General features: G+C 69.9%; 57 protein-coding genes and 4 pseudogenes (1 of these 61 only partly in view). 27 read left to right on the forward strand and 34 right to left on the reverse strand.

The genetic code is table 11. The annotated features are described in order from the left end of the window. Positions 1–434: 434 nt before the first annotated feature. Together ACZ6MA_RS31330 and ACZ6MA_RS31335 are read right to left on the reverse strand one after the other, a co-directional pair. The gene (locus ACZ6MA_RS31330; protein WP_469437979.1) at positions 435–1,013 is read right to left on the reverse strand and encodes a class I SAM-dependent methyltransferase; all 579 of its coding nucleotides are present in this window, start codon (positions 1,011–1,013) and stop codon (positions 435–437) included. A gap of 14 nt (positions 1,014–1,027) precedes the next feature. Then, positions 1,028–1,867 carry an NUDIX domain-containing protein gene (locus ACZ6MA_RS31335; RefSeq protein ID WP_469437981.1) on the reverse strand — a complete coding sequence of 280 codons (840 nt, stop codon included), beginning with the start codon at positions 1,865–1,867 and terminating at the stop codon, positions 1,028–1,030. Positions 1,868–2,137: 270 nt separating this feature from the next. Between ACZ6MA_RS31335 and ACZ6MA_RS31340 the strand changes: the two genes are divergently transcribed. Beyond that, positions 2,138–2,947, forward strand: a complete 810-nt coding sequence (locus tag ACZ6MA_RS31340) for an SDR family NAD(P)-dependent oxidoreductase (protein WP_469437983.1) — start codon at positions 2,138–2,140, stop codon at positions 2,945–2,947. Positions 2,948–2,954: 7 nt separating this feature from the next. On the opposite strand, the gene ACZ6MA_RS31345 is transcribed toward ACZ6MA_RS31340, so the two are convergent. Further along, entirely contained in the window at positions 2,955–4,028 is a 1,074-nt protein-coding gene (locus tag ACZ6MA_RS31345) for a hypothetical protein (RefSeq protein WP_469437985.1), read from the reverse strand. A 531-nt stretch (positions 4,029–4,559) separates the two neighbouring features. On the opposite strand from ACZ6MA_RS31345, the gene ACZ6MA_RS31350 reads away from it, so the two are divergent. The 10 genes from ACZ6MA_RS31350 (at position 4,560) to ACZ6MA_RS31395 (ending at position 14,358) form a co-directional block, all read left to right on the forward strand. Then, the gene (locus tag ACZ6MA_RS31350; protein ID WP_469437987.1) at positions 4,560–6,083 is read left to right on the forward strand and encodes a radical SAM protein; all 1,524 of its coding nucleotides are present in this window, start codon (positions 4,560–4,562) and stop codon (positions 6,081–6,083) included. 52 nt (positions 6,084–6,135) lie between these two features. Beyond that, positions 6,136–6,771, forward strand: a complete 636-nt coding sequence (locus ACZ6MA_RS31355) for an aspartate racemase/maleate isomerase family protein (RefSeq protein ID WP_469437989.1) — start codon at positions 6,136–6,138, stop codon at positions 6,769–6,771. Further along, a complete protein-coding gene (locus ACZ6MA_RS31360) occupies positions 6,768–7,589 on the forward strand; it encodes a DNA glycosylase family protein (RefSeq protein WP_469437991.1) in 822 nt (273 codons plus the stop codon). Before ACZ6MA_RS31355 ends, ACZ6MA_RS31360 begins: the two co-directional genes overlap by 4 nt. A 17-nt stretch (positions 7,590–7,606) precedes the next feature. Further along, positions 7,607–8,425 carry a PfkB family carbohydrate kinase gene (locus tag ACZ6MA_RS31365; RefSeq protein WP_469437993.1) on the forward strand — a complete coding sequence of 273 codons (819 nt, stop codon included), beginning with the start codon at positions 7,607–7,609 and terminating at the stop codon, positions 8,423–8,425. A 23-nt stretch (positions 8,426–8,448) separates the two neighbouring features. Then, the gene (locus ACZ6MA_RS31370; RefSeq protein ID WP_469437995.1) at positions 8,449–9,399 is read left to right on the forward strand and encodes a nucleoside 2-deoxyribosyltransferase; all 951 of its coding nucleotides are present in this window, start codon (positions 8,449–8,451) and stop codon (positions 9,397–9,399) included. Continuing rightward, complete coding sequence (locus ACZ6MA_RS31375; protein ID WP_469437996.1) at positions 9,396–9,896, forward strand: P-loop nucleotide/nucleoside kinase family protein; 501 nt, start codon at positions 9,396–9,398, stop codon at positions 9,894–9,896. The genes ACZ6MA_RS31370 and ACZ6MA_RS31375 overlap by 4 nt, the downstream gene beginning before the upstream one ends. An 82-nt stretch (positions 9,897–9,978) precedes the next feature. Then, on the forward strand, positions 9,979–10,284 hold the full coding sequence (locus tag ACZ6MA_RS31380; protein WP_469437998.1) for a MazG-like family protein: 306 nt from the start codon (positions 9,979–9,981) through the stop codon (positions 10,282–10,284). A gap of 50 nt (positions 10,285–10,334) precedes the next feature. Then, positions 10,335–11,075, forward strand: a complete 741-nt coding sequence (locus ACZ6MA_RS31385) for a DUF6193 family natural product biosynthesis protein (protein WP_469438000.1) — start codon at positions 10,335–10,337, stop codon at positions 11,073–11,075. A 1,507-nt stretch (positions 11,076–12,582) separates the two neighbouring features. Then, complete coding sequence (uppS, locus tag ACZ6MA_RS31390; protein WP_469438002.1) at positions 12,583–13,332, forward strand: polyprenyl diphosphate synthase; 750 nt, start codon at positions 12,583–12,585, stop codon at positions 13,330–13,332. 27 nt (positions 13,333–13,359) lie between these two features. Beyond that, positions 13,360–14,358: a terpene synthase family protein gene (locus tag ACZ6MA_RS31395; RefSeq protein ID WP_469438005.1), complete on the forward strand. Its 999-nt coding sequence runs from the start codon at positions 13,360–13,362 to the stop codon at positions 14,356–14,358. Between the two features lie 432 nt (positions 14,359–14,790). Here ACZ6MA_RS31395 and ACZ6MA_RS31400 read toward each other — a convergent pair. From ACZ6MA_RS31400 to ACZ6MA_RS31430, 7 genes and pseudogenes are all read right to left on the reverse strand, one after another. Continuing rightward, a pseudogene (locus tag ACZ6MA_RS31400) lies at positions 14,791–15,749 on the reverse strand (4-hydroxy-3-methylbut-2-enyl diphosphate reductase); the annotation flags it as partial. Further along, complete coding sequence (locus ACZ6MA_RS31405; protein WP_469438007.1) at positions 15,746–16,834, reverse strand: polyprenyl synthetase family protein; 1,089 nt, start codon at positions 16,832–16,834, stop codon at positions 15,746–15,748. The gene ACZ6MA_RS31405 and the pseudogene ACZ6MA_RS31400, both read right to left, overlap by 4 nt. After that, positions 16,831–17,918: pseudogene (ispG, locus tag ACZ6MA_RS31410) on the reverse strand (flavodoxin-dependent (E)-4-hydroxy-3-methylbut-2-enyl-diphosphate synthase); the annotation flags it as partial. The pseudogene ispG and the gene ACZ6MA_RS31405, both read right to left, overlap by 4 nt. Before the next feature lie 39 nt (positions 17,919–17,957). Beyond that, a complete protein-coding gene (locus ACZ6MA_RS31415; RefSeq protein ID WP_469438009.1) occupies positions 17,958–18,089 on the reverse strand; it encodes a hypothetical protein in 132 nt (43 codons plus the stop codon). A gap of 148 nt (positions 18,090–18,237) precedes the next feature. Next, positions 18,238–18,771: pseudogene (locus ACZ6MA_RS31420) on the reverse strand (AarF/UbiB family protein); the annotation flags it as partial. A gap of 2,099 nt (positions 18,772–20,870) precedes the next feature. Further along, positions 20,871–21,116 carry a hypothetical protein gene (locus tag ACZ6MA_RS31425; protein WP_469438010.1) on the reverse strand — a complete coding sequence of 82 codons (246 nt, stop codon included), beginning with the start codon at positions 21,114–21,116 and terminating at the stop codon, positions 20,871–20,873. Between the two features lie 446 nt (positions 21,117–21,562). Further along, positions 21,563–21,799 (reverse strand): hypothetical protein, encoded by a 237-nt coding sequence (locus tag ACZ6MA_RS31430; protein WP_469438011.1) that lies wholly within the window; start codon positions 21,797–21,799, stop codon positions 21,563–21,565. A 150-nt stretch (positions 21,800–21,949) separates the two neighbouring features. Between ACZ6MA_RS31430 and ACZ6MA_RS31435 the strand changes: the two genes are divergently transcribed. Further along, complete coding sequence (locus ACZ6MA_RS31435; protein WP_469438013.1) at positions 21,950–22,318, forward strand: hypothetical protein; 369 nt, start codon at positions 21,950–21,952, stop codon at positions 22,316–22,318. A 1,185-nt stretch (positions 22,319–23,503) separates the two neighbouring features. Here the strand turns inward: ACZ6MA_RS31435 and ACZ6MA_RS31440 are convergent. The 6 genes and pseudogenes from ACZ6MA_RS31440 to ACZ6MA_RS31465 form a co-directional block, all read right to left on the reverse strand. Further along, on the reverse strand, positions 23,504–24,217 hold the full coding sequence (locus tag ACZ6MA_RS31440; RefSeq protein WP_469438014.1) for a hypothetical protein: 714 nt from the start codon (positions 24,215–24,217) through the stop codon (positions 23,504–23,506). Positions 24,218–24,238: 21 nt separating this feature from the next. After that, on the reverse strand, positions 24,239–24,535 hold the full coding sequence (locus ACZ6MA_RS31445; RefSeq protein ID WP_469438015.1) for a hypothetical protein: 297 nt from the start codon (positions 24,533–24,535) through the stop codon (positions 24,239–24,241). A 419-nt stretch (positions 24,536–24,954) separates the two neighbouring features. After that, positions 24,955–25,127, reverse strand: a pseudogene (locus ACZ6MA_RS31450) (kinase); the annotation flags it as partial. Positions 25,128–25,431: 304 nt separating this feature from the next. Then, entirely contained in the window at positions 25,432–25,920 is a 489-nt protein-coding gene (locus tag ACZ6MA_RS31455; protein ID WP_469438018.1) for a GNAT family N-acetyltransferase, read from the reverse strand. Next, entirely contained in the window at positions 25,914–26,042 is a 129-nt protein-coding gene (locus tag ACZ6MA_RS31460; RefSeq protein WP_469438020.1) for a hypothetical protein, read from the reverse strand. The genes ACZ6MA_RS31455 and ACZ6MA_RS31460 overlap by 7 nt, the downstream gene beginning before the upstream one ends. A gap of 455 nt (positions 26,043–26,497) precedes the next feature. Further along, positions 26,498–26,635 (reverse strand): hypothetical protein, encoded by a 138-nt coding sequence (locus ACZ6MA_RS31465; protein WP_469438022.1) that lies wholly within the window; start codon positions 26,633–26,635, stop codon positions 26,498–26,500. A gap of 376 nt (positions 26,636–27,011) precedes the next feature. Between ACZ6MA_RS31465 and ACZ6MA_RS31470 the strand changes: the two genes are divergently transcribed. Beyond that, positions 27,012–27,665 (forward strand): DUF7691 family protein, encoded by a 654-nt coding sequence (locus ACZ6MA_RS31470; RefSeq protein WP_469438024.1) that lies wholly within the window; start codon positions 27,012–27,014, stop codon positions 27,663–27,665. Between the two features lie 548 nt (positions 27,666–28,213). Next, positions 28,214–28,678: a lamin tail domain-containing protein gene (locus tag ACZ6MA_RS31475; RefSeq protein ID WP_469438141.1), complete on the forward strand. Its 465-nt coding sequence runs from the start codon at positions 28,214–28,216 to the stop codon at positions 28,676–28,678. A gap of 150 nt (positions 28,679–28,828) precedes the next feature. Here ACZ6MA_RS31475 and ACZ6MA_RS31480 read toward each other — a convergent pair whose 3' ends face one another. Then, positions 28,829–29,437, reverse strand: a complete 609-nt coding sequence (locus ACZ6MA_RS31480) for an SMI1/KNR4 family protein (protein WP_469438026.1) — start codon at positions 29,435–29,437, stop codon at positions 28,829–28,831. Positions 29,438–29,508: 71 nt separating this feature from the next. Here ACZ6MA_RS31480 and ACZ6MA_RS31485 point away from each other — a divergent pair, with 71 nt between their 5' ends. Then, complete coding sequence (locus ACZ6MA_RS31485; RefSeq protein ID WP_469438028.1) at positions 29,509–29,799, forward strand: hypothetical protein; 291 nt, start codon at positions 29,509–29,511, stop codon at positions 29,797–29,799. A 303-nt stretch (positions 29,800–30,102) separates the two neighbouring features. Here ACZ6MA_RS31485 and ACZ6MA_RS31490 read toward each other — a convergent pair whose 3' ends face one another. Both ACZ6MA_RS31490 and ACZ6MA_RS31495 read right to left on the reverse strand, forming a co-directional pair. Continuing rightward, positions 30,103–30,360 carry a transposase gene (locus ACZ6MA_RS31490; RefSeq protein WP_469438030.1) on the reverse strand — a complete coding sequence of 86 codons (258 nt, stop codon included), beginning with the start codon at positions 30,358–30,360 and terminating at the stop codon, positions 30,103–30,105. Between the two features lie 431 nt (positions 30,361–30,791). Continuing rightward, entirely contained in the window at positions 30,792–31,358 is a 567-nt protein-coding gene (locus ACZ6MA_RS31495) for a hypothetical protein (RefSeq protein WP_469438032.1), read from the reverse strand. A 918-nt stretch (positions 31,359–32,276) separates the two neighbouring features. Between ACZ6MA_RS31495 and ACZ6MA_RS31500 the strand changes: the two genes are divergently transcribed. Together ACZ6MA_RS31500 and ACZ6MA_RS31505 are read left to right on the forward strand one after the other, a co-directional pair. Beyond that, entirely contained in the window at positions 32,277–33,014 is a 738-nt protein-coding gene (locus ACZ6MA_RS31500; protein WP_469438034.1) for a DUF6193 family natural product biosynthesis protein, read from the forward strand. Positions 33,015–33,325: 311 nt separating this feature from the next. Then, positions 33,326–34,066: an NUDIX hydrolase gene (locus ACZ6MA_RS31505; RefSeq protein WP_469438035.1), complete on the forward strand. Its 741-nt coding sequence runs from the start codon at positions 33,326–33,328 to the stop codon at positions 34,064–34,066. Positions 34,067–34,231: 165 nt separating this feature from the next. On the opposite strand, the gene ACZ6MA_RS31510 is transcribed toward ACZ6MA_RS31505, so the two are convergent. From ACZ6MA_RS31510 to ACZ6MA_RS31580, 15 genes are all read right to left on the reverse strand, one after another. Further along, positions 34,232–35,398 (reverse strand): bifunctional class I SAM-dependent methyltransferase/NUDIX hydrolase, encoded by a 1,167-nt coding sequence (locus ACZ6MA_RS31510; RefSeq protein ID WP_469438037.1) that lies wholly within the window; start codon positions 35,396–35,398, stop codon positions 34,232–34,234. Then, positions 35,395–35,997: a class I SAM-dependent methyltransferase gene (locus tag ACZ6MA_RS31515; RefSeq protein ID WP_469438039.1), complete on the reverse strand. Its 603-nt coding sequence runs from the start codon at positions 35,995–35,997 to the stop codon at positions 35,395–35,397. The genes ACZ6MA_RS31510 and ACZ6MA_RS31515 overlap by 4 nt, the downstream gene beginning before the upstream one ends. Then, positions 35,994–36,401, reverse strand: a complete 408-nt coding sequence (locus ACZ6MA_RS31520) for a hypothetical protein (protein ID WP_469438041.1) — start codon at positions 36,399–36,401, stop codon at positions 35,994–35,996. The genes ACZ6MA_RS31515 and ACZ6MA_RS31520 overlap by 4 nt, the downstream gene beginning before the upstream one ends. A 13-nt stretch (positions 36,402–36,414) precedes the next feature. Then, positions 36,415–37,278 (reverse strand): MFS transporter, encoded by an 864-nt coding sequence (locus ACZ6MA_RS31525; RefSeq protein WP_469438042.1) that lies wholly within the window; start codon positions 37,276–37,278, stop codon positions 36,415–36,417. Then, complete coding sequence (locus tag ACZ6MA_RS31530; RefSeq protein WP_469438142.1) at positions 37,275–37,907, reverse strand: hypothetical protein; 633 nt, start codon at positions 37,905–37,907, stop codon at positions 37,275–37,277. The genes ACZ6MA_RS31525 and ACZ6MA_RS31530 overlap by 4 nt, the downstream gene beginning before the upstream one ends. Positions 37,908–38,020: 113 nt before the next feature. Further along, the gene (locus ACZ6MA_RS31535) at positions 38,021–39,976 is read right to left on the reverse strand and encodes an ABC transporter ATP-binding protein (protein ID WP_469438044.1); all 1,956 of its coding nucleotides are present in this window, start codon (positions 39,974–39,976) and stop codon (positions 38,021–38,023) included. Next, positions 39,973–41,865 (reverse strand): ABC transporter ATP-binding protein, encoded by a 1,893-nt coding sequence (locus ACZ6MA_RS31540; protein ID WP_469438046.1) that lies wholly within the window; start codon positions 41,863–41,865, stop codon positions 39,973–39,975. The genes ACZ6MA_RS31535 and ACZ6MA_RS31540 overlap by 4 nt, the downstream gene beginning before the upstream one ends. Then, positions 41,862–42,326, reverse strand: a complete 465-nt coding sequence (locus ACZ6MA_RS31545; protein ID WP_469438048.1) for an NUDIX hydrolase — start codon at positions 42,324–42,326, stop codon at positions 41,862–41,864. Before ACZ6MA_RS31545 ends, ACZ6MA_RS31540 begins: the two co-directional genes overlap by 4 nt. A gap of 430 nt (positions 42,327–42,756) precedes the next feature. Further along, the gene (locus tag ACZ6MA_RS31550; RefSeq protein WP_469438050.1) at positions 42,757–43,281 is read right to left on the reverse strand and encodes a hypothetical protein; all 525 of its coding nucleotides are present in this window, start codon (positions 43,279–43,281) and stop codon (positions 42,757–42,759) included. 237 nt (positions 43,282–43,518) lie between these two features. Beyond that, entirely contained in the window at positions 43,519–44,295 is a 777-nt protein-coding gene (locus ACZ6MA_RS31555; protein ID WP_469438052.1) for a glycosyltransferase family 2 protein, read from the reverse strand. Then, on the reverse strand, positions 44,292–44,864 hold the full coding sequence (locus ACZ6MA_RS31560) for a helix-turn-helix domain-containing protein (protein ID WP_469438054.1): 573 nt from the start codon (positions 44,862–44,864) through the stop codon (positions 44,292–44,294). Before ACZ6MA_RS31560 ends, ACZ6MA_RS31555 begins: the two co-directional genes overlap by 4 nt. 42 nt (positions 44,865–44,906) lie before the next feature. Next, complete coding sequence (locus ACZ6MA_RS31565) at positions 44,907–45,974, reverse strand: endonuclease/exonuclease/phosphatase family protein (RefSeq protein ID WP_469438055.1); 1,068 nt, start codon at positions 45,972–45,974, stop codon at positions 44,907–44,909. A gap of 37 nt (positions 45,975–46,011) precedes the next feature. Beyond that, a complete protein-coding gene (locus tag ACZ6MA_RS31570) occupies positions 46,012–46,587 on the reverse strand; it encodes a DUF6624 domain-containing protein (RefSeq protein WP_469438056.1) in 576 nt (191 codons plus the stop codon). Positions 46,588–47,014: 427 nt separating this feature from the next. Continuing rightward, positions 47,015–47,506, reverse strand: coding sequence for an ATP-binding protein (locus tag ACZ6MA_RS31575; RefSeq protein WP_469438058.1), 492 nt, complete (start codon positions 47,504–47,506; stop codon positions 47,015–47,017). After that, positions 47,503–48,282 (reverse strand): TauD/TfdA family dioxygenase, encoded by a 780-nt coding sequence (locus ACZ6MA_RS31580; protein ID WP_469438060.1) that lies wholly within the window; start codon positions 48,280–48,282, stop codon positions 47,503–47,505. The genes ACZ6MA_RS31575 and ACZ6MA_RS31580 overlap by 4 nt, the downstream gene beginning before the upstream one ends. 171 nt (positions 48,283–48,453) lie before the next feature. On the opposite strand from ACZ6MA_RS31580, the gene ACZ6MA_RS31585 reads away from it, so the two are divergent. From ACZ6MA_RS31585 to ACZ6MA_RS31630, 10 genes are all read left to right on the forward strand, one after another. Next, a complete protein-coding gene (locus tag ACZ6MA_RS31585; RefSeq protein WP_469438062.1) occupies positions 48,454–48,888 on the forward strand; it encodes an NUDIX hydrolase in 435 nt (144 codons plus the stop codon). 297 nt (positions 48,889–49,185) lie between these two features. Continuing rightward, a complete protein-coding gene (locus ACZ6MA_RS31590; protein ID WP_469438064.1) occupies positions 49,186–50,043 on the forward strand; it encodes a helix-turn-helix domain-containing protein in 858 nt (285 codons plus the stop codon). 13 nt (positions 50,044–50,056) lie between these two features. After that, positions 50,057–50,263 carry a DUF397 domain-containing protein gene (locus ACZ6MA_RS31595; protein ID WP_469438066.1) on the forward strand — a complete coding sequence of 69 codons (207 nt, stop codon included), beginning with the start codon at positions 50,057–50,059 and terminating at the stop codon, positions 50,261–50,263. Between the two features lie 167 nt (positions 50,264–50,430). After that, on the forward strand, positions 50,431–51,846 hold the full coding sequence (locus ACZ6MA_RS31600; protein WP_469438068.1) for a helix-turn-helix domain-containing protein: 1,416 nt from the start codon (positions 50,431–50,433) through the stop codon (positions 51,844–51,846). After that, positions 51,843–52,727 carry a phosphotransferase enzyme family protein gene (locus ACZ6MA_RS31605; protein ID WP_469438069.1) on the forward strand — a complete coding sequence of 295 codons (885 nt, stop codon included), beginning with the start codon at positions 51,843–51,845 and terminating at the stop codon, positions 52,725–52,727. Before ACZ6MA_RS31600 ends, ACZ6MA_RS31605 begins: the two co-directional genes overlap by 4 nt. A gap of 225 nt (positions 52,728–52,952) precedes the next feature. Then, a complete protein-coding gene (locus ACZ6MA_RS31610; RefSeq protein ID WP_469438070.1) occupies positions 52,953–54,071 on the forward strand; it encodes a methyltransferase domain-containing protein in 1,119 nt (372 codons plus the stop codon). Positions 54,072–54,166: 95 nt separating this feature from the next. Beyond that, entirely contained in the window at positions 54,167–54,655 is a 489-nt protein-coding gene (locus ACZ6MA_RS31615; protein ID WP_469438072.1) for a hypothetical protein, read from the forward strand. Between the two features lie 227 nt (positions 54,656–54,882). Then, on the forward strand, positions 54,883–55,056 hold the full coding sequence (locus ACZ6MA_RS31620) for a hypothetical protein (RefSeq protein ID WP_469438073.1): 174 nt from the start codon (positions 54,883–54,885) through the stop codon (positions 55,054–55,056). Between the two features lie 180 nt (positions 55,057–55,236). Continuing rightward, the gene (locus ACZ6MA_RS31625) at positions 55,237–55,779 is read left to right on the forward strand and encodes a hypothetical protein (RefSeq protein WP_469438075.1); all 543 of its coding nucleotides are present in this window, start codon (positions 55,237–55,239) and stop codon (positions 55,777–55,779) included. A 116-nt stretch (positions 55,780–55,895) separates the two neighbouring features. Further along, on the forward strand, positions 55,896–56,214 hold the 5' portion of the coding sequence (locus ACZ6MA_RS31630; protein ID WP_469438077.1) for a hypothetical protein. The gene runs 188 nt beyond the window's last position; the window shows 319 of its 507 coding nt (coding positions 1–319); it begins with the start codon at positions 55,896–55,898; its stop codon lies off the right edge, out of view.

Consider the following 56,214-nt stretch of genomic DNA (forward strand, 5'->3'; position numbering starts at 1 on the left):
AGGTGCGCTTCTGCATGGACAGTGCCTTGGCCCCTTCCTCGGTCGTGAGCCCCTCCGCGACAGCCTCAAGGACGCGGACCTCTGTGGCGGTCAGCTGGGTGAAGTCCTTCACCCGGCGGTATCCGTTGATACCCGGCATGACATCTCCTTTCTCATGGGAAAGCGGTGTGGCCTGGATGGGCCTGGTGGGAGCAAGCCAGCGCTGGCCCGTGCGGGCGCTTTGAGCTTCAGCCGGGCCCCGAGCCCGGCAGTCGTCATGCCTTCAGAGGCCCCTGGCGGGAAGTAGACCTGGGCAGCTCGTCGTCGCTGTTCAGCTTCGGGATGCGCGCGGCAGGGCCGGCTCGAGCGGGCGCCGGGGACAACACGCCCACGCACGCAGCAGATCGTGGCCTCTTCACCAGGGGCACCGGCTGGCCGACCTCCCGGACACAGATCTACGGGGCGGGAGCGCCGTCCTTACGGAGCACGATGCCAGCGGTACGCCCTACGCGGCTCGGTTCACAACGCGCCACGGAATCCCAGCCACGGCCAAGACCGTCGATCTCCGCCCTCGTCAGCCCCGCGGGCCACCATCGCTCGGGCACTTTCTCCCGCACGCTCGTCAGCACATACATCGATCCCCCTGGCCTCAGCCAGTCCCGCACCCGGTCGATGAACGCCTCCCGGTCGATGAGGTACGCCAGAGAGTGGCGGCACACCACCAGGTCGACCGACGACGGCTCCAGCCCCGGGGGACTTCCTGCCTCCAGGTCATGCTCCCGATACCGCAACCGCCGCTCTCCCGTGGCCGTGCGCGCACGGATCAGCGCCTGACGGGACCAGTCGAGACCGGTCACGTCGTACCCGAGCTGCCACAGCTGACGGCTGAAGATGCCCAGCCCGCACCCGGCGTCGACCGCCACCTGCCCCCGAACCGGCCGCACCAACCGACGGAACTCGACCATCTCCGCGTTGCTGACCATCCGCAGACCAGTCCCCTCGCCCTCGGCATACGCCCGGTCCCAGTCAGCCATGCTGCGCACCCCGTTCACCGCTCCTCCGCCTTGGCGCAGGTGGGCAGGGGCGCCGGGCCGGAGACGACCGGGCCCGTCCCGTCCGCCATGGCCGGCCGTGGGGGAGGGGCCGTCCAGGAGCGACCCGCGTCAGGCCGGGCAGGCGGCCGCAGAGCCTGGTCCGGCATACCGTCCGCCTCGTCCTTAACGGCCGGTTGCCGCCGGGGCTCGGTGTCGCCGGCCGGAAGCCCGTTGGTGAGCTCGATGAAGGTGCCGGTGGCCTCCGCTTCGACCGCCGCGCGGATCTGGAGCGCCAGCAGCGCGGAGCAGTGACTGCCGATACTCGCCTGCCTGACCCGGGGCTCCAGCTCCTTCAGGAGACGCACGTCGGCGTCGAGGACACACACCTCGACGGCCTCGTCGAGCATGAGCCACCGGTAGGCCCAGATCTCAGGACTCCGACCGTCACGCCCCGGCAACACGATCTTGATGTCCTGGGGGACAGGCCGGACCGCGTAGACGAACTCTGTGGTCGGCTCCTCCTCGTCCCCGTACCGGTGTTCAAGGACGAGCAGCCCGCGCGGTTTCATCGTGCGGCCGGTCAGCCTGCGCACCTCGTACTCCACGGCGTCCCTCGGCGTCTCCCTGGGGCGCACGTCGCCGCCGGGCAGCCAGTACCGGTCACGCTCGGTATGGCAGACGGTGAGCACCCGGCCGCTGTCGTCGCGGATCAGGGCCGACGCACGGCGCCGCGGGCCGCGCGAGTCGTAGTCGCTCTGCATGCGTGGTGCCTCTCCCGGCCATGGCATCTGGTCAAAGATCGCTTGACGGGCGACCGCCCGGTGGCTGATGACGCGCAGCTGCCCTCGTGTCATGGGCCGTCGGTGTACGGCTACCGCCCGTCTCCCGCCCTTGACCCGTGCTGGCCGTCGAGGCGCTCCTGGCGCCATCTGAACGACAGCCCGGCGGAATCACTGCATACTCCCTTACGCCATGGCGGGTGCTCGACGGGGTAAACGCCCGGTGCCCTGGTGGTGAGGGCACGGCGTCCAGGAAACCGTTGTTTCCAGAGGCCGAGAAGTGCGCATCGCGGCTGTATTCGTGTACGCGAGGGTGCAGAGGTTGTACAGCGAGGGAGGTGCCCGATGGCTGAGGTCGGGCTCGGCGCGGGAGATGTGCAGGCGTTCACCGGGCGGCGGATCGTGGTGGCCGGCGGTTCGCGGGGGCTGGGGGAGCAGATCGTGCGGCTGCTGCTGGCGCAGGGTGCCCAGGTAGCGGTGTGCGCGCGGGGAGGGGAGGGGCTTGAGGCACTGAGTTCCTCCCTGCGGGGAGAGTGGCCGTCGGCGCGCCTGCTCACCCGGGCGGTGGATGTGGCGGAGAGCGGGCCTCTGGAGAGGTTCGTTGAGGATGCGGCGGCGGAACTGGGCGGGCTGGACGGCGTCGTCGCGTGTGCCGGCGGGGCGCGCGGCCGGGGACTGGAGGAGGCCTCTGCCCAGGACTGGTCCGCCACCTGGGAGATGAACGCCGGCTACACGGCGCGTCTGACGGCCGCTGCCGCGCCTCACCTGCGCGCTGCCGGCGGCGGATCGGTGGTCGTCATCGCGTCGATCTCGGGATGGAAGCCCGGGCCTCAGGCCCAGTACGGTGCCGCGAAGGCCGCCCAGATCCACATGGTCAGTTCCCTGGCCCGCGAGCTCGGCCCGGACAACATCCGGATCAACGCGGTCTCACCCGGCTCGATGCTCATTCCCGGCAAGCGGTGGGACAGGATGCGGCGCCAGGATCCTGCGGCTTTCGACCGTTTCAGGACAGAGTTTCCCGGCTGCGAACTCGTCTCCCCCCAAGAAGTGGCCGAAGTCGTGGCCTTCTTGCTCTCGGAGCGGTCGAGCGGCGTGACCGGAGCGAACATCCCCGTCGACCGCGGGCAGAACGCCCCCTCACCGGACGGGTACTGAGGCCGGGTCAGGCCGCTGTGCCGAGGACAGGGCGCGCTTTGCGTTCGAACTCGCGCACGATCGGCTCGGTGCGCCGGGGCGCGAGGCGGGTGCGGAAGTCCCGCAGGGCCTGCACGGAGCGTTCGCTGTGGATGCCGCCGAGCAGGTCCAGTGCCTGGCTCGCGGCATGGACCGCCTCATCCAGGCGCTGCTGCTGGAGGTAGGCGGTGGCCAGGACCGAGCGGCTGATGGCCTGGCGCCGACGGCGGTCGGCGTTCGCGTGCACCGAGGCGTCGGCGAGGCGTTCGGACTGGACGGCCTCGCCCAGGTCGCGGTGGACGAGCGCGGCTTCGGCCTCGAGGTAGTGGTGGTCCAGGAACCGGACCCACACCGATTCCTGCGCAGTGCCGTGGCTGGCCTCCAGAGCTGTGGTGGCCGCGTGCAGGGAGGCGGTGGCCTGACGGGAATCTCCCCGCGCGGCGAAGGCGCGCGCGGCCATCGCGTGCAGCCGCATCATGCCCATCGGGCTGCCCGCGGCCTTGGCTGTGGCGATGCCCGCCCTGGCCAGAGCCGCTCCCTCCTCCGGGCTGCCGAGACTGGTGGCCAAATGGGACAGACCGGCCAGGATCTGCCCGCCGAGGACCCGGTCACCGCCTTCCGCGCACAGCCGGAGCCCTTGGATCATGTAGCGCTGGGCGAGCCCGTAGTCGGCGGAGTCGTACGTGCTCCAGCCCGCCATCGCCGCGAGCTTCGCGGCCGAGGTGAACAACTGCCGCCGCTGGGAGGCGGGCATGCCCTGCTGCTGCAGCATGGGCGCGACCTGGGCGCTCAGGTAATGGACGACGCTCGCCCGGACACCGCCGCCGCCGAACCGGTTGTCCATCTCGTCGAACATGCCGATCATGGCCCGCACCTCCTCCACCGGACCGGCGTCGGCCACCGCCTCCAGGCGCGATGCCTGCTCTTCCTCCAGAAGCCACAGCAGCCACTGACGCTGCGGATCCAGCAAACCCGCAGCCACGAACGGGACAGCCCCGAGCAGGCTGCGCCGCGAGATGTCAGTGGAGCCCAGCTCCGCGAGCGTGTGCAGCGTCTCACTCACATCTTCACGGTAAGCCAACGCCCGGGCCGCGACCGGCCTTTGGGCCTCGACCGCGAAGCCGAGGGCTGCTGGAGTGACAGGGCGGCGCAAGTATCCGGCCAGAGCAGCCGCGATAAACTCAGGAGCCCGGCCTCGGGGCGTCATCCCCTGGATCCACCGGGTCACCGAAGCCCTGTCGTACCGCGAGACGACGCCCTGGCAACGCCCCAGTTCGTTCACCCGCCGGGCGAGAGCGCCCTGGGTACACCCCGCCTCCTCGATCGCCGACGCCAGCGCCGAGTTCGCCTGGCCCGATCCCTCGTCCGCGCTCATGCGCTGATAATGCCGCGACGATCACCGGGCTTTCCAGCCTTTCGGCACACCGTCTTGCGAGAACAACGCGCGTGCAACCGGACAACGTCCGTGCACCCTGTCCCTGGCGGCCCGCAAGCGCCGACACTGAGACCACCCGGGGCGGTGACCACCACTGACCCCCGTCTCGCCGCCCCGGGCAGCCGCCGGCACTCGCGGCCGGCACAGGGAGGGACAGCGATGAGCAAACCCGCCGTGATCTTGGACTGCTACACCGTCGAGCCCAGCGGACTCGGCGTGCCACCGTACCTGTCCACCTACGTCCGGCAGGCCTGGTCGGCCCTCACGACGGCGGCGCCCGGCGCGGACGTGCGCTACCTGACGATCGACGACGTGCGCTGGTGCCTGACCGGCGGCCAGCCTGCCGTCCAGCCGCCGCTGAGCGACCGGCTCACCTACTCCGCCACCCGCAACCGCGACAGCGCACTCCAGCTGCTGCGCGACGCCCGCGCCGTCGTGGTCGTGGCCGGGGACAAGGTTCCCTCCGTTCACCTGCACGCGGTCAACGCCGGACTCGAGGAAATCGCCCGCGCCGTGGCCTGCGTCCGCGGCAACCGCTACCTCCTGGGCCCCATGGCCACCTACGCACTCACCGAACCCGCCCCCTGGGCCGGCCTCTTCGACACCCTGCACACCCACACCCTCACCTCCACCGTCTTCGCCTCCGGCAGCCAGGCCCCCGCGGCGTACGGGAGGCTGCGCGAGGACCGCTCCTCCTTCGCGGGCCTGGTGAAGCAGATGCTCTGGCGGCCCATCGCCGAACTCGAGCTGTACCGCGGCTGCACCCGGCGCACCTTCTGCACCTTCTGCAACGAGCCGGTCAAATCCCCGCTCGTCACCTTCCGTGGCGTGGACGACGTGATCGAAGAAGCCGGACAGCTCTACGACGCTGGCGTCCGCAACTTCCGGCTCGGCCAGCAGACCTGCTTCTTCTCCTACCGCAACCGTGACGAAGAGGCCATCCGTGCTCTCCTCGCCGGCATCCGCGAGCGGTGCCCGGAACTGGAAGTCCTCCACATCGACAACGCCGACCCCCTGGCCGTCGCCGCCCCCGTGGGACTGCGCATCGCCAAACTGGTCGCCGAGTACGGCACCGAGGGCAACTGCGCCCCGATGGGCATCGAGTCCTTCGACCCCGCCGTCATCGAACGCAACACCCTCACCTGCACCCCCGAAATCCTCTACCGCGCCATAAGCCACGTGAACGAGGCCGGCGCCGACCGCGGCCCCGGCGGTCTGCCCAGGCTGCTGCCCGGCCTCAACCTCATCTACGGCCTGCCCGGAGAGACCCACGCCACGCACATCGCCAACCTCCGCGGCCTGGCGCACATCCTGGACGCCGGCCTGCTGTGCCACCGCACCAACGTCCGCAAGGCACGCGCCTTCCCCGGAACACCGCTCGCCACCCGGGCCTCGGAGAAGGCCCTGCCGTCGGCCGAGCACTTCGCGTCGTGGAAGGCGGACATCGACCACGGCTGGGACCAGCCGATGAAAGAGCGCGTCTACCCCACCGGCCTGAAGATCCCCGCCCTGCACTCCTACTTCGTCGACCAGCAAGGAACCTGGTGGCGCAGGCTCGGCTCGTACTCCATCCAGATCGTCGAGCAAGGCGCCGCGGCGCCCGTGGGCACGCGCGGGGCCCTCACGGTCACCGGACACGCCCCACGGATGATCTTTGGAGAGCGCACCGCTGATGCCTGCTGACGCCCGCCGACTCCCCTCCTTCCGCGCTGGCCTGTCCGCGGTTCCTGTCCGGGTGGGCGTTCTGCTGCCCTGGGCGAATGTGGCGGTGGAGGCCGAACTGCCCCGCCTCGACCTGCGGAACGCCGTCTTCCACTACGCCCGCCTCGTACCGGCATCCCGGACCACGGCCGTCGATACATCCTTCTGGCATGGTCTGCGCGGGGCAGCGGCCGCCGCGCTGGATTCGATGACACACCTGCCGCTGGACGCGGTCATCCTGGCCTGCACCTCCGCCGCTTTCACCGGCGGACCTCCGCTCCCGCCCCGCGTGGTCACCGCCTTCGATGCCCTGCTCAGCACCCTGGCCGCCGTCGGCGCGGAGCGCGTCGTCCTGGCCACCCCCTACCCCTTCCAGGTGACCCGGGCCGAAACGCTCGCCCTTCAGGCCGCCGGCCGGGCGGTCCTGGCCGAAGCGAGCCTGGACCTGGCCGACGGCTACCCGCAGATCACGCCCGACCAGATCGAGGACCTGGTGAACAGCCTCCCCACCCCTGCCATCCGCGCCGCCGACGCCGTGGTGCTCTCCTGCACCGGCTGGCACACTCTGCCTGTCCTGGACAACCTGCAGACCCGATGGGGCAAGCCAGTGATCTCCTCCAACCTCGCCATGGGCATGTACGCCGCTCTCTCCCGGGGAGCCCGCCGGTGAAGCGTGCGGAGCGCTCCAGACCCAGCCCCGTCGAGACCAGCCGCGTCTTCCGCCTCGCCCAGCGGGCGGCGTCCCTGCCCGACGTGAAGGCCGAAGTGGAGGCCAACCACGACAACAACCGGTGGTGGCCCACCTCCATCACGGACACCCGCATGCGGATGCTGGCCGCCGGCTGGTCCACCCGCGTCTCCTACCGAATGATCACTACCTACGCCGGTGTGATCAGCTCGGCTGACACGCGGGGCTTCGACGCCCTCGCCGCGAGCACCGACACCGAGCTCACCCGGCTTGTCCAGCCCCTCGGCCTACCGCGGGCACGCATCGGCTACCTGCGCTCCCTGGCCGACCTGCTCCAGCACTGGGACAAAGAAGCGGTCAGCCCCACAGCAGCCGACGCGGACACCGACGAACTCATCCACGCCTTCGCCACCCACGTCCGCGGTGCCTCCTACAAAGTCGCCCAATGCGCCCTGCTCTACGCACGCGGCTACCACTGCGGAATCATCCCCGTCGACTCCGGCATGGTCACCAAACTCGCCCCCGCCCTCGGCGTCCCCCTGCCCCAAGGCCCCGTCGCGCACGAACAGCTGCGCCACCTCCTCGAAGCCACCGCTCACACCCGCGCCGACGACCTCCGGGCACTGGTCAGCAAACACCACTTCGACGTGAAGATCCCCGAAAGCGCATCCCCGACGTGGTGGCTGCACCTGGTACTCATCTACCTCAAACGCCTCCACCTCAACAGACCCTCCCACCGGCTCTGCCGCAACCGCCCGGTCTGTCTCCAGACCGTCGACTGCCCGCACACCCGGCCCTGACCTGCCAGGGGTGATGGATGCGACCGCTCCGCGTCATCGGCAATATCTCCCGGGACTACACCCGCTACCCAGGCCACCGCGGCGGCCGCCAGCTCGGAGGCGCGGCCCTCCTGCTCTCCCGCGCCGCCGCCCGGGCAGGCCGCCCCGCCATCCCCGTCTCTGTCATCGGCACCGACCTCGCCCAGATCCCGCACATGCCCGAACTCGGCGACCTCGACTGGTCGGCACTACGCCAAGAAGACGGCCCGTCCACCGCCTTCACCATCGACTACGACGCCCACGGCCAGCTGACGGGCCTGACAGCTCACTACGGCGTCGCCGAGCACCTGACCCGCCACGCCCTCGGCGACATCGCACGCCACCCGGGCAGCGCCTATCACCTGTGCTGCCGCCGCCCGCTCGACGTGCCCGCCCTCCTGACCGCCCTGACCGCGGGCAACACGGACTTCAGCATCGACTTCTTCCTGCCCAGCGCCCCCGAGATGATCCACGCCGCCCGCCCCTGGCTCTCCCGGGCCGCCACCGTGTTCGTCAACGCCGCCGAGTACCAGCTGCTCACCCATGCGACCCGCCCGTCCGACCTGAAGGAAATCGTCGTGACGGACGGCCCAGGCATCGCCCGGATCCTTCATTACGGCCGACAGAGCGCAACGTGCAGACCGCCCAGGACCGCAGCCGCAGAAGTGTCCGGCGCCGGTGACACCTTCGCCGGCACCTTCCTCGCCCTCCAAGCCCGCAGCGCCGCACCGGGGATGGCTCTGGCCAGCGCCACGCAGGCGGCCGCACACCACGTCAGCACCCCGCCGCTGCCGGACCCCGGACCGCGTCACCCCTGAGCCCTCTCGACGGGAGCCCATTGGTGTACTACATCGCCCACCGGCTGTTCGCCGCCCACGACCGCGCCCTCGCCGCCCAACTCGCCCAACGCCTCGCCGCCAAAACCGGCCCGGACAACGTCTTTCTCCCCTTCTGCGACACCGACGAGGAAGACCTGGTCGCCGACCTCAAAGGACACCGCCTGTTCCAACTGGACCGCGAGCGACTCCACAGCCTCGACGCAATGATCGCCCTCCTCCACGGACCCAGCCTCGACGACGGCGTCTGCATGGAAATCGGCTACGCCCACACCCTGGGCATCCCGGTGACCGTGATCAGCACCGACTTCCAGACCTACTCCCTCACCGGAGACGGACCACGCCTGGAATTCCCCGACCCGCTCGTCCAGACCATGGCAAGCCGCATCATCCGCACACCCCGCATGGCTCCCGCACAGCAGGCCCAGGGCGCGCCGCCCGCAGCCCGGTTCGCCGCCTTCCACGAGCGCAACCGCCTCCAAACGCACGCGGCCCTGGACGCCGCTCTCCAAGTCCTCGGCGATGCACCCGCCCCAGACACCGGGCAGAGCGATTGCCGACCCTCGGGCGAGCGCACCCTCTTCATCGAGCCATCCCCCTACCTCCCCTTCCCCCACGCCCTGGCGGAGGTGGCCCAGGCGAGCGGCTACCTAGTCCACACAGCGGAACGCTTCACCGCCGCGGACCCCGTCACAGCCGCACAACGAGACCTGTCCAACGCCAGCCGCGCCAGCGTCCTACTGGCGGACATCTCGGGCCCGGAAACCCCGCCGGGAGCCGCCTTGCTGATCGGGGCAGCAGCGGCCCGCGGGGCACACGTGGGCGCCTACCAAACGCACACAGCGTTCACACATGCCGACGGACGGGAGCCGAACTGGCGCAACCTCATGATCCAGTACGCCTGCGACACCCGCCTCGACAGCCCCCAGGCCCTCGCTTCATGGCTTCGCCCATGAACATCGATGCGATAGCAGCCGACCGGCAGACCCTTGCCCTCGACGGCTGCGACGGCGTCGGCAAGAGCACCCTGGCCGCTCACCTTTCCATGAAATTCGGTTTCACCGTCGTGCACTCACCGCGCACACCCGACCATCAGGATCTGACAAACCGATACCGCACGCTTTTGGACCGGCCGGGACGGCTCCTGCTGGACCGGTGTTTCATCAGCGAACTCGTCTACGGCCCGCTCTTTCGGGGCCGCTCCCGTATCACCTTCGCTCAGGCGATCGATCTCGCTGAGACTCTGGCCGCCCGTCATGGGCTCTTCCTGCATCTCACCTCACCGCCGGACATCGTGAGCCAACGCCTGACAGCCCGGGACGGCCACGCTCCCACCTTGGACAAGATCAAGGAACTCCTCACCGCCTACCAGCGCGTGTTCGACTCCCTGGCCGCCCACACACCGGTTGTTACTATCCGCGCCATGGAACCCGCACCTCCCGCACAAGGATGAGTGTCCGCACGAACCTCCACGCGGGCACCGCGCTCCTCGTTAGGCTGCCGGTGCCACTACCGCACCGCGCGCCGGAGGAGCCTTGGACATCCGATCCGCCCAGAAACTCGCCTGGGAGAACAAGACCGAAAAGGGATTCAACACCACCAACACGGCCCTTGAATTCGGCCTGCTCACCGCCGAAATCGGCGAGGCCTTCACCGCCTGGCGCAAAGGCCTGGCGGACTTCGGCGAAGAACTGGCCGACGCCTTCCTCTACCTCACCGCACTGGCCGAGATGAACGGCATCGATCTCGAGCACGAGGTCACACGGAAGATCGAGAAGAACACAAAGCGCACCTACGAGCGCAATGAGCACGGCACGCACATCCGGGTGAGCAACGAATAGCGCCGGGGCCGCCCGCCCCGGGAGCCGACGGCTCGGGCACACTCGGAGCCGTGCCCACACATACTGATCCCTCCGTCCTATACCCCGAGGTCGCGGCCTGCGGCAGCCTCGCCGCAGCACTCCAGGCCGAGGCGAACGGCTGCCTTGGCGCCGTCCCCGTCACCTCGCCGGATTTCGCTCCACTGCTCCGCGCGACCGCCGGAAGTACCCTGCCCCACCGCGGGCCGCTGGAGATCAACGCACACTCACATGAACGCCGGTGGTCGATCCGCGGCACGGAGCCGTTCCAGGACATGCCCCTCATCGACGGCGGCACGGACGACCTGGCGGAGGTCGCCAGGGCCGCCCGGGCGTGGCACGAGGGAACATCGCTGGCCGGCATCCGCCAAGCGGCCCCCTTTGTGCACCTGACCGGCCGGTTCGAGGTACCCGACCACGATCCCGCGCGCCAGGCAGAATCCGAGTGGCAGAGCATGCGCCTCGAAGCGGGCGAACTGGATTACACCTGGAAGGACTCATACCAGGCCCTGATCGAGATGGCGCACGCCGAAGCGGCGCTGCGCGCCCTCTACCCGTTCACGAGCCACTGGGCGCTGCGTTTCTCGAGCACCACCCGCCCGTGCCTGACCGTTGTCGGGCCGTGCCTGATCGCGGACAGCGACGGCACGTATGTGGTGGGCCGGGACTTCACCGGCGACCTCGGCCGGTTCACCACAGCACACGAGGCCGTGGCAGCGGCCGTACGCGCGCTGCCGTCCGGCCTCGGCTCGGTCAGGCTCGGCGTCGCCTGACCAGCACACACCGGAAGTGCTCCAGCGACGGAGAACTCGTACTCGTCCACGGCAAACATCACCCGTGACCCCGCGGGTTTATCCCCAGACCTTGAGAGGTCGTCGGGCAGGCCGGCCTTGCTTACGCGCTCGACATGCCGGGGCAAGCTCGCCGACATCCTCCGTGACGCCGAGCTGGAGCCCGCCGGGCGTGCCGTGGTCGGCCAAGGGGTGACCGTACGGCTCGACCAACAGGACACCCTGCGTGTCAGCGCCGTCCCCGCCGTGCACCACCAGTTCCTTGGCCGCTGCTCGCCGTTCGTGGGTCGGCCCGAGAGGATTCGCTCCATCGCGGCTCGCAGGGCCTTCGCCGCGGCCGGTGAGCCGCGGCCGGCGGTGGTCCCTCTCGAAAAGGTGACCCGTTCTCCCCGGTCAGAGAAGGTTCCGCCGTCACTTAACCTCGACCTTGACCTTCCACGGCACGACGATCAGAGGGCAGATGTGCCCGGCGTCGACGCGGCACTTGCGCGTGACGCTGATCGTGGCAGCACCCTGATGCCCACTCGATCTGCTCCCGGCGCCGCTGTTCGCCCAGCGTGCTGTCGATGCCGCCAGTGCGGATGTTGAACGTGACCAGGCGAACGCCATCACCGGGCACGGGCTCGCGGACGGCCCTCGGGCGGGTGCCGGAGGTCGGCGTGTTCGTCCGGTAAACGGGTCGAGCGGCTGGTGGAGGTGGTGACCTTCACCGGGAGAGGGCGTCTCGTGGAAACGCGGCCCGCTGTAGGCATACGGGCGGGCCGGGCCGGCGACGCGCTGACGCTTGGAAGGCTCCTGCGCCTGCCGCGGAGCCGCGAGCGGCTGCTGTGCACGTTCGAGGCCCGCTGACAGTCGTACGCCCTCCATCGCCGGTGGTGCCGCGGGTGCTGGGCGAGGGCGGCAAGGCGCTGGGCGGCATGGGAAGTGCAAAACGCAGGCGTCGGCGTGCCCGGTGGGGGAACAGGCCGACACCACGACCGCGGTGGTTTGCCGTGACCCGGTCCGCCCCGCTCATTCGGGGGCGGAGATCATCCGATGCAAGTGCCGAAATTCGAGGAGTTCGGTGAACGCCTGGTCACGGCGGGTCGACCATATAGCGGTTACGGCGTCGAGGTGGCCTTTCGCCTGATCAGTGTCCATGACGCCTCAATGTTGCGTTAGATGCATCCGTGGAACGGCAAGTCGGCCTGCCGGTGCGTCGCATTTGGTGCCGGTCAAGCACGTGGTGCTGCTGGACCCTGAGCCGGCAATCTTCGAGGCGATGCTGGAGGGCTGGGCCCGTGCACACGGCGCACGCCAGGGGGCGGCACATTCGATTGGCATGCGCATCTGTGGCCGACTGCTCCTGACCGCTCCGTGCGCCGCCCTGGGAAAGGGTTGTCGCTCAATCCAGTGGCCACTTTAAAGGGGAGGTCTGAGGTCCCGCTGCCATAACCCAGACCTGTCCGGAATGTGGCAGCGGGTTACGAGACGAGGTAGGAGGAGCGGGATGACCAGGCTTGCCGTCAGGACTGCCGCGGGTCACGCTGCCGAGCTTGCCGGCCACGCCCTCGCCCGCCATGTGGCGTTCATCCTGGACGGCAATCGCCGGTGGGCACATGATCACGGGCTGCCGTCGGTCATGGGCTACCGCAAGGGCGGGGAGCAGGTGCTGCAGGTACTGCCCTGGTGCGAGGACGCGGGCGTCGAAGTCGTCACTCTGTGGCCGTTGTCCACCGAGAACCTGGGACGGCCCCAGGAGGAACTCGCCGGATTGCTGGGCGTCATCATGCACGTTACGGAGCAACTCGCGGCTACTGAGCGCTGGCGGCTCCATCTGATCGGGGATATCGAACAGCTGCCGGCCGACATCGTCCGGGCAGCGCGGCAGTGTGAGCAACGCAGCGCCCCGGTGAATGGCATGACCGTCAACATCGCCATGGCCTACGGCGGCCGCGACGAGATCGCACGCGGCATCCGGAATCTCCTCCAGGCCCACCAGGAAGCCGGCACCCTGGAGCGCCTCGCGGAACGCCTGGATCCGGACCTCATCGACGAATATCTCGACACCGCAGGGCAGCCCAATCCGGACCTGGTGATCCGCACATCGGGCGAGCAACGGCTGTCCGGACTGATGTTGTGGCAGAACGCCTACGCCGAGCTGTACTTCACCTCCACTTTGTGGCCCGACTTCGACTACACCGAGTTCCGCCGGGCCCTGGCCTGGTACCGGCATCGCGGCCGCCGCTACGGCCGATGACCTACCTCAAACCCGCGGGAGACGCTCATGGCGAGTGCCATCGACTTCGACATCCCATTCCCTCACCGGTGCAGTCCCGATCTGGACGCCGCACGCGCCCACACCCTTGGCTGGCTGCGCTTCCACCGCTTGCTGAACCACACCCTCGACGAAGAACGCTTCCTCTCGTCGGCATTGGCCGAGACGGCAGCCTTCGCCTACCCCGACGCCACAGGCGAACGCCTGGACCTGGTCACCGACGCAGTGGCCTGGATCGCCGTCGCCGACGACTTCGTGGACGAACTCGACGCCCGCGACCCGCAGGCGATGCGCCGCGCCGAGACGTTCCGCCAGGCGTGCTTCGCCATCCTGGACGCTTGGACCGAACAGCGGCCCCTGCCCGCTGGCCACGAGCCCCTGACCGGCGCGTTGGGAGACCTCCTGGACCGGCTCGGCCGCACGGCGTCCCCGGCGTGGCGGGTTCGCTTCGCCGAGGGGCTGTGTGGCTGGCTCTGGGCCAGTTTGGACGCGGCGCATCTGCGGACCGTGGACGCATTCCTGAGCCTGCACACCTACCGGTTCCTACGTCGGGAGACCATCGGGGACCGATACTTCTTCCCCCTCATCGAAGCAGCCGGCGGCTTCGAAGTTTCCTCCGTGTTCTTCGGCCACCCCTACGCGGACGCCGTCCATCACGCCGCCGACGAGATCATCGGTTTCATCCAGGACGTGCACTCCGCCGACACCGAAAAGGCCCGCGGGGACCGCCATAACCTGGTCCTGATCCTCGAACACCAGCGCCAGTGCCCCCGTGCCGACGCCGTCACGGCCGCCCTGGCCGAGATCAGCCGCCTCAAAGACCGCTATCTTCAGTTGACCGCGGACCTGCCGCACACCTTCGACCGGCTCGGCCTCAGCCGCGACGAACGCAAGCACGTGGAGCGTTACATCACAGGCATCCATGACATCATCGCCGGCACGCGCGACTACGGACCCCGATCGAACCGGTACGAAGCCGTCACCGTGCACGACCGCGCAGCGACCTGAGCAAGCCCCCGCGGCAGCACGTTCTGAAGTCAGCCCCGCAGCAACCCGTTCGGTTCCGACGAAGGCCCCACCGCCATCGAGCGCCACCCCTGCCCGACCTGCGACGTGCCGCCGAGGAGCTACGCAAGGCCGGCATCGCCCTGGAGCTCCTCACCGGGCCCATCACAGGGCTGTACGACCCGGGCGACCGCCACGACCAAGGCGCCATCCTCTTCGGAGTGCTGGCCGCCCTGTCCGGAGCCGAGCAGGACACGACCGCGTGAGCGAGGGTGTCAAATCATGTGATCCGAACTGCACTCCCTGCGCGGTTCCTGCTCGACCCCCGAATACAGCCCATACCCAATAGGTCCCCGATACCAGCTTCGGGGGGCTTGCCCGGCGGCCGTGTCCGACGCTGGCCGAAGAGCCGCTGCTATGTACTGGACTTGTGGTGTCGCGGCGGAGCTCCTTGGGAAGCGAGAAGGTGATGGACTCCTCGGCGGCCTTGACCGTCTCCACGTCCTCGTAGCCGCGGGCGGCGAGCCATTCCAGGACGCCCTCGACGAGGATCTCCGGGACGGAGGCTCCGGAGGTGAGGCCGACGGTGGACACGCCCTCCAGCCAGGCCTCGTCGATCTCCTCGGCGTAGTCGACCAGGTGCGCGGCGCGGGCGCCGGCGCCGAGGGCGACCTCGACCAGGCGCACGGAGTTGGAGGAGTTCTTCGAGCCGACGACGATGACCAACTCGGCCTCGGCGCCCATATCTGCTTCACGGCCGTCTGCCGGTTCTGCGTCGCGTAGCAGATGTCGTCCGAGGGCGGGGAGAGCAGGTTGGGGAACTTGTTCTTCAGGGCGCCGACGGTCTCCATCGTCTCGTCGACGGAGAGGGTGGTCTGGGAGAGCCAGACGACCTTGTCGGGGTCGCGGACCTCGACGTTCGCCACGTCCTCGGGGCCGTCGACGAGCTGCATATGGTCCGGGGCCTCGCCGCTGGTGCCGATGACCTACTCGTGGCCCTCGTGGCCCTCGTGGCCGATCAGGAGGATGTCGTAGTCCTCGCGCGCGTAGCGCACGGCCTCCTTGTGGACCTTGGTCACCAGCGGGCACGTCGCGTCGATGGTGGCCAGCTTGCCGCGCGCGGCCTCCTCGTGGACGACCGGGGCGACGCCGTGCGCGGAGAAGATGACGATGTTGCCCTCGGGCACCTCGAACGTCTCGTCGACGAAGATCGCGCCCTTCTTCTCCAGCGTCTTCACCACGTATTTGTTGTGCACGATCTCATGGCGCACATAGACCGGCGCACCGTACTGCTCCAGGGCCTTCCGAACGGTCTCGATGGCGCGGTCGACTCCTGCGCAGACTCCGCGTGGTGAGGCCAGCAGGATGCGGCGGCGGGGCGGGTCGGTGCTCATGACTGCCTCACGGTGGCCGCCAAGGCGACGTCCTGCAGAACGAGGCGGGTGGCGGGCGGGGCGGGGAGGTCGTCGAGGGCATGGAGGGCCTGCTCACGACGGTCGCGGATGAGTTGTTCCACGGTGGCGCGGGCGCCGGTGGAGACGAGGACCGCGCGGACGCGGGCGGCGGTGTCTTCCGTCAGGCCGGGGTCGCCCAGGGCGTGGCGGAGCAGTTCGCGTTGGCCGGGGCCGGCGTGGCGGAGGGCGTGGGCGATGAGAACGGTGTGTTTGCCTTCACGGAGGTCGTCGAGGTTGGGTTTGCCAGTGTGGGCGGGGTCGCCGAAGACGCCGAGGAGGTCGTCGCGGAGCTGGAAGGCCTCGCCGAGCGGGAGGGCGTAGGCGCTGAGGGCCTGGCGGAGGGCGGGGCCGGCCCCGGCGAGGGCGGCGCCGATGTGCAGGGGGCGTTCGACGGTGTATTTGGCGGTCTTGTAGAGGATGACGCGCAGCGGGGCGTCGAGGTCGGTGTCGGACGCGTGGTCCCGGACGAGATCGAGGTACTGGCCTTGGACGACCTCGGCGCGCATGGCGTCGACGAGAGGCCAGGCGGCCTCTGCCTGAGCGGTGGTCAGGCCGGCGGTGTGGAGGAGTTCGTCGGACCAGACGAAGGCGAGGTCGCCGACGAGGACGGCGGCGTGGGCGCCGAGTTCGTCGGAGTCGGCCGGAGGGCGGGCCGGCCGGTGGCGGGCGGCCAGGATGCGGTGGACGGTGGGGTGGCCGCGGCGCAGGGCGGAGTGGTCCATGACGTCGTCGTGGATGAGGCAGAAGTCGTGGAAGATCTCCAGGGCGGCGGCCGTGCGGACGACCGGTGGTGGCGGGGGTGCTTCGGTGGCGGTGTGCCAGCCGAGCAGGCACAGCAGGGGGCGCAGGCGTTTGCCGTCGTCGAGGACGAACTCGGCCAGGGTCTCGACTGCTTCCGCGGGCATGCCGGCCGCGTGTGTGGCGTCGCGTTTGGCGTTGACGAAGCTTGTCAGGGCCTCTTCGATTTGGTGGCGGAGGTGGGTGAGGTCGGGGGGTTCGGTGGTCAGGGTGGGGGACGGGTTCATGTCGGGTCACCCGTTTCGGGGGGAGGCGGTTCGGTGAGGCGGAGGGCTTCCTCCAACAGCGCTTCGACCATGCGGCGTTCGGGAACCTTGCGTACGACTTCGCCATGGACGAAGATCTGGCCTTTGCCGTTGCCGCAGGAGACGCCGAGGTCGGCTTCGCGTGCTTCGCCGGGCCCCGTTGACGACGCAGCCCATCACGGCGACGCGCAGGGGATGGGGAAAGCCGTCGAAGGCGGCCTGGACTTCGGTGGCGAGCTTGTGGATGTCGACTTGGAGGCGGCCGCAGCCGGGGCAGGAGACGATCTCCAACTGACGGGGGCGCAGGCCGAGGGACTGGAGGATGTGGATGCCGGCTGTGACCTGCTCGACGGGTGGTGCGGAGAGGGAGACGCGGATGGTCGCCGATGCCTTCGCCGAGGAGGATGCCGAAGGCGACGGCGGATTTGATCGCGCCCTGGAAAGCCGGTCCGGCTTCGGTGACGCCGAGGTGGAGGGGGTAGTCGCAGGCGGCGGCGAGGAGGCGGTTGGCGGCGACGACGGTCATCGGGTCGTGGTGCTTCACCGCGATCTTGATGTCCCGGAAGCCGTGCTCCTCGAAGAGGGAGCACTCCCACAACGCCGACTCCACCAGAGCCTCCGGCGTCGCGGCCCCGTGTTTGGCCAGCAACCGTGGGTCGAGGGAGCCGGCGTTGACGCCGACGCGGATCGGCACCTTCGCGGCCGAGGCGGCCTTGGCGATGTCGGCGACGCGGTCGTCGAAGCGCTTGATGTTGCCCGGGTTGACCCGCACGCCGGCGCAGCCGGCGTCGATGGCGGCGAAGACGTAACGGGGCTGGAAGTGGATGTCCGCGATCACCGGGATCGGCGACTTCGCGACGATGGCGGGCAGGGCCCGGGCGCCGTCCTGGGAGGGGACGGCGACGCGGACGATATCGCACCCGGCGGCGGTGACCTCGGCGATCTGCTGCAAGGTGGCGTCGACATCGGCGGTGAGAGTGGTCGTCATGGTCTGGACGGAGACCGGAGCGCCGCCCCCGACAGGGACATCGCCGACATGGAGTTGCCGGGTACGGCGGCGCTCCGGCGTGGTGGGGGGGCAAGGCGGGCATCCCGAGGTGGGTGGTCATCGCGGCCGCCTCATTCCGTTGCTCGGTTTGACGAGGGGAGTCACGTCGTAGGTGGTCAGATCCGCGCGGGCCCGCAGGATGGCGGCGATGACGCCGTCCGCGTCCAGACCGGCCTGCGCCAGCAGCACCGAGCGCGCACCGTGTTCGACGAACGCGCCGGGCAGACCGAGGTTGACGACCGGGGGGGGGGTGACCGCCGCGTCCGTCCACCACGGCCGTGAACCGGGGAGCGGCCCGCGCCAGGAGGCGGGCGGCCCGCCGCAGCAGCCGGATGTCCTCGGCCATCACCTGTTCCACGCCCGGACGTTGGATCTTGACCGCGGCGAGCGCCCCGTCGGCCAGCCGCGCCCGGTAGACCTGTGCCAGCGAGGCGGCGCCCAACGGCGCCGAGGTGTCGATCTCCCGGAACAGCCGCCGCCACCGCGGTCCGAGCTCCGCCGCGAGCACCGGCTCGAACGTGGCGAAGGACGCGGGGGTGACCTGGTCGTGCAGCTGGCCCAGCTCCTCCAGCACGGCCCGCGGTACGAAGTCCGGCCGGGTGGAGAGCATCTGCCCCACCTTGATGTAGAACGGGCCCAGCTCCTGCAGCGCCTCCCGGACGGCCCGCGCCTGGCCCTCGGCGCCTTCCCCCGGTTTCGCCCGGCGGACGCGGACCTGCTCGGCCAGCAGCCGCCCCACCACACGGGAGACGTGCCGTGTGCGGCCACCACTCACAGACCCTCCCCGCGCACGACCTGTGCCGCAACCGGCGATACGGTCCACCCTCACCGTGGCGGCGGGTGCTTCCCCGCCCTCCCTTTCCGCGGACATCTCCAGTGCACGGCACCTCGCCGCCGGCCCACAACTCCGCACCGGGCGGCGCGTGAAGGGTATGGGAAGGCGCGCGGCGGCCGGCAGCAGCGTGCGGGCCCTTCCGGCCCGCGATTTCGCGCGGCCCTTGGCTTTGAAGGACACCTCGCGCACAGCTGCCGCTCGGACTTGCACGCCCGAGACACCGTCCCCCTACGGACCCCGCAACACACGCCCCAGTGCCATCAGGGCGGTGCCGGGGGGCGGTGGACAGATTCGCCGTCCAATACGACTGGCAAGCCGCTGGCTAAACGAGCAGGACGGCCGCGCGTGATCATCCGCCCCAGCGATCTGACCACCCACTGCCCTGCGGCCTCGAACGGCCTGACCTGCAGACCTACGCCCGAGCGCTCAGCCCCCCTCTCGCTGCGGCCCACACTGGCCGAGCACTGGGAACCATCGGTCTTCCCGGTGACTCCCACCCGCATGGACCAACCTGCTGCCGGGCGAGTTGACCGCCTGCGCGACAGCCGAACTGCCGGCTTTCCAAGCCTCCTCGCCCCTGCGGATCTGCCACCTGGTCAACCGCCCTTGCCCGCCAGCGGCCGGGCCTGGTCGCCGCCATCACCGACCACCTCGGCATACGCGCGCGCCCGGCGGGCCGGTCATCCGGAGGCCAGGAAGCCGAGCGGCTGCTGCCCGTGCCATGCCTCCGGACGGCGTACGCGGCCCCGGGCCTGTAGTGGGGCAGGGTCGTTCTCCATGGAGGATCGGGCAGCGGCGCTGTCTGCGGCCCGGGAACGGTGGCCGCGACGAGGTCGCGGCGGGTTCCCATGTCGAGGTTCACATCGCCGTACGGGCGCACGTGGGACCGGAACAGCTGTCACCTGGCTGCCTGGGGGTGGTGCGGGCTACCAGGTGACAACGGCCATGCCGGGTCGGCCAGGCGAGCCGGGGGCGCCGTCTTGTCCGTTCCCGCCGGGGTGGCTGCCGTTGCCGGAGACACCTCCTGCGCCTCCGTGTCCCGGGAAGCCTCCTTGTCCGCCGTGGCCACCGTTGCCGGTTCCGGCGGGGGGCGCGTACCGGGCACCACCGGGCAGGGTGATGGCGGCACCGGTCAGAGTTCCTCCCTCACCGCCTTGGCCGCCGTAATAGGTCCCGGCCTTACCGGGGTGTCCGGCCGTACCTGCCTTCAGGAGCCTGCAGATCGCGGTACGGCTCGTCCCGGGCTGCCCGACCGACCACTGCGCGCCCTTGGAAGGCGTATCCGCGGGGTCGCGGACCGTCTCGTCGCCGCCTCTTCCCCCGTCACCGGCCAGGCCCCCGCCCCCACCTGTCCCGCCGTTGACCGCTTTGTACCATCCCGAGGCCTCCCGGTCCTCGGTGTGGTCCACCTCGATACGGGACTCGCCACCGCTTGCGGCGATGGGGCCCGGTGTACCGCGTGTTCCCGCAGAGCCGTTGCCGGCGAAAAGGTTGGTACCGGCCTTCCCGCCTGTGCCGCCCCTGCCCTGCGGACCGCCGCTACCGCCCGGTCCGTTGGAAATCCACAGCACCGGAGAACGGGAGGGGTCCAGCTGGATGGGGCACGAGAAGAGAGAACCGGCACCGCCGCCCGCACCGCCTGAGCCGCTCGCGCCTCTGGCCCCCTTGCCTCCACCGCGGTTGTTGCCTGTCGGGCTGCCACTCGAGCCCTCTCCGCCACCACCGCCTCCGGCGCCCCCGCCTCCGCCTCCGCCCCCGCCGGCGGTCCACAGATAGACGGTGACGCTCTCCACTCCGTCAGGCGGGTACCACTCACTCCTCTCCTCGGTGAAGACCTTGTAGCCATGACTCGCGGCCGCATGACCCGGCGCCGGTGCCACCGCCATCACCGCCGCAACAGCAACCGAGATTCCAGCCACCTTCAGGCACCTGCCGCTAATGGATGATCGCCGCACGCGCACACTCCAGTCGTCATGTCGTGAAAGAAGCGCACGCCTGCAAGAGCCCGGAAGAGCCACCGGACCGTGCGCTGGGAGCACCCCCTTGCACGCTAACGAGCTGATCATCTGATCGGTAACGCCCCCTCACAGGAAAACGCGATCGTGCGGGAGGCGATACCGACCGCGATCGTCAAATCAGCCCGCGCGGTCACCCCGAGTCCGGAACACGATCACATCCAGCGGGGTGGAGTCGCTCCGCACCTGCTCGCCCGGGCGGTCCGCGAACGTCGGGGTGAACGGACCCGTCGGCCGGTTGGCCGTCTGTCGCCGCGTGAGGGCCGACCCGAAGGTGTGCCGCCCCGTCGACAGCGCGTCGATCAGCTTGTAGAGGGTCCGCGTCGAGGGCAGCGGCACCGCCCCTTCGCCATGCGTGGTCTCCACTTCAGGCACCCGCGAGGCTCTGGCCGCCGCCCGCGCCCGCGGCAAGGTCGGCGGCCGGCCCACCGTGGTCGACGAAAAGATCCTGCACATGGCCCGCGACCTGCTGCCCAACTCCGGGCACTCCATCACCGCGATCGCCAAGATGCTCGGCGTCTCCCCGGGGCACCGTCTACAACCACATTCCCGACCTGCGCGAGCTGCGGGCCAGCCGCATACCCGCCCAGCTCGAAGCTGGCGCACGGTGATCCCCGGCTGCCACAGACCAAGGACGGTGCCCCGCACCTGGGCGCGAAGCCGGGCGAGGAAGGCCCCTTCGGACCGTACGGCGATGATGACCCCTCATGCACGGTGAGCGGACCGTCAGACGAGGACACCAACGCGAGCGGCGAGAGCGCGTAGCTCGGTGGTCGTTCTCCCGGAGCCCAGCAGTCCGCAGACCAGCGACTTCACCGCCGGGCGAGCGTGAGTTTCCTCGGGGGTTGGTGTGCGGCGGCCAGGAGTGCGCGGATGCAGTCGTCCCGGCGGCCCGAGCGGGCGGAGGCGGTGGCGATGTCGGTGTAGTAGCGGGCCCGCCTCTCCGTGCTCGGCAGGCTCCCGGGTCCCACCGCCTTGGCCGCGGCGAGTGCGGCGGAGGGGTCGCCGGCGGAGTTCTCGGCGGACACCAGGTGCAGTTGGACGGTCATGGGGCTGAAGCCTCCGCCGTGGCCCCGCAAGGTGAAAACGCTCCTCTGCCAACGTTTTTGCAACGTGGGGTTGACGCTTCGTAGTCGCGGTCGGGTGAACGCTTGAGGAAACCGCTGGATAGGTGAGGGGCGGGCGCTAGCGTGCGCGAGATGACGACTCTCAGCAGCAACGAAGTGGAGAGCGTGCGCTCGACGGTGGCTGCGGCCCTGGCGGTCCGTCCGGGCGAGGTCGCGCCGAGCGTGCAGGAGGTAGCGGGACTGAAGCATCGCTTGACCGCGCATGCCGAGCGGCTGCTGCCGCTGACGAAGACCTGGAACGACTCCCGCCACCGGACGCTCGGCGCCGGATGTCCGCAGCTGGTGAGTTATGGGCTGCTGTATGTCCGCCGCGTGATCGACTATGGCGCCCCGGAGGCGGAGAAGGACCCGTGGGCCGCGTTGGTGTGGTGCCAGGAACTCGCCCGCGCGGTCGGCTCGATGTCGGAGGTCCTCACAGCAGGTGGTGAGGACCGGCGCTGAAGTCCGGGGGCGCTGGCCTTGGGCTGGTGCCAGGCCGGGTCCGTCTCGGGGGACAGGCCGATGTTTTCGCAGGTCAGGCCGGGGTTGTTCCCGGCCTCCTGTTGCGAGCGCCGCCCGGCGCGCGGACCCCGCGCTGCCCGGAGACCTGGTGGCGGACATCCCCTGCCTGGATACCCCTGGTGGGATACCCCGAGCGATACGGCGCTGTCACGCCGAGCCACCAGGCGTGAGCCCGGCGACGGCGAAACCGCTCAGCGGCGCTCGACACCCGCTCAAGCTTCCACCGAACAACCGAAACGGACAATTACCCTCCCCCTTTCCTCGATGCCAGGGCTCTCTCCCAGTGTCCGCCACCGCAAAGCGCCAGGTCACAGCCCGCCCCGGCACACGCTGGCCGCCAGGGGAGGACCTCGCAACCCGGGATCCGCTACCCTGTCACTCGTCGGTCAGCACCCCCTGCAAGTCCGCGCTCGACCCATCAAGCGCAGTTTTTGCAAGCTGCCCGACCTGCGGGTTTGACGAACCGGCTCGGCTGCCCGGCTACCGGGTTTTCGACAAGGTTCCCTACAAGCCCCGTTACGAGCCGCCCTGGTCCCCGGCTGGCCTTCGTCGCCTGGTAGCGGTCCTGCCCGGAAGGTGAGGGGGCTGCCCAGGTGCCTGGAGTCTTCTGGCGCGGGAAGCGCCCATGCACCGGCCGCGCGCGGCTTCAAGCTAAGGGAGCTTGCCCGGCGTTCAGAAGCTGCACCTTGCGGTCGTAGTCCTCCCAGCGCTCCATACAGTCCGCTGACTTCGAGCACCGACGGCGACGAAGACGACCCCGACGCTCTCCACACCCTCGTGCCCCAGCGCCTGCTCACCACCAGCCAGCTCGAACCGCCTGTCGGCCTGTTCCATCTGGTCCGCACCGCTCCCAAGGACCAGCCCTTCCACCTATACCCGCGCCCAGCTGCTGCCCGCCAGCGCCGGATAACCTCTCCGCCGGGCCGCTCAGCCCGGGCCCGCCCCATCGCCCCACCGGCGGGCCCGGCACCCGACACCGACCTCGGCCTCCGGCTAGGACCGCTGTTCGGCCCGGTGCCCACGCTGTCGCACGCACGCCCTACGTGGCCCGGCCGTACTGCGTGTCGGCCCTGTCCGTTCGCTGCGGTCGGCGGGCCCCGCTCGTCCCCGGAGGAGAAGCGTCGCCTACTCGGCACCCGTTCCGAGGGCTTCGTCACGCATTGCACTCGCCATGGCGGCCGCCGCTTCACTCACGGCCCACACGTGCGTTCTGGCCTGCCGTGGCGGCGCCGGGTCCCCGGGGCGCAGCGGCCGGTAGCGCAGCAGGCCGTAGCGGTTGGCGACGTACCCGATGATCTGTTGTGTCCAGCGGGCGGCGGCGTTGCGTCCGCCGATCTGGGTGACGATGCCGATGGGGTCGGTGAGGACGTCGCCGGTGTGGATGCGGCCGGTGGTGATGAGGGCGGCGAGCTGGCGGGCGAGGGCCTCGCCGAGGTCGGCCGGCCGCGGGTCGGCCAGCCCGGCGTGGGCCAGCAGCGTCGGCGGGACGGGTTCCTGTGCCTGCTGGGGGCCGCGCCGCGTGGACCGCGGTGGGCGGGGGTCCGGCCGGCGGCAGGGAAAGGGGAGCAGCAGCCGGGTATGGGCGCAATGGTCGGGGGCGAGCGGGGGCTGGTCGGCCAGGTGGTGGCGCAGTGTCCAACTGCCCACACTGTCCAGGAGATCCGCGGTCCTGGTGAGTTCGGCGTGTTCCAGCGGGTGAAGGTGCTCCAGCCGACGGAGGGAGAGCCGGGACTCGCCGTCCTGCTGGTAATCGGCCTGCTGTTCCTCCTCCCATTCCCGCCAGGCGGTCAGCCCCTCGGCACCGGTGTGCAGGACGAGGCGGCCGTGCCCGTCCCACATCCCTAAGACGACCCGGCTCTCCTAGACGCCGACCAGCCGCAGGCCAGCGGCCCCCGTCACATACGGCGCCTGGCCCGGCACCCAATGGACAGCTGGAAGGAGCAGCGCCATCACCAAGGCGAAGCCGAGGGGATCGGGGGCCAGGTGCAGACAGGTCGTTCCGAGATGGACCGCGGAGATCCGGGCCAGATCTACGTGCTCCTCGCCGCTCCTCAGCCCTTCCATGAGCTGGGACTCCAGGCGCTGCTGGCCCTGGCACCCCGGGACCTCGGGGTAGCCGAGGGTATTGGGGAGCCGTGGCGGCACTGCTGAGGCCATGGGCCGAGACCCTAGTCCTTTCTGGCGGCGCCGCGCACACACATGTCGCCGATGTGAGCGACGGGTTGACCGGTTGTCATGGGCCGGCCGAGGCGGAGGGAAGAACACCGGCCCTGACGGAGGTGACCGCTGCGCGACCCGCGACGGCCTCCGGCCCGGGCTCGGCGGCAAGCCACGGCAGCAGACCCTCCCCGACGGCCAGCCCCTTCCCGCAGGCACCGCGACCGGCAGCCTCGGCCGCCCAGGCGGCAGCGGAGGCCACGGCGGCCGCAGCCACGACCGCTCCGCCGGCGACAAGGGAGAACCCGGACACCGCCACCAAGGCATACCCCGGACGCCCCGGCTACGCCGTCATCACCTGGTAAACCACCCCACAACCACCCTCGCGCCGGGCCTCCCGACCGCCGGGCACGACCCCTACGACCGCCCAGCACGATGCGGCGGAGGTTGTCCTGGGCGACGATGGCGAGGTTGCGGCCGGACTTCTCGCGCAGGCCGGCCGTGAGGGAGGACTTGCCCGAGGCGCTGTTGCCTCGGAGCACGATCAGGCGGTGTCGCTGGTCCCCACGGTGCCGTGCGCGGCCTCGGTCAGCCGACACCGGGTCGGCGTCGTAGCTCTCGATGCAGCCGGCGTCGCTCTCGCCGGTCGTCATGGTGCGGAAGGCCGCGGCTGGGATCGCCTCCAGCTCCCGGGTGATGGCGCACAGATCGACGTCTCCGTAGTCGTCCACGAAGTGGCCGTTGTCGCCGTGGTCGAGGAGGAAGTCCCGCAGGACGTCGTCCGGCCAGTGCAGGGCAACGCCAGTGCCGGGTTGGCGCGGAAGCGGTCGAAGCCGAAGCTGAGGCCCCCGTCCCGGCGGAGGGCCATCAGCGGGCCGAGGTCGTTGAGCTTCATGTCAGGCACCCCTCTCCAGCGCGTACAGCTCGTAGGGGACGGTTCCGTCGTTGGTGTGTCGGTCGGCCGTGCCGACGTGGGTGAACCCTGCTTTGACCAGGACGCGGCCGGAGGCGGGATTGTCGGGGTGATGCATGGCCTCCAGCTGGTTGAGGCCGGCGGTGGTGAATGCGACGTAGACGACCTGGGTGGCGGCCTGGGTGGCGTAGCCGTTGCCCCAGCTGTCTTCCCGGAGGATGTAGCTGATGGTGCCCATGGACGGCGTTCGTCGCCGCAGCGAAATCAGGCCGACCAGCTCGTCCTCGGCGACGATGCCCCAGCTCCACTGCACGCGCGGAGTTTCGGCAGCTCGGGCGAGGGCCTTGCGGATCTTTTCATGGGCCTGGTCGAGAGTGAGGGGCCTGCCGGTGGTGTGCCGGATGGAGGCCCCGCTGTAGACGCGGGTGAGCGCGGGAGCGTCGTCGAGGGCCAGGACGCGCAGGGTCACCATGCGGCGGTCAGCTCCTTCGCGGTGGGCCAGTCGGCGGGGTCGGGGGCCAGGCCCGCGGTGATGGCGCCCTCGAACTCGAGGAAGCGCCACGGCCGACGGCCAACCACCGGCCACCGTCCCATGTCCCAGCGCTCACCCGGTAGTCGGGGCTGAGGGCGCCAACGGCGGTGAGGCGAAGGAGGTGGTCGCCCTCCTGACCAACCCGGCGGCCTTGTCGCGGGCGTCGTCACCGTCGGGACTGTTGGCCTTCAGCGCGACGGCACGCTTGGTGCCCTGGATCTTCCAGGGCCGGGAGCCGCGCCGGTCGCTCAGGACCTGGATCGCGGTGGGCTCGCCGGTGTGTCCGGTGAGGACGGCGACGGCTTCGCCGGGGGAGCAGGTGGCCGGCCCATGTGCGGGTCTCCTTCCACTCGGTGGGGATGTGCTCGAACACGTCGCGGCCGTCGTCGTCGGCCGCGGCGAGCGCGGCGGCCAGGTCGGGGATCGCGCTCAGGAAGCGGGGGTCGCCGCGACGGACAGCGGCCCTCACGGGGAGGCCATGGCAGCGTGGACAACTGCACCGCCGCACCGAGCACGTTCACCGGACGCCGGAACTTCGGCAAGAACGCCTCATCGCCGGGGTGAGGGTGAAGTAGCGGATCAGCTCGCCCTTGCCGATCGCCGGGAACGACTGCAGGCCCTCCAACTCCTCATCGGAGAACACCCGCGTCGCCACCCCGCGCTCCCTCGCACCGAGAACCTCACCGGCCCAACCAGCCCAGGCAGGATCGGCAACGCGCACGCGTGAGAACCACCAGTTCAGGACCTCAACAGCGGCTTCGGGTTGCTTTCTCGGCGAAAGCTACGGAGACCTCCGCCCCCTGCGGTAGCCCGCTCGCGGTAACGGCCGGCGCGGCGCTGAGACGCCCCCGGTCCCACCAGAGTCTCACGGGGGCGGGCTGTGAGTAGGCATCCTCTCGGCACCCGCACGGCCACCACCACTCGAACAGCCCGCCGGGCTTCGTCGTCCGGCGCACCCCTCCCACCCCGGAATCGTCTGTGAGACGGTCGGGGACGCCGTGAATGTCAGTGCCCTTTGGCAGCCTGATCACATGAGCAAGATAGTGAATTACAGCATGGCGAACCGCGGTGCGGTCGCGCGATTCCTCCCCGCACGGGACCTGACCGACGACGAAAAACTGCGCCTGGGCGGCATGAGGGAGGACGCGCGGGCGCATCAGGACGACCTCGATGCCCAGGGCGTGGACTGGGGGCTGTCGGTGCAGGACGCCCTGGAGGAACTGATCGCCGGTCGGGCAGACTCCACCGCCGAGTACGCCGGCAGCGCCTACTTCACGGCTCTCCAGGTCATCATCGACCACAACGCGAGCGACCCCTCCACCCTGGCGACCTACCGGAGCCCAGCGACCGTCTTTGCGTCTCTGGACGAGGCGTTGAAGGCCGCGGGCGTGTCGGTGGACCTGCTGCCCAGCCAGTACATTTTCAGCGGCCCGCCCTCGGAGATCGGTTTCTACATTCCCCGCCCGCTGGAGGGCTCACCGGAGATCGGGTGCTGGCCGCTGGCGAAGGCCGGGCCCGCGATCAACGCTTACCGCGCGGTACTGGACCGGATCGACACCGACCTGCGGTACGAGCTGGAGGAGCTGATCGAGGCTCTCGACAGCTGGTACGCAGAATGGCATCAGCGCCAGGGTTCCTGGTGGTGGGCAGAGGACGGCTCCATCTTCTTCTCGATCACCGGCTGACCGGCAGGGCCGGCCCACCGCAGGGGGCGCCGAAGTCTCTGGACGCCCATTCCGGACGAGGTCCGAGGCGACCATCAGCGGATCTACGAACTCATAGCCTCTGGCATCGGCACCACGGACGAGGCCTGACACCGGAGAAGCCGTGCCCGACCCGCCCCGGCCCCGTCGATGGCCGACTGGTGCGGCGCACCACGCCGTCGTACACCGCTTATACCTGGGCGGAAGGGTGGCAGCCGGCGCAGTGCCCGATGGCCGTGTTGCCCGTGGCGGGATGAGAGCCCTTCACGTTACCCAGCAGCAGATCAGCCACCTATGCGCCCTGAGATGCGCCAGAGGCGTCAGGAGCGGCGCAGGGCGGGTGGTGTGCGCTGGGGCGTGAGCGCGGGGCGTCGTCGGGTGGTGCGAATGTCCGCCTCGTGTAACACGTGCTGGAACCTTCAACCTTGGGGCGTCAGGTGGCGCACAGTGATGTTTCTCGGCGTTTCGCCGGGATCTTCATCAACTGGCACGGCCCGCTGGGCTGTGCCCGAAAGCAAGGTTTTGCTATGATTTCAGCTGCTATCGCCCGTGTTGCTGCTACCGCCGTCGCGTGCGGCGCGGTCCTCGCCACAACGGTCCTCCCCGCGACCGCGGTCACCCATGCCAGCCCGGGCCGAGCGACCTCGCCGGTCGTGATCGGGAAGATCCAGTACGACAGCCCCGGCAAGGACGACCGCAGCAACTGGAGCCTCAACGCCGAGTGGGTCGACATCGTCAACACCGGCCGCCACGCGGTGAACCTGAAGGGCTGGACCCTGAAGGACGCCGACCGGCACACCTACCGCTTCGGCCACCTGCGCCTGGCCCCCCACCACAAGGTCCGCGTCCACACCGGCACCGGCCGTGACACCGTCCGCGACGTCTACCAGAACCGCCGCGCCTACGTCTGGGACAACTACCGTGACACCGCCACCCTCCGCAACGCCAACGGCCGCACCATCGACGCCGAGTCCTGGGGCTACCGCGGACGCTGACCGATAGGCAGAAGCCGCCCCTCACACCCCGCACAGCGGTGCGTCCCGAGGCTCGAGGCCCGGGACGCACCGCTGTGCGCTATCCAGCTACCTGCTCTGGCGCGGCCTGGCCGCATGGTTCGGCGAGGAGGGGTGGCTGACTGCGGATTCTCAGGTTTGTGAGAGATCTGTGTGGTCGCGGTGCTGCCTGAGGATGCGGTCGGCGGGCGCTCGCAAGGCGGGTGAGGTCAGTTCCAGGTCGCGGTTGTTGCGGCCGTCGAGCATGTGATCGAGCCAGCGTTCGTACCAGGCCAGGAAGTCAATGGCCGAGGAGACGTTGGGGCCCCAGAAGCCATCGGCGTTTCCGGTGACGACACGGCCGCCCAGCGGACCGGTGACCCCCAGGAGCACCAGATCAGTGCACCCGGCCTCGATGATGTGCAGAAAAAGATCGCCCCGGTGAGGCGGGAGGCCCGCGGCAGTGAATCCCCGAGGGGATCCGGTCTCTCCCGGGGGATCCATCGTGTACAGCCGGCAGGACTTCAGCGGCAGGAGACCGTAGAAGGGGGATGCCCCACTGCCGCCGAGGGTGGTCAGGAAGGTGCGGTAGGAGGTAGGCAGTTCGACACCACGGTCGGCCTCAAACCTTGCCACTAGGGCTTCGGTCAGCGGTGGATCGAGGCGGAACCGGTGCTTCTCCTCGCCGAAGGAGTGGCTTCGAACCGCGGCATAGGGGACTTTGGCCAGCTTGCGCCGGATGCGGGTGACTCGGGAGTCCATGTGAACTCTTCTCTCTGTTCTCCCGCAAACTACCCGGCCGCTGACATCGGTGACCACCCTACGGGCGGCCGGTGCCGCCACTCTTCGGCAGCACGCGCCGCGCGGACCCGGCGCAGGGCACCACCGCGGTCGCCGCCTTCCACCGCCACGTACACGGCCAGAACCAGACCGCCCTCGGCGACCAGCTCGGCTACGACAAGACCTACATCTCCGCCCTGGACACGGGGAGGCGCACCATCGACGACGCCACCGTCCGGCTGGGCCGCCGCGTCCGCGTCCAGCTCGGCGCGGTTGGCCGAGAGAACGCGGACCCTGCCGCCAGGGCGGCCCGGAGACGGGAGATGCGGAGGGGGCCCATGTAGGCGGGAAGGTCGGCCGGGGCGACCCAGGCGGCGTCGCGGATCTCGTCCGGCTGAAGGCGCAGTGACGGGGTGGGGGAGCAGGACTGTGCCCAGGTTTGATCGGCCGGCTCGACGGCGATCCCACCGGGCGGCTCCTTTTTGGAGGTCCTCCTTTTTGCCGCCTCGGCGGCGTGCTGATGAGCATGGCAGACTGTGGAGTCGACGTTGGCGTCCCAGGTGATCAGGCCCTCGGCGTCCGCGTCGGTGTGGAGCCGGGTCAGGGTCCTGGCCCACGTCCCGTCCCGCTGCCAGCGCCGGAACAGGTCACAGGCCCGGTCCCATGGGCCGAAGCGATTCAGGCAGATCACGCCACGGAGGCCCAGTGAGGGCTCGCCACCGTATGTCGTCTATCAACTGCCGCCGGGGCCAGACCTGAGGCCGCCCTGGCTTCTTGCCTACCGGCAGCAACGGTTCCAGCCGGGCCCACTGTCCGTTCGTCAGGTCTCCGCGTCCCACCCCGAGATCATCACAGGTTTTGATCAGGAGTCTCCTCCGCCGGAAACAACGGGTTCCCGTCCTCACCCGTGAACGGCGGACGGGACGGCAGGTGCCCTAACGCTTGCCAGACAGCGTGGGCGGCAGCGAACTTCACGTCGCCCGGACCGGTATCTGTAGGAGCGATGGCGATCCCGGTGACCTCCACCAGTAGGCTGCGGACGCCGGTAGGCAGTTCCCTCAGCGCGTACCAGGCGCCATCGCGTGCTTCCGCCTCGGCACCAGTGTCTCCCGCGCCATCAACGGCTGCCGGGTGATTCCAGCGGAGTACATCCGCACGAACCACGACCCCAGCACTCGTCGCCGGGACCACGCGCACGCTGACCTCGGCAAAGCGCGCCCAGCGGTTCGTCTGACGCCGCCGTCGAAAGCTCCCATCCAAGACCTGAATCTCCCGTACTACCGATGCACCAACTGCCATTTCCACAACAGGCCCTAGACGGGGGAGCCTTGCTGGCTCAGGCTTCGATCCGTATCCAGGTGTCGCCGGCGCGGAGCCAGAGGATGCCGTCGCGGCCTTGGGCGCAGCGCATGACAACCGGACCGGGTAGCCGCAGCCTTTCCTGGGCGGTGATCACCCAGGCATCGTCGACGAGCTCCGCGCGGCTCAGCTCGACGCCGGGGCTGTTGTGGAACCGGTGGGTGAGGAGCATTCGGGTACCGCGGACGGCGATGCCGTCGGTGTCCTTCAAGGGGTTGCGGTAGCTGCTGATGCCACCGGTGGCGGGATCGACTCGGGACAGGAAGGCACCCTTGTGGCTGTACCAGGCGAGCCAGACCACGGCGTCCTCGGTGGCCCCCGCGCTTCCGCCGAGGGGCCATACGGGGAGCCGTCCTTGAGGGCTCCAGGTGTGGATGCCGTCGGTGTCCCAGCGGGCCAGGCCGGCACTGGTCTCCGGGTGGTCTCCATAGATGCCCTCATCGCCGTACGAGGTCCAGATGCCGTCGTCGCGGTCGGTGACGATGTAGTCGATGTCGTCGCCGATGCAGAAGTGACTCACCGGGTGTCCCCCGGGGGAGTTCACCGCCGCGTTCCTTTCCCAGATCCCGTTCCGGTCCCGGCCTACACGCCCTGGTGCCAGCAGGAACCGCGCTCCCGAGAGCAGGGCCAGGTGGCTGGTCCACGCGGCTATGCCGGTTACGGGGGTGCGGTGTTCCGTCCCGCCCGAGATCACGACCAGTACGCCGTTGCACGGAGCCGTCACGCTCCATCCGACCCATCCCTTGATGTACGGGGAAGGGCTCAGGTGTCGTTTCTGGACCAGCATCACCGCGAGTTCGCTACTCGGCCCGACGCTCCACCACAGAGCCCGCCATCCAGCTCGGGCATCCTCAAGGGGCAAGCTCCACACGACAGGCAGTTCGCCAAGCGCCATCGGCATTCACCTTTTAGTCTCCAGGCCCCAACGGTGCCCGAAGAAACGCACGTTACCGGACGGCGGCTGCAGCGTTTCGACCAGCCGCCCTGGGCAGCGAAGGCGAGCTGTTTCTCGGTCTTCTCCGGGAGCCACATGCGTCGCTGTCGAGAAAGGCGAAGTAGGCACGCTCGATCGCGAGGTTTGCGGTGCGGGTCCACGTCGTAGCCGACGACACGGTGACCCACCTCTGCGGCACGTACCGCCAGCGGAAGCCCTGCGTAGCCCCGACCAGCGACAACACGCAATTGAATGGCGCTGCGGCTGACGCCGTGCTCGCGAGCCAGGCCCTCGAGGTCCAGCTCCTGATCGTCGTCGACGGCGAGCTCCGGCCCCTCCGGCGGGCTGGTCGTTGAACCAGACCGGGAAGATGGGTGAGCGTGGAGGACTGGGCCGAGATCCGGCGGTTGCACCAGGCCGAGAAGGCACCTACGAGCCCAATGAGTACGGCACGCACATCCGGATGAGCAACGAATAGCGCCGGGGCCGCCCGCCCCGGGAGCCGGCGGCCCGGGCACACTCGGAGCCGTGCCCACACATACTGATCCCTCCGTCCTGTACCCCGAGGTCGCGGCCTGCGGCAGCCTCGCCACAGCGCTCCGGGCCGAGGCGGACGGCTGCCTCGGCGCCGTCCCCGTCACCTCCCCGGACTCCACTCCACTGCTCCGCGCGACCGCTGGCAGCACCCTTCCTCACCGCGGGCCGCTGGAGATCAACGCACGGTCACACGAACGGCGGTGGTCGATCCGCGGCGCGGAAGCGTTCCAGGGCATGCCCCTCGTCGAGGGCAGCACGGACGACCTGGCGGAGCTCGCCAAGGCCGCCCGGGCGTGGCACGACGGAACGTCGCTGGCTGGCATCCGTCAAGCGGTACCGTTCGTGCACCTGACCGGCCGGTTCGAGGTACCCGACCACGATCCAGCGCGCTTGGCGAAATCTGAGTGGCAGAGCATGCGCCTCGAGGCGGGCGAACTGGAGTACGTCTGGAAGGACTCGTACCAGGCCCTGATCGAGGCGGCGCACGCCGAAGCGGCGCTGCGCGCCCTCTACCCGTTCACGAGCCACTGGGCGCTGCGTTTCTCGAGCACCACCCGCCCGTGCCTGACCGTTGTCGGTCCGTGCCTGATCGCGAACAGCGACGGCACGTATGTGGTGGGCCGGGACTTCACCGGCGACCTCGGCCGGTTCGCCACAGCGCGCGAGGCCGTGGCAGCGGCCGTACGCGCGCTGCCCTCCGGCCTCGGCCCGGTCACCCTCGGTGCATGACCCAGCCCACACCAGAAGCGCTCCAGCGACGGAGAACCTGTATGTCCACCGCAAACAGCAACCGTGACCCCGCGGGTTTCTTCCCTAGCCCTTGAGCGGGTCGCCGGGCAGGCCGGCCTTGCTTACGCGGTGGTTGGCTCCGGGGCCGGCAACCCGGGCCCGCGACCACACGCTATCGACGACACTGACCTGGTCTTTCGGACATCCTTGAAGGGGCGAGGCTGCGGGGTACCTGGCATTCTCCCAGGTGGTCGACCAGTCGCGCTGGACGGTGAGGGACGCGAGCCGGGGGTGGGTTCTACGATGGGCCGGTGACCGAGACACTGCCCCCTGTGGGCATTGACCTCTTCGAGGCTGAACGGGTCTTACTGGCCGAAGCTGCGGAGCCGCCGGTGCCGTCCTGGGATGCTGAGGCCCGGGACCGGGTGTGGGACATGGCGGTGCGGGCCAACCCCACTCTCTTCGACGGGCCTGTGGTGGCGTGTGGGGGGCTGGAGTGGACGGGCCCGCGCGTCCTGCGTCTGTCGTGGGTGCGTGTGACGTACCGGCACTACGCTTTGCGTCGCGTTCCCGGCGCCACCGCGCTGCCCTCGGTGTTCGTCAACGTTGTCCAGCCGACCGACGACGGCCGTGTGCTGGTGGCGAGGATGTCGCCCTCTACGGCCGCCCCGGGGCGCTGGCAGCTGCCAGGGGGGTCCCTTGAGCCTCCCCAGGGCGGGGCGGTGCTGGACGAGTCGGCGCCGGCCAGCCAGGCCGCGCGGGAGCTGGTGGAGGAGTTGGGGATCGGCGCGGCTTTCGAGGACCTGAAGCTGTGGGTGGTTACCCGCGGCGATAACGGCAGTGTCGGCCTGACCTACCTGGCGCCGGCCCTTCCCGAGGCAACTCTGCGCGCGGCCTTTACCGCTGTTGCGGCAGCCGAGCGTGCCCAGGGCCGTGAATCTGAACTCGACGGCATTGCCCTGGTGCGCTCACCGGACGAACTGGCCGTTCTGGCCGGTCCGCACGCGGACTACCTGGAGCCGGTCGTCCGCCGTTTCTGCGGGTGCCGCTGACGTCAGACGCTGGAGAGGAAGTCGCGTCCTCGTTCGTCGAGTTCGGCCACGCACCGCAGGCCACGGGCCCGGAAGCGTGCGAGGTCGCCGCGCATGCGGGAGACCGCCTTGCGGGTACGGACGGAGCGGACACTGCCCCTCCCGCAGCGGAAGCTGCGCTTTCCGCTACCGATCCCCGTGGGCCAGTCGGTACACACGGGCGGGCGGGTGATCAATGCCCAGTGCCGGCTGCCACGCCCGAAGGGCCTGCGCGGACGGCACGAAGAGCGGCCCCGGCAGCGCGTCCGTCCTCGCCCACTCCCACCGGCTCACCAGCTCCGGTTCCACCGCCGTCGGGCTCCCCGCGTGCACGGCGACCACGGCGACGGCGGTTGCCCGGTTGGTGCCGCCGACCTCGTCGAGCAGCAGTGCGATCACCTCGACCTTGTCCGTCTGAGCGGACAGCGATGTCTCCTCGCGCAGCTCACGGACCGCGGTCTCCTCAAGGGATTCCCCGGGCTCGACCTTCCCGCCGGGGCACTCCCACACCCCGGACCGGTGCAGACCCAGAAGAACCCGCCCCTCGGCATCGGTGACGATCACGCACACCCCCAGAGCGGTCTGGGCGACGGGCGGGGCCGTCGTGCGCGGCCGGCTGGCCACCCGAGCGCACCGGCGGGCGCTGATGAGCTGGCAGCGCACCGGATCGTCATCCGCGGGCGACGGCAGAACGGCGACGTCCTCGACGAGGAACCCGGCCTCCACCAGCAGGTCCTCCCACAGGGCCGGGGTGAGGACCCACATCGAGGTCGTCAGCATGCCGTCATCGCCCAGGCGTACGCCTTCGGGGCGTGGGTGGACGGTTGAGGAGGGGCCGACACCGTCCCGGTTGGTGTGCAGAACGGAGAGGACCAGGCGTCCGCCGGGCCGGATCCGGGGCGCGAGCGCCGGCAGGAGCTGGTGGGGGTCGACGAAGCCGAAGGAGTGCATGGCGTACGCGACGTCGTAGGGCTCCGTCTCTTGGCGGAGGTGCTCGAGGATGTCGGCCAGGATGAAGCGCACGCCCGGCTCGTCCTTGCTGTAGCGGTCGAGTGCCCGCTGGTGCTGGGTGGGGGAGCCGTCGACCGCGTCGATGACCGCGCCGTGGGCGCGGGCGAGGTGCACGGCATAGCGGCCGGTGCCGCTGCCGATGTCGAGGACCCGGCGGCCGGCCAGGTCGCCGAGCACTTCGTCACCGGGCCCTCCGTCCCAGAACGTCCAGTTGGCGCGCTGGGGTTCGGGCGGGTTGGTTCCGCGATCGAGGTGATAGCGCCCGAAGTCCGTCCACACCTCGTGATCGGCCGTGTCGCTCATCCGTGCCCCCTTGTCTCCGTGTCGTCGGCGCTCGTAGCCCGGAGGGCGTAGCAGCGCAGCGTCCCCAGGTCCGTGGCACGGACCGTGCCCCACCGGCTGGTCAACAACTCCTCGTCCAGACCCGTGATCCCAACCGACGCGTGCTCGGGGGGAAGGCGGTCGGCCATCGGGGTGACCACCCAAAAGACGCCGCCGAAGTCCAGAAGGCTGCGCACGCGGTCGAGGAAGGCCGGTTTGTCCTTGATGAACGCGAAGAGCAGGCGCGCGGTGATCAGCGCGAAGGCGCGCTGCGGCAGGGGCGGAGGCTGCACGGCTTCGATGTCCGCGCAGCAGTACTGCACCGGCCCGGCGGTCGGCTCGGCGAGAGGGGGGGCAACCGGAGTGCAGTCCAAGCCCGTGACCTGATAGCCGAGATGGGCGAGGTGACGGGTCAGCGCGCCGTCGCCGCACCCGATGTCCAGCGCGAGGCGCCCACGGCCAGGGCCCGTGTACTGAGCCAGGAGCGCGGTTTCGGCGTCGGTGAGCGGGCTGTAGCGGCGGCCCGATGCCCACAATCTCCCCCAGTAGGCGGCTGGGTTGTCGATCTCGTCGGTGGTCACGCCGGTTCTCCTTCCGGGCGGGGCTGAGAGACGGGAGCTGTGTCGGGGACGTGGTGCATGGTCCGGATCGAGGAGGCGAAGAGCACGCCGAACGGGATGGTGAGGGCGGCGGTGCCGAGGGCGAGGGTGTTCCACACGCCGACCCAGGTGCCGGCCGCCCCGGCGGCGAGGGCGGCGAGCGGGCGGGTGCCGTAGGTGATCCACTGCCCGGTGGCGAGCATCCGGCCCTGCATGCCCGGCTCGCACACGGCCTGGCGGATGCTGCGCTGGGTGGAGCCCTGCGCGGTGGCGGCGGCCAGCTGGACGAACAGCCCCACGGCGACGGCCACCTGACCGGGTCGGCCGGGCCCGACCAGCAAGATCGGTAGTTCGGTGAGGGGGAGGAGGGCCAGGGCGGTGAGCATGACCCGGGCCGGGCTACCGGCCCACGAGTGGGCGGACGACGAGCGCGCCGGCCACGCCGCCGAGCGCGGCCACGCTCAGCAGGGTGCCCAGCGCGGTCGCCGAGTAATGCAGGTCGCGCAGCAGGTACACCGACCAGATCGTGGTGATCACGGCGAAGGCACCGGTGAAGGCGGTGCCAGTCAGCAGCAGCGGCCGGATCGTGGGGTGCCGCACCACGTAGACCACGCCCTCCTTCATCTCGTGCCGCATGGTCGTCTGCGCGGGCCGGTGCGGCTTGGGTTCGGGGGTGCGGATGCTGCCGAGGAGCAGGGCGCAGGCGAGGTAGGAGGCGACGTCGAGGTAGAGGGAGCGGGCGGCCCCCAGGACGGCCACGACGGCGCCGCCGAGCTGGGCGCCGGCGCTGTCGGCCAGCGACGAGATGGCGCCGACCTTGGCGTTTGCCTCGAGCAGCCGGTGGCGGGGCAGCAGGGAGGGGAGGTAGCTGATGCGGGCGGTGGACCCGAACACGGTGGCCGTCGTGCTCAGCAGCGCCACCGCGTACAGCACCTCCAGCGACAGACGGCCGACGGCATCGGCCAGCGGGACGACGGCGAGGACCAGGCCGGAGACGAGGGTGGTGCCGATCATCACGGGGCGTTTGCGGTGGCGGTCGGCCAGGGCCCCGGCGGGAAGAGCGAACAGCAGCGGCGGCAGCCGCTCGGCGAACGCCAGGAGGGATACCTGCCACACCGAGGCGTGCAGTGAGACCACGGCGATCAGCGGCAGGGCCACCGAGGTGACGCCGCTGCCCACGAGGTCGACCGCGTTGGCGCCGAAGTACCGGGCGAAGTCCTGGTGCCGCCAGAGGCTCCCCTCTCCCGCCGGGGCGTCGCTCACCGCTGCGCGCCCTTCTTCACTGCGTCGGCCGGCCCGCGCGGGCCGGGCACGGTGGCGTCCTGGTACTGGCGGACCTGCATCTCGTACAGCTTGCTGAGGGAGGGGGCGGTGGTGTAGGTGAACGGTTCGCAGACGTCGGTGCTGTGGTGGCTGGCTGCGGTGAGGGCGGCGGTGAGGCGGTCGCGTGCTGGCAGGTTGGCGGTGGCTGTGGCGTGGAGGGCGCCGAGGGCGAATTCGTTGCCGCAGCCGACGGCGGCGTATCCGTCGGCGGGCTCGGCTACCTGGTAGTCCGCGTAGACGATGAAGAGGCGGCCGTGAATACCGACGAGGAACGTGCCGGCCTTCTCCTGTTCGGATTCCTTGCGCGCCCAGCCCGCTTCTTTCAGGCAGGTGCGCAGCTTGTTGACGAACCGGGTCGTCATGAAAGCGTCGAGGTCGCCCTTAGGGTTGGGGGCTTTGAAGGCGTGGTGCAGGAGCTGGCCCATGCGGAAGCTGCCGCAAAAGCCCAGGGCGTAGGGGCCGTTGCGGAAGACCTTCGGGTCTTTGCGGATGGTGAGTCTGCATCCGGAGATGCCGGCGGAGTCCCCGCCGAGGTGGACCCGGTCTTCTTCGATGAGCCCGACGATCACGGTCAAGATGCGCTCTCCTATCGGTTCTGTCGAGTTCGCGGAACCTTGTGTCGGGAGGGGGGAGGGGCGCTCGTCGCCCGCAGCGCACGGTCTTCCCTCCGCCCCTCCTGGGGTCAGGCGTCTGCGGATTCCCCTTTCCGGGGAGCAGGCACGGTCCCGTTCCCGTACTGGGCGGCCTGGAGTTCGTACAGCTCCCGGTAGTGGCCGCCGGTGAGGGCCGTCAGCTCGGCGTGCGAGCCCGATTCGAGGAGCCGTCCTTGGTGGAGGACGTAGATGATGTCCGCGTTGGCCGTGGCGGCGAGGCGGTGGGTGATGAGCAGCACGGTGGTGACGCCGTCATCGGTGAAGGAGCGCAGCGAGTCGAACATCTCGATCTCCGCCTTCGGATCGAGCGCGGCCGTCGGCTCGTCGACGATCAGCAGGTCGCGTTCCCTGTAGACGGCCCGTGAGACGCCGATGCGCTGCCACTGCCCGCCCGACAGGCGCACTCCGCGTTCGAAGTCCTTGACGGCGATGGAGTCCCACCCGTGGGGCAGGTCCTCGACCACGGTGCGGATGTCGGCCCGCTCGGCCGCGGCTTCGATCTTCTCCTGGTCCAGCGGCCGGTCGGCGTCGCCGATGTGGACGTTGGCACGGACGGTCATCGGCCAGCAGTCGACGTCCTGCGGGAGCAGGGCGATGCGGTCGAAGACGCTTTCGCGGTCGGCTTCCCGGACGTCGACGCCGTTGTAGGAGACGGTTCCCGTGGTAGGCAGGTAGAGGCCGGCGATGAGGCTGGCGAGCGTGGTCTTGCCGGACCCGTTCTCGCCGACCAGGGCCACCACCTTGCCCTTGGGGATGGTGAGCGACACCCCTTGGAGCGCGTCACGCTCAGCGCCCGGGTAGCGGAAGGCGACGTCCTGAAGGACGACGTCGACGCCCTCGCCCTCCACGCGGGCGCCGTGGTCGGGGATGGCGTGCTGGGCGCCGAGCCGGATGGAGTGGTTCATGTCGGTCAGGTACAGCGACTCCTCACACATGCGGTTGAGCTGGGAGACGATCTGGTTGAGGTAGCCGGTGGCATTGCGGATCGCCAGCACCGCTGTCCCGGCCGCGGCCAGCGGCATGCCGCCGGCGACCAGCAGCCACCACAGCAGTCCGTAGGCGACGATGCGGGCGGTGCCGGACATCGCCGCCGTGACGATCTCCGTCTTGGCTTCCGCGCGCGCCAGGCGAGCCTTCTCCGCCGCCGCGGTGCGGCCCATGTCCTGTTGCGCGTGGATCAGCAGCCGTCCGGCGCCGTGGACACGTAGTTCCGGGGTCGCGCCGGCCCGGGTAATCGGCCAGAGCAGGACGTCGGTGGCCCGGCGGTGGTCAATCCACGCGTGCTGGGAGGCGTAGGCGCGGCGCATGACGACGACGGCGCCCCACCATCGCGGCGCCGCGATGAGCAACAGCGCGGCGAGCAGCAGGGGGTGCAGGGTGGCCAGGACGATGCCGGCGGCCCCCAGGCTCATCAGGCCGCTGATAATCCATACCGAGTGAGACAGCATGCGCTGGACGGAGTTGGTGCCGTACTGCCCGAGGGCGAGCTGGCGGTGGATGTCCTTGTCTTCCATCGCGGACATCTCGACCCGCGTCATCATGCCGTAGTACGCCGTCCGGCACGACAGCTCGATCTTCGGATACAGGCGCCCCTCGATCTGGGTGATCAGGCATCCCAGGAGCACCGACCCGGCCGAGGAGGCGCCGCCGAGCAGCAGCGCGGGCAGGGCCTCGCGCAGCTTGGCCGGGGTGGGGCCGTCGGCGAAGAGGTGCACCAGCACCTGGTTGGTGGCTACGAGCAGGAACGCGGACATGACGCCGGAGGCCAGCTGCGCGGCCACGAGCACGATCAGGGCGCGGGGGTCTTCGCGCCACGCGATTCGGCCGACCATGCCGAGCATGCCGGGGAACTGCCGGGCCATCGCCCAAAAGCTCATGCGGAGCAACGGGTCGGAGTACTTCGCCCATGCCTTGTCGTGCCGCAGCGCGCCGGAGAACAGCAGCTTCTCGCTCTCCGACAACGGCGCCCGATTCGTGGCCGTCACTGGCTACCCCCTCGGTCAAGGCTGAGTTCGTGCAGCTCCTGGAAGAGCCCGCCTGCCTTGGCGAGCTGGTCGAAGGTGCCGTGCTCGACGATGCGGCCCTTGTCCATGACGACGATCCGGTCCGCGACCTTCGTGTTGGCCAGCCGGTGCGTGACCACCACCGTGATCCGGCCCGGGGCGATCTCGCGCAGCAGCTGGAACATCTGGTGCTCACCACGCGGGTCCATGTCCGAGGTCGGCTCGTCCATGACGACGACGGCCGGCCGCCGGTACAGGACGCGGGCGCAGGCGATGCGCTGCCACTGCCCGCCCGACAGCGACACTCCGCCCCACAGCTCCGCCGCGAGGAGGGTGTCCAGGCCGTGGGGCAGTTCCTCGAAGGCGTCCCGCATCCCCACCGCGTCGACGGCCTCCCACACCCGCTCGTCGCCGGAGGCGACCGGCTGGCCCAGGGTGATGTTGTCGCGCGCGGAGACGGGCCAGTAGCCGAACTGCTGGGTGACGAAGCCCGTCTGCTCCCGGATCTGCTCGGCATCGACGCGGGACAGATCGGCGCCGTCCCACAGGACTTGTCCCTTGTCGGGGGTGTAGAGGCCGGTCATCAGTCGGGTGAGGGTGGACTTGCCCGACCCGTTCTCGCCGAGGACCGCGATCAGTTCGCCCCGGCGCAGTGTCAGCGAGAGCCCGTCGACGGCGGGCCGGTTCTTGTTCGGGTAGGTGAAGACCGCGTCCCGGATCTGGATCGTCTCCGGTCCTTGCGGTGCTGGGACGGTGCCGGGCGCGGGCATGAGGGCCTTGGACCGTTCGATGAACTGCTTCCAGTCCCCGAGGAACAGCGACGAGTGGAACAGGGATGCGGCGTAGTGCACGACGTTGGTCAGGTTCCCCAGGGCGGTCCGCACGGCGAGGACTGCGGTGGCCGCGATGGCCAGGGACATGCGGCCGGAGACGGTGAGCCACAGCAGTGTGCCCCACGCCAGCGACAGGCACAGGCCACCGAAGACGGCCGCGATCAGGTTCGCGCGCAGCTGCCGGCCCGCCCCGGCCAGGCTCCGCTCGTCCAGGCGCTTTGAGAGGGTCCGGTACCAGTACGACAGGTACCCGGCCATGCTCATCCCGCGGACTTCGTCGGCGAGCTTGCTCGCGGTGACGAACCAGCGCATCATGCCGCGCACGTTGCGGTTCGTGCTGTTCGCGGTGTGCACCTGGTGCTCGATCCGTGCCTCCGCCATCGCCCCCACGCCCGACGGCAGCACCGCTAGGACCAGCACGGGAAGCATCAGGGGGTGCAGCACGGTCAGCACGCCGAAGGCGGCGATCAGCTTGATCATTGCCGACATGAACGACTGCACGTCGTAGATCAGCCGGTCACAGCGCACCGACCCGGTCTCGGCCGCCTCGTGCTCCTCGGAGAACTCCGGCCGCAAGAACGCGGCCAGCTCCACCCGCAGCATTGCCTCGACCACCGCGACGTCCGCCGCCGTCATCAACCGCGGCTTCAGCCGGGCCACCGACCACGACGCCAGCCCGTACGCAACCCGCCCCACACCGGCCGCCACCGCGATCACCACGAGCGCCGGCAGCGCCTGATGCACCCGGTGCGAGACCGAACCGGACCCGAGGATCGGCACCATCGCGCGCGCCGTCGCGGCCAGTGCCACCGCCGATCCGATCCCGTAGACGACCTGCGCGCCGACCATGACCAGCACGTCGCGGCGGTCGATCCGCCACGCCATGCGGAACACCTGCGCCAGCACGGCCGGGATCGTCGTTACCAACTGCCAGAGGCCGTACCGGTCGAACGCCGACTTCGTCCATTGCGCCTTGCGCTCGATGTCCACCGGCTCCGGATACGGCAGTCGACTGCGGTCCTGCGCGGTCGTCTTCATGTGGCCCCTCCCGTCGGCCAGCCGTGCTCGGACAGCAGGGCTCCGGCGCAGAATTGCTTCAGGGCGGCGGCGGTGTACGGCACGCAGTCAGCCGGCGGCCGGGCGGGGTCCGCCCACACCAGCTGCGAGCACTTCTCCGGCTCCCGAATACTCGGCTGGCCCGCCCACCGCTGGGTGGTGAACACCATCCCCATGCGGCCCTCGCCTTCGGGACTGCGGTGGTGGATGGCATGGCAGAACTCCAGATCCCGGCGCCGGACCGTCACCCCGACTTCTTCGGCGACCTCACGCAGCGCGCCGGCGGTGACGCTCTCGCCCTCCTCCAGGTGTCCGCCGGGCGGGCAGAGCAGCCCGGAGGCATACACCGCGCCCGCACGGCGCAGGAGAAGGACCCGCCCGTCGTCGCGGACCATCAGCACCATGACGTCGACAACGAGCCGGTAGCGCGGCGGCTGCCTCACACCTGCCTCCCCGTGATGGTCCCGGCGCGGCGGCCGTGCCTGGCTGGGTCGTGTTCGAACCTCAAACGCACCCCCGTGGCATTCGCGGGTCGGTCCTGGTGGTGATGCACTACGCCTCCTCGTTGACGGTCGGGTCGGACGAGTGATCGGAAGAACGGCCCCCGGACGGGTGCGGTCACGGCCTGCCGAGGGCGTTTCGTCGTGCAGGAATTCGAGCGGCCGTCAACGGCCGTGTGGCAGCTGGGCAGGCGGCTCGGAGGGCGGTGTGCGATTCACCCGGCCGTGGCCGCTCACCCGATTCGGGGGTTGCGTTGCTCCCGGAAACGGCACCCCGCCGCTCGTCGGCCGGTCGCCTCGGCTTGGCGGGTGGCGTTGCTTTGCAGCTGGCCGGGTGACGCCCCGGAAGGAGCCTCACCACCCCGTCGGTGGCCTATGGTGCGGCGAAGGTGACGGTCTTCCCGGCCTGGCGGGGTCTCGCGCCTGCGGGCGCCCGGCGCGGCTTTGCGCTGCCGGATCTGGCCGGCGGTACGGGGGCGTCGCCGGACAGGGCTTGGTGGAGCAGGGCGGGGTCGGTCAGGCCGCCGGGCGGGATGACCCAGCGAACGTCCCGGCCGCCGCGGCGGGCGCCGGGCAACGGCAGCTCGATCACGGTGCCTCTACGCAGCAGCCGCACACCGTGCAGGTTCCATCCCAGCGCGGGCTGCTTGTCGATGAGGAACGTCCAGCTTCCGTGATAGATGCTGGCTACAACGGGGCCGATGTTCTTACCGAGTTGGGGCAGGGCTCGCTGTCCGTCGACCGCGAGGACCCTTATCGCCTCCCACTCCTCACCGCACCGAGCGCGGTGGACGCCGGCCAGGGGCGGCTGCCCTCGCCGGTGACCGTGTCTGGGTTTGGCCGGGACCCCGTACGGGTCGAGCGATACGGCGGTCCATTGGGTGAGAGGCGTGGTCATGTCAGCTCCGGCGGATGGTGGCTGAGGCGAGCAGGGAAAGAGTCAGGGCCGCGCAGTTGGGTCGGTCCACGGCGAGGTCGAAGCCGTTGTCGGTCGCGGTGAGGCTGTGAACGGCCCGCCGGGCTTAGCGAGAGCGGCATGCACCCGCCCTCCCTGGGGGTACGGGTGACGGCCAGGACGTTGCCGGGCCCGCCGAGGAGGCCAATGAGGGGGCAGCGGTGCCGAAGAGAGGTGTGTTCACCGGCCACACCTCAGGCGGGCCCGGAGCCCGGCGGGGTTGTACGGGTAAGGGCGCAGAACACGGCTGACCGGGACCTGGTGCCACCGGGCGCGCTTCCACAGGGCCCTGATGGTCAGATCCTGGGAGCGGATGCTCCGGTAGACCACCGTTTCTGGCACCACGGTCACCAGCCGCCCGTCCTTCTGGATCCGTGAGACCAGTTCTCGCGCCCCGTGGCTGGGGTGGCGCGGGCCGGGGGCTGCGGCCTGGTGGTCGAACCTCAGTTCTTCGGCTCGGGGCATGCCGAGGTTGCAGCCCGACAGCTCGTAGGGAGGCTCGAGCTCGCACGGGCTCTCGGGCCAGTGCGTCGGCATGAACAGGGACAGAGCGTCGGGGGAGAGCACCGGGGTGCGGGCGGTGGTGAACCGGGGGAGGACCCGTCCGCCGGCCAGACTCGCCCCGCTGTGCGTCAGGGCGTGTACCAGGCCGCGGACCCAGCCGGCGGCCGGGAGGGCCTCCGGGCTGGTGAGGAGGATCCAGCGGCCGGTGGCGGCCTCGATGCCGGTGTTGTGGGCGTACGACAGGCCAGGCCGGGGCTCGTGCACCACCCGCGTCGGCACCCACCACCTCCGCAGCGCCGTGGCGTCGATGACCGGTCGGGGCCCGTGGTCCACCACGACGACATCGATCTCACCGAGGTAGGTCTGCACGGCCAGGTTTGCGAAGAGCCTGGGCAGTGCCTGGGCGGTGCCGCGCACGGCCACCACGACGGTGACGGGTTCCGGGCAGGTCACGATGCCCGCCCGTCTGCGGGCGCGGTGGAGGGGGTGCCGGTCCCGGGCAGCAGGGTGTACTGCCAGGCACGGCGCACGTTGTGGGCGGGGGTTTCGGCATTCAGCTTGGCCATCAGGCTGCGGTTGATGCGGGTGAGGCTGTCCAGGGAGAGCATCCGGGACCCGCTCAGGTGCTGGAGGGTGATGCCGCCGGTGTGGGCGAGGAGCACCATCCACTCGTTCGAGTCGAGCACCGGCGCGGGGGCGCTGACCTTTGCGGGCGTGGGGAAAGCCCGGTGGCTGTAGGCGCGGTGGACCAGGAGGGACATCCGTGGCGCGCAGCCGAGCGCGCTGGCGGCGGAGGCGAAGTAGGACGTCAGCGTCGTCTGCTTGATCCCCATGGCTTCGGCTGCCTGCTTCCTCGTGCGGCCGAGGGCGATCAGGGTGATCGCGGTCAGCAGGTGAGGGTTGAGGAAATCCGAGGCGACCAGTGCCTGGTACTCGGAAGCGGGCAGAAGAGGCGCGAGAACAAAGCCGTAGGGGGCCGGGGAAGACGGGGCCGGCGTGCTGGGAGTGGAGGCAGGAGGCATGGAGTCGGCTTTCCGAACGCGGCGAGGGCAGGCCCGGGGGCTTTACAGGGCCGGGGCGTGGGCGGGGGCGGGGCGGGTCCTGGCAGGTGCGGGGGAGTGGGCCGGCTCAGGGTGTGGGTGGGGCGAGGTCGAGAACGACGGGCAGGTGATCCGATAGGGCTCGGGTTGTCTCGGTGTCGTGGACGGTGGCTGCGGCGATCTGGTCGACGGCGTGAAGTTGGCCAGGATGAAGTCGGACCGGTGATCCACCGCCTCCGCCGGGCTCCAGTAGCCCGACGCGCGGTGCGGAGGCTCGCCGAGCACGTCGAACGGGTCGTGGAACCCTGCCCGCTCCAGCATCTGGATGGCCCGCCGGTCGGTGTCGCCGAACTGGCCCCCCGCAGTGAGGTGGCAGTGGCGCGAGCGGAGGTTCGCCGGGATCCGGACCCAGTCCGGTTCGGGGTCGTGCGGACCGATCGTGTTCAGGTCACCGGCCAGCACCACCCGCTGTGGATCCCCCTCGTAGGTGCCCCCGTAGCCAGTGAGCCACCGCGCCTCGGCGTAGCGTTCGTCGCCGCCGAGGAAGCACAGGTGAGTGAACAGGACAGTCAGCAGCGGCTGTTCTTTGATGGAGAGCCGGGCGCGGCCGAGCCCGTGATAGAACGCCCCGCGGGCGGCGTCCGCCTCGTAGTCCTCGACCCGTACGGTGCTCGGCCGGTAGAGCAGCGCGAGGTGGTTGCCGCGCCCGCGTCGGGAGAGCACCGGGGGCAGGGGCGCCATGCCCAGGGCGTTGGCCGCATGCCACAGCCGCCACCAACCGCCCTCGTCCCACCGGCGCAGCTCTTGCAGAGCGATGACGTCGGCGTCCAGCGAGGCCAGAAACTCGACCTGTTGCTGGAGCCGCCATTCGCCGCCGTCGGAGTCGATGCCGCCGGTGAGGGTGTTGTAGGTGACCAGCCGGGCCGTGTCCGACACCTGGTGTCGAGTCTCGGCGGTGGTGTGGTCGGTGGTGACCAGCCAGCCGGTCGCATCAGAGACGACGTGCTCGTTGACCGGGCCCTCGTCCCGGCAGGCGGCCAGTAAGCGGGGCCGGGCCGGGGAAGCGGTGACGGCGCGTACGGGGGTGCTCAAGACGGTGTTCCCTTCGGGCATGCGGGGCGGAGGAGGGTTATCGGATGGAGCTCAGGCATGCGGCCCCGAGCGGGCCGCGGGTGAGGGCCATCAGGCGCAGGTCGGCCGGGCGGGCTTCCGCGCTCTTGGGCAGGCCCACCCGGTAGCGGCGCAGTCCCAGCAGACCGGGATCGGTGACGGGGTGCCGGGTGATCGCCCCGTCGGGACCAAGTACGTACTGGGTGCCGTACAGCTGCGGTCGGTCCTCGTGCATCAGTAGGCGGTCGGTGAGGTAGGCGAGGTGCCGGGGCGGGGCGTCCTCGCGGGTGACCGCCTCCAGCAGGTACTGGTGGGCGTGTTGCTGGACGACCGACTGCCGGTCGCACAGCAGGGCCACCCACCAGGCGGCCTCCGCTCCGACCTCACCGACCAGAGCGGGCCCGGGCCAGCCGTACGCATCGAGGATCAACTCCAGCTCCCGGGCAGCCCTGCTCTCCCATCGCACTATCTCGAGCAGCTCTGGCCGGTTGGGGACCAGGCTTTGCGTCATGCGGGCGGCGACCCCTTCGCGGTGCAGGCGGCACAGCGTGCAGAGCAGGTCCAGGCGGAGAGGCGGGCGGGCGCGAGGAGTCATCGGGGTGGTGTCCTTCGGGCACGGCAGAACGGACGAGCGGCCAGGTGGGTTGGGCGGGGCCTCGGCCAGCCGGTGGACGGGGGAGTGGAGGGCTCCCTGGGGGCGGGACTCGGGGGCGGCCGCCGCCAGGGAGCCGGAACAGGGCCTGCTCACAGCAGGAGAGGGGCGATACGGGCCACCACCCACCCCATGGGCACGATGGCCTCCAGCAGCACGACGGCCAGTACCGGACAACGGGTGGCGCGCTTCGGGCCGGCCACGCGGTGCGCGCCACGGCGACGCTCACCAGCGTGCCGACCGGTCTGCCGCCCGCCCGGGACGCGGGCTCGCACAGGGGCTGCTGGCAGCGGCGCCTGCGGCATCAGAGGTGCTTCGTCGTACCCGTTGGACGGGTCGCGTGGTCCTCCCGCCGTGACACGCGGGGGGCTCACCGCGCGTTCCCTGGAGGTGCCGGGGGGACGTAGGCCCAGGTGGACAGGTGGCCGTCGGGCAGGATGCGCCAGCCCCAGCGGCCCAGGGCCTCCACCAGGTCCAGTCCGCGGCCGTGCTCGGCCGCATCGTCGGTCTGCCCCCGGGTGGTCGGCCTTCCCTCGCCTCCGGCGTCCTCGACCTCGATCAGGACCGCGCCGCCGCCTTCGGCGATGCACAACCCGATCTCCGTCTCCGGGGTGTCGGTCCGGCTGTGGCAGTAGGCATTGGTCAGCAGCTCGGCGGCGAACAGCTCTGCCCGGAACGCCTCCTCCACACCCAAACCCCACCGGAGCAACAGCTGCCGCACCGTGCGGCGGGCTTCGCTGACTGCTTCCTTCTGCCGGGGCACACCCATCGCTTGCAGGTGCTCTGCCTGGAGCCGGGGGCGTTTACGCAGCGCGGGAACGGTCTGGGGCGATGCGGCACGTGGGGCGGTCGCGACGCTCATGCCGCACCGCCGAGGCTTTTGGGAAGGAAGCCGGGCGAGGCGGGGTCGTGGGGGTTGCCCAGGGCCCGGTAGCAGCGCCGGGCGCCGTCGAAAGCGGTGCGGGCGTGCAGCCATCGGTGGTTGTCGAGGAGGTAGCCCTGGCCGGCCTGTAACCGCAGCATCAGCTGGTTCCGCGTGAGGGCCATGCGGAAGGCGTGCAGATGCATCGCCGCCAGCGGGTTCCACTGCACGAAGCTGTCCTGCCGGTAGCGCACCGAGACCCGCCCGCCGTTGTGCTCGGCGAACGCTGCGGCGAAGATCCCGCCACTGCGGCCAAAGTGCCCGGCCCGCGGATGGGACAACACGGCCACCGCGTCCGGGTGCCGGGCTCCCAGCTCCGCGTACACCGTCCGGCCGTCGACGAGCAGGTGGTAGCCACCCCGAGACGCGGGGAGCGTGCACACCATCAGCATCAGCCGGAGAGGGCTCTTCAGCGCCGTGCCCTCAGTGTGAAAGGCCAGCTCATCGCGGGTGAGCCCCACGGAGACGGGTCGCTCGTCACACCGGCCGCTGTCGTAGATCGCCGTCAGCCCGTCCCGGCCGCTGTCGCGGTGCTGCTCGATCCACATCACCCGCGCGGCGAAGGCCAGCACCTCCGCTCGGGTGGTCAGGCCGCTGAACGTGGCCAGGCCCGACCCGGCCAGGCACCCGGCGACCGCGCGCACGGCACCCGGCAGCGTCACGTCCACGTAGTAGCGGGCGAAAGGATCAGCATCCGGCTCGGCGGTGCTGCGCATCGACGAACTCCCGTGAGGTGTCAGCCTGGTGGGGGCCACGGCGGCGAGGACGGTCGGGTCGGTAGAGCGATAGATCGGCGGCCCCTGGCCCTCGTCCGGCCGGGCCCGAGGAGGGCGGGTGCGTGCTACGGTCCGGGCGGCCCAGCCGCACCCAGTACCGCGAGGAATCGCATGCCCCCCGTGCCGCCTACCTGGCCCGTCTCCGTCAAGGGCGTCGCCCTGGACTCCCAGGGCCGTGTCTTGCTGCTCCACAATGAACGCGGCGAGTGGGAGCTGCCAGGTGGCCGGCTCGAACCCGGTGACCCCAGCCCGGAAGCCACCGTCGAGCGGGAGATCGCGGAAGAGACCGGGTGGCACGTCACCGCCGGGCCGCTGCTCGACGTGTGGATCTACGAACCGATCCCCGGCTGCCGCGTCGTGATCATCACCTACGGCTGCACCGTCCACACCCCGGACCTCGCGCCCGTCCTCAGCCACGAGCACACGAAAATCGGCCTGTTCACCCCCGGCCAGGTACCGGCCCTGCCCATGCCCGAGGGGTACAAGGCATCCATCGCCACCTGGAACAGCCGCCGGGCCGACCTGGACGACTACGAGCGGTTGTGACCCGTTGACGTGTCCGCGTGACGCGGGTGCTCTTGATGCAGGCATAGCGGCATCACTCTCCTGGAGCGGTGGAGCAGAGCGGGGATCGCGCCGAAGCGGCAGTTCAACGTCGCGGCGGCTGCGAGGCGTTGGAGTATGGCAGCGGGTTCGCTCGCCATGTAACGCTCACAGCGGAAGTGTCCGCATGGGCCGCCAGGGGTATGGGACAAGGGCGGCCACGGCCCTTCGGTGACCCTGTAACTTCCTCAGCGGAGCACCGCGCCGTACGACACCGACAATGAGGCACGGAGGGCATCGATGGCCGGAGGGCCGACTACACGCCGACGTCAGCTCGGCTTCCGCCTGAAGGAACTGCGCGATCGGTGCAAGCTGACGGCGGAGGACGCCGGCGAACGGGCGGGCGTCTCCAAGGCCACCGTCAGCCGGTACGAACGAGGTGTCGGCACGGTCAAGTGGAACCAGGTAGAGGCGCTGTGCCGGGCCTATGGGGCATCCGATAGTGAGCGCACCGCGCTGGTAGACCTCGCCAAAGCGTCCAGCGATGCCGGGGCCTGGTGGATTTCCAAGGGTGATCCGCTCGACAACAACATGCGGCTCCTGATCGCCCTGGAGAACGAGGCGACACGCATCCTTCAATTTCAGGCCGTTTTCATTCCCGGCCTCCTCCAGACCCGGGCCTACGGACAGGCGATCGCCGTGCCGCCCGGTCAAAGGCTCAGTCCGCAAGATAATGACAGGTATCTCGACGTGCGGGAGAAGCGGCAGGAGATTCTCTTCCAACCGGGTGCGCCGCAATTCCACGTGATTCTTGATGAATCAGTGCTCCTGCGGGCGGTCGGCGGCCCTGACGTCATGGCCGACCAGCTCGACCACCTGCTGGACCGAGCAACGGCCCCTAACCTCACCGTTCAGGTGCTCCCTTTGGATCTTGGAGTGTTCAGCGCCGCCAACAGCAGTTTCCTGATACTCGGTGGCGATGATCCCGACCTGGACATCGTCTACAGCGAGCAGGTCAGCGGGGCGCTGTTCCTTGAACAACCGCATGAACGAAGAAAGTGCTCCGAGGCATTTCAGCATCTCAGTGAAGTGGCCCTCGGCCCAGACGCCTCGGCAGATCGCATCTGCGAGGCCAGCAAAGCACACCGTAAGCACTAGCGAGGAAACACACGTGACCGACGAACTCAACTGGTTCAAGAGCTCCTACAGCTCCGTGCCCAACCAAGACTGCGTCGAGACGGCCTTCCCCACATCGGGAGGTGTGAGGGTCCGGGATTCCAAGGACCCCGACGGAGAGCTCCTGTCATACACAGGGCCCGCATGGACAGCCTTTACGGCATCCCTGAAGAGCAGCTCCTCCACGGCCCTCGACCGCTAGTCGGTGCGCACGCCTGCCCGGCCCGGTTCCTTGCAGGCGGTCGGGCAGGACGGCTGCCGGCTACCCCGTGTGCGCCCCCGGGCGCACATCACCAGTGACTTGGCTCCTGATGCGGACGGTTCTCCAGCGGTAGATCTGTCCGCATCAGCCGCGAAGGAGGAAGCACCGTGCCGCAGCCACCCAAGCCGTTAGACGACTCGCTGTCGATGCAGCACTGGTTCGGCAAGGAAGTCCGCAACTGGCGCACGGTCCGCCGCCTCAGCCTTCGCGAACTCGGCGAAAAGCTCCAGGTCAGCGGGGATCTCATCGGTAAAATCGAGAAGGCCGACCGCCGGTGCCCCAAGGACCTGGTGCCGGCCCTCGATGAGGCTGTGGGCGCCGGCGGGGCGCTGCTGAGGCTGTGGCGCAGAGTCGAAGAATCGGACATCCGTGATCACGCCGATGCGGACAAGCGGACAGGTGAAGCGGACAGCCAGTTAGCCCCACCCAGCGGCTCCGATCCACGAAAGACGGAAGCGGGCATGCTAGTTGCAGACCCGCCCGCACTGCTGGAACGGAGCCTGCACCCCGTGCTACGCCGAAACTTCATGGCCGGCGGCGGCATAGCCGCCCTGAGCGCCGGTTCCTGGTCCAACCTCATCCCCGCCCCCGGCCGATCCTCCCTCCCCAGTTCCGTGAACCGCGAGGACATCGCGCAGGTCAGCGAAGCATCGGCTGCCCTCGCCAAGTGGGACAACCTCTACGGGGGCGGTGGCATCGTCCGGGAAGCTTCCATCGGCGAACTCCAGTGGGCCACCAGCCTGCTCGACGCCCCATGCCCCGCGAAACTCCGGCCCGGTCTCTTCTCCGCCGTCGGCCGCCTGGCCATCGTCATGGGTGCCTCCGCCTTCGACGCCCACGCCCACGACGACGCCCGCCGCCTCCTCGCCTTCGGCACCGCATGCGCGGAAGAAGGAGACGACTGGCACCTGCGAGCCGCCTCCTTCAACTGGCGCGCCCGACAAGAAATCTGGACCGGCTCACCCGACGCCGGCCTGACCCACGCCGAGAACGGCCTCGTCCGCGCCGACCGCCTCACCCTCCGCGAACAGGCCACCTTGCACAACGCCCGCGCCCGGGCCCTGGCCCGCATGGGCCGCCGCACCGAAGCCCTGTCCGCCATCGATCATTCCGACAGTGTCTTCGCCAGGTCCAAGCCCGGCCAGGACTCCCCCTGGATGGCCTTCTACGACCACGCCCAGCACCACGGCGACACCGGACACGCCCTCTACGACCTGGCGCTGGCAGGTCTCCACCCACCACGGCCGGCTGCCGAACGGCTTGTCACCGCGATCAAGGGCCACAGCGCCGCCTTCGTGCGAAGCCGGGCGTTCTCCCGCACCAAGCTCTCCTCCCTCACCATGGTCACCGGCGACCCGCAAGAAGCCACCGCCATCGCCAACAAGGCCCTGGACGAAGTCGGCCGCCTCCGCTCCCGCCGCGCGGCCCAGGACATGCGCGAACTCCTGCGCCACAGCACCCACCACACCAAGCGCCCAGACGTGGCCGACCTGCGACGCCGCATCACCGCGGCCCTGACGTGACCAGCACCCGGGAGGACTGCTCCCGCCGGGTTCTCGAGGCCGCGTGCGCCATCGCCGGAATCGACAGCCGCGGCGCGACGGTCATTCGCCTCGCTGAGAACGACCTGTGGCGCCTGCCGGACGGCATCGTCGCCCGCATCGCCCGCCCCGGCCAGCACCACGCCGCAGCCCGGGAAGTTGCTGTCACCCGCTGGCTCACCACCCACCAGGTGCCGGCCGTGCGACCCCTGCCTATCCGCCAGCCGCTGCACGCCAAGGGACGCGCCGTCACCTTCTGGGAAGAGCTCCCACCGCACCGGCACGGGACCCCCGACGAGATGGCACCCCTATTGCAACGCCTGCACGCCCTGCCCATACCGGACATCGACCTTGGTCAGCTCGACCCCTTCGTCAGGATCGAACAGCGACTGACGGCCGCCACATCGGTACGGGCCGACGACAGGGACTGGCTCCTGCACCACTTCGCAGATCTCCAGTCGGCCTGGGCGGAGCTGCCGGACGGACTGCCCCGGTGCGTGATCCATGCCGACGCCTGGACCGGCAACGTCGCCGTCACCCCAACGACGGCCTACCTCATGGACTTCGAACGGACATCCCTCGGACCGCCCGAATGGGACCTGACCTCCACCGCGATCACCACCGACACCTTCGGCACGCTCCCCCCGCACTCCTACCAGGGCTTCTGTGAGGCATACGGCCACGACGTCACCCTGTGGCAGGGCTACCCCGTCCTTCGCGCGATCCGCGAGCTTCGCCTCGTCACCTTCGCGCTCCAAACAGCCGAAGACGACCCCACCGCTGCCGGCCAAGCCCAGTACCGCATCGACTGCGTCCGTGGCCGCAACGGTCCCCGCCCGTGGCATTGGACGGCGGTGGGCTGACGCACACCTGTCCGCATCGCCCGGACGCGCCCTGGCGCCGGCCAACTGCGTTCTGTAGCTTCCTGGCCCACGCAGCACCGATTGGCCCGAAGGGAGCACTGGCGATGGGAAAGCATGGGGACGGCAAGGACGGCGAGGACGGCGACAAGAACCAGTCCAACAAGGAGAAGGACGGCCAGTGGAACAAGCCGGTGACCGACCCTCCGAAGAAGAAGTGAGGCGGGCGTGAGTTCACCGGAACGGCTCCTGGAGATCCTCACCAACAAGGGCGTGATTCTCCCGGAGTGGAAGGACGCCGTGGCCACGGTCCGGCGCGAGCTCTTCGTGCCCGACACCATCGAGGTCGACGACCGGCCGCTCTCGCGCAGCGAACGCCCGCAGCGGTGGCTGACCGTGGTCTACGGCGACCTGCCGCTCGTCACCCAGATCAACGACGGCAAGGACCTGGGCGAGGGCGCGTACCGGTTGCCGACGTCCTCTTCTTCCATGCCGTCGGTCATGCTGGAGATGTTTGCGCTGGCGGACGTGCAGGAGGGCCACCGTGTCATGGACGCCGGCGCTGGCACGGGGTACAACCTGGCCTGGCTCTCGCACCGGCTCGGCTCCAAGAACGTCTTCGGCATGGACACCGACCCCGTGCTCGTGGAGCAGGCGATCAAGAACCTGCGGGCGGCCGGGTACAGCCCGCAGGTCATCTGCGGGGACGCCGAGAAGGGGTACCCGGACGGCGCCCCGTACGACCGGTGGCTCGCCACGTTCACCGTCCCCGAGATTCCGTACGCCTGGGTCGAGCAGACCCCGGCCGGCCGCATCGTCGCCCCGTGGGGTGGGAGTTACCACGCCTACTCGTTCGCCGTCCTTGACATCCGCAACGGCGTGGCCGAGGGTCGGTTCGCTGGCTACCCGGCCTTCATGCGCACGCGCACGAACCGCCCTCCTCGCGGGTACCTGCGCGACTTCCTCCACCACCGCGACGAGGTGACCCGTAGTAAGACCACTCTCTCGCCCCGGGATCTGGAAGCTGAGTACGAGGCGCGGTTCTTCATCGGCCTCGCACTCCCCGACGCCTGGTCCCTGATGGCAGAGGCAGACGACGGGAGCGACGAGGCCACCCTGTGGATCCTCGCCGATGACCAGAAGTCCTGGGCGTCGGTGGACTACGTGCCTGGACACGACACCTTCGCCATCGAGCAGTACGGGCCCCGGGGGCTGTGGGACGAGGTCGAAGCGGCATTCCGGCTCTGGGAGGACCGCGGCCGGCCAGAACGCGACCGGGCCGGTCTGACCGTCACCTCCCAAGGGCAGCACGTCTGGCTCGACACCCCGGACAACATCATCAGCTGAAGCCCAGCTCGACAGCGCCAGCTCCTCTCGGGCTCCCCTTACGAGGGCGAGTCGGCACCGCGCTGAGGCTTCTGCCGACTGACCTAGTCGCGTCGATGGTTTCGCTTTTCAAGGCGGGGCTGGAATCCAGCATTCCGCCATCTCGGCGTTTACTCATTTTTTATCCCGCCGCTGCATTGACCCGCAACTCGTCACCAAGTAGCGTGCTCGATTGTCAAGAATACCTGGGAGGTCATGTGCGGCGTGTGATCGTAATGGCGGCCACCATTGCTGCTGCGGTGGGGCTCTCTGCCTCGCCAGCAATGGCCCACGATGCTTACAATTCGCCGGATTGGGCACGCGGTTTCGGCTACGTTCTGGGGAAGATCGATCACCAGGTGGTCGGGGCGTGCGATCGAAAAGGCGACAACACCACGTTCTACACTGAATACAAGCTCAACGACGGAAGCGTCAACGCCATATGGGACACCAACGGCAGTAAAAGTCCCTGCGGGCAGAGAAGCTATATTGGCACCAACAAGCATATCCTTCAATTCAGAGTATGCCGGGAGAATCACAGTTGCACTCGCTGGGGCCCTCCCTAATGGATTGGCCAGCATCGAATCGATGGGCGACCGTATGCTTCCGGTCGCCCATCAGCTTGGCCGTAATTGGCTATGTCATTGTTCTTTCTGCGCGCTCCCGGCGTAGCTGGCGGCTCTGCGCGTTCAGCCTGCGCGCCGTGATCCGAGCACCCAGCGGTCGCCCCTTGGCCCGTTCCGAGAATGGTGCCCCATGCTTTCACCTTCGACCTAAGAGGGCCCGCAGCGCGGTGGCGCCGCAGGTACTGCCTGGCCCGGACACCTTCCCGCTCACGGGGGAGCTGCTGGCCCTGTGGGCGGACCCGGCCGCCACCACCCGCCACCCCGTGGCCAGCTGGCTCAACCACTGCACCGGCCTCGCCGACGTGCGCCGCGTGCTCGACTCGAAACGGAGCACCACGTGATTCACGTCGCCGAGACCGTCAGCACCGGGCAGCATCGAGGGCTTCCTCCCCCCCCCCCCGAGGAGCGCGACCGGCTCACCGATGTGATGCGCACCTTCCTCACCTCCGACGGGCGCGGTCGCTTCGGCGAGCAGCGCACCCACTCCATCCACCGGCCACCCCCCTCAGCAGGCCATGGCCGTGTACGAGCCAGCCGGGCGGGTGGAGATACCGAAGATCTCAACGGCCGAGGCCGAGGACCTGCTCCAGGAAGCCTTCGCCCGGGCCCGTCCGGCGCTGTCCCGCGTCATGCCCTCCATCACCACCTGCCGGCCCTGGACCTACGTCGAGTACGGACCCGACCAACACATCACCAGCCACCTCGGCGGCATCGCCCCCGACCCGCTCACCTGGCCGCGGCAGATCGCCGGGATCAGCGTGGTGATCCGCCAGGCGGAGGCCGGCGGCGCCTTCTACGTCGAGAGCTCCTCCAGAGACCGCCTTTGGAACACCCGCCTGGAACACGACCCCCACAGCGGCTACGCGGACGGCATGTGGCTCGCCCACGACGGCGCCGACCACTCCGCCGACTGGTTCACCGCGATGCCCCGCACCCGGTGGACCGTCCACCCGGCGCTCGGTACCGCCCTGCTGTACGGCTCCCAACTCGCCCACGGCACCGAGCCGGTGATCAGCGGCCGGGTCGCGAAGTTCATCAGCTGGCTCATCGCCGAGAAGGACTGAAGGGCACGCCCATGCTGCTGGCCCTGGAAGGCATCGCCGGCGCGGGCAAGAGCACACACTGACGAGGCACCGACGCCTGCGCACCACCGGAGGGGGTGCTGTGCATACTGCTGGGCATGACGCTTACGCCCCCGCTCGCCGCCCGTATACACCTGCTGATCACCTTCGTGCTGGTGACGTGCGCGGCGCTCGGCGGTCTCTGCGTCGGTCTGCTCCTGGGCGGCCGGACGGCAGCTCTGATCGCCGGGTGCACGGCCGGCCTGGGCGCCGGGATCGGCTCGGTCCTCGCCCGCCGCCGCGTCGTCGCCCTCTTCCAGCCCGAGTACGACGCCGTACGGGCCGATGGCTATGCGGAGGGGCTCGCCGACGCGGTCCTGGTGAGTATCGCGACGTACCAGGCCGCGGTCTTCCCCCTCATCCCCGGCGGGGTCAGCG

It is taken from the genome of Streptomyces sp. NPDC042259 (genome assembly GCF_055582085.1).

Bases quoted from the DNA above. Each gene is read 5' to 3' on its own strand.
- ACZ6MA_RS31330 (WP_469437979.1), bottom strand. From the start codon at position 1,013: ATGGCTGACTGGGACCGGGCGTATGCCGAGGGCGAGGGGACTGGTCTG.
- ACZ6MA_RS31335 (WP_469437981.1), bottom strand. From the start codon at position 1,867: ATGACACGAGGGCAGCTGCGCGTCATCAGCCACCGGGCGGTCGCCCGT.
- ACZ6MA_RS31340 (WP_469437983.1), top strand. From the start codon at position 2,138: ATGGCTGAGGTCGGGCTCGGCGCGGGAGATGTGCAGGCGTTCACCGGG.
- ACZ6MA_RS31350 (WP_469437987.1), top strand. From the start codon at position 4,560: ATGAGCAAACCCGCCGTGATCTTGGACTGCTACACCGTCGAGCCCAGC.
- ACZ6MA_RS31365 (WP_469437993.1), top strand. From the start codon at position 7,607: ATGCGACCGCTCCGCGTCATCGGCAATATCTCCCGGGACTACACCCGC.
- ACZ6MA_RS31375 (WP_469437996.1), top strand. From the start codon at position 9,396: ATGAACATCGATGCGATAGCAGCCGACCGGCAGACCCTTGCCCTCGAC.
- uppS (WP_469438002.1), top strand. From the start codon at position 12,583: ATGACCAGGCTTGCCGTCAGGACTGCCGCGGGTCACGCTGCCGAGCTT.
- ACZ6MA_RS31395 (WP_469438005.1), top strand. From the start codon at position 13,360: ATGGCGAGTGCCATCGACTTCGACATCCCATTCCCTCACCGGTGCAGT.
- ACZ6MA_RS31405 (WP_469438007.1), bottom strand. From the start codon at position 16,834: ATGAACCCGTCCCCCACCCTGACCACCGAACCCCCCGACCTCACCCAC.
- ACZ6MA_RS31430 (WP_469438011.1), bottom strand. From the start codon at position 21,799: ATGACCGTCCAACTGCACCTGGTGTCCGCCGAGAACTCCGCCGGCGAC.
- ACZ6MA_RS31435 (WP_469438013.1), top strand. From the start codon at position 21,950: ATGACGACTCTCAGCAGCAACGAAGTGGAGAGCGTGCGCTCGACGGTG.
- ACZ6MA_RS31440 (WP_469438014.1), bottom strand. From the start codon at position 24,217: ATGTGGGACGGGCACGGCCGCCTCGTCCTGCACACCGGTGCCGAGGGG.
- ACZ6MA_RS31445 (WP_469438015.1), bottom strand. From the start codon at position 24,535: ATGGCCTCAGCAGTGCCGCCACGGCTCCCCAATACCCTCGGCTACCCC.
- ACZ6MA_RS31455 (WP_469438018.1), bottom strand. From the start codon at position 25,920: ATGGTGACCCTGCGCGTCCTGGCCCTCGACGACGCTCCCGCGCTCACC.
- ACZ6MA_RS31460 (WP_469438020.1), bottom strand. From the start codon at position 26,042: ATGGGACGGTGGCCGGTGGTTGGCCGTCGGCCGTGGCGCTTCCTCGAG.
- ACZ6MA_RS31470 (WP_469438024.1), top strand. From the start codon at position 27,012: ATGAGCAAGATAGTGAATTACAGCATGGCGAACCGCGGTGCGGTCGCG.
- ACZ6MA_RS31480 (WP_469438026.1), bottom strand. From the start codon at position 29,437: ATGGACTCCCGAGTCACCCGCATCCGGCGCAAGCTGGCCAAAGTCCCC.
- ACZ6MA_RS31510 (WP_469438037.1), bottom strand. From the start codon at position 35,398: ATGAGCGACACGGCCGATCACGAGGTGTGGACGGACTTCGGGCGCTAT.
- ACZ6MA_RS31520 (WP_469438041.1), bottom strand. From the start codon at position 36,401: ATGCTCACCGCCCTGGCCCTCCTCCCCCTCACCGAACTACCGATCTTG.
- ACZ6MA_RS31540 (WP_469438046.1), bottom strand. From the start codon at position 41,865: ATGAAGACGACCGCGCAGGACCGCAGTCGACTGCCGTATCCGGAGCCG.
- ACZ6MA_RS31550 (WP_469438050.1), bottom strand. From the start codon at position 43,281: ATGACCACGCCTCTCACCCAATGGACCGCCGTATCGCTCGACCCGTAC.
- ACZ6MA_RS31560 (WP_469438054.1), bottom strand. From the start codon at position 44,864: ATGCCTCCTGCCTCCACTCCCAGCACGCCGGCCCCGTCTTCCCCGGCC.
- ACZ6MA_RS31570 (WP_469438056.1), bottom strand. From the start codon at position 46,587: ATGACTCCTCGCGCCCGCCCGCCTCTCCGCCTGGACCTGCTCTGCACG.
- ACZ6MA_RS31575 (WP_469438058.1), bottom strand. From the start codon at position 47,506: ATGAGCGTCGCGACCGCCCCACGTGCCGCATCGCCCCAGACCGTTCCC.
- ACZ6MA_RS31580 (WP_469438060.1), bottom strand. From the start codon at position 48,282: ATGCGCAGCACCGCCGAGCCGGATGCTGATCCTTTCGCCCGCTACTAC.
- ACZ6MA_RS31585 (WP_469438062.1), top strand. From the start codon at position 48,454: ATGCCCCCCGTGCCGCCTACCTGGCCCGTCTCCGTCAAGGGCGTCGCC.
- ACZ6MA_RS31590 (WP_469438064.1), top strand. From the start codon at position 49,186: ATGGCCGGAGGGCCGACTACACGCCGACGTCAGCTCGGCTTCCGCCTG.
- ACZ6MA_RS31615 (WP_469438072.1), top strand. From the start codon at position 54,167: ATGGTTTCGCTTTTCAAGGCGGGGCTGGAATCCAGCATTCCGCCATCT.